The organism is Xanthomonas sp. NCPPB 2933, assembly GCF_056725225.1.
Genome location: NZ_CM161518.1, coordinates 4,426,099 through 4,483,334 on the forward strand (window position 1 = coordinate 4,426,099; position 57,236 = coordinate 4,483,334).

The 57,236-nt window shown below is 65.4% G+C and carries 50 protein-coding genes, 2 other RNA genes and 1 riboswitch (1 of these 53 running past the window's edge); of the genes, 13 read left to right on the forward strand and 39 right to left on the reverse strand.

Annotated elements, in window-relative coordinates:
• Positions 1–179: 179 nt before the first annotated feature.
• The 13 genes from ftsA to mraZ form a co-directional block, all read right to left on the reverse strand.
• Positions 180–1,415, reverse strand: a complete 1,236-nt coding sequence (gene ftsA, locus AC1PLU_RS18645; RefSeq protein WP_003485272.1) for a cell division protein FtsA — start codon at positions 1,413–1,415, stop codon at positions 180–182.
• Positions 1,412–2,248, reverse strand: coding sequence for a cell division protein FtsQ/DivIB (locus AC1PLU_RS18650; protein WP_481093519.1), 837 nt, complete (start codon positions 2,246–2,248; stop codon positions 1,412–1,414). Before AC1PLU_RS18650 ends, ftsA begins: the two co-directional genes overlap by 4 nt.
• Before the next feature lie 112 nt (positions 2,249–2,360).
• A complete protein-coding gene (locus AC1PLU_RS18655; protein WP_481106948.1) occupies positions 2,361–3,317 on the reverse strand; it encodes a D-alanine--D-alanine ligase in 957 nt (318 codons plus the stop codon).
• On the reverse strand, positions 3,314–4,747 hold the full coding sequence (murC, locus tag AC1PLU_RS18660; protein ID WP_023902728.1) for a UDP-N-acetylmuramate--L-alanine ligase: 1,434 nt from the start codon (positions 4,745–4,747) through the stop codon (positions 3,314–3,316). Before murC ends, AC1PLU_RS18655 begins: the two co-directional genes overlap by 4 nt.
• Positions 4,744–5,946 carry an undecaprenyldiphospho-muramoylpentapeptide beta-N-acetylglucosaminyltransferase gene (murG, locus tag AC1PLU_RS18665; protein WP_481108552.1) on the reverse strand — a complete coding sequence of 401 codons (1,203 nt, stop codon included), beginning with the start codon at positions 5,944–5,946 and terminating at the stop codon, positions 4,744–4,746. The genes murC and murG overlap by 4 nt, the downstream gene beginning before the upstream one ends.
• A 59-nt stretch (positions 5,947–6,005) precedes the next feature.
• Positions 6,006–7,388, reverse strand: coding sequence for a putative lipid II flippase FtsW (ftsW, locus tag AC1PLU_RS18670; RefSeq protein WP_481106949.1), 1,383 nt, complete (start codon positions 7,386–7,388; stop codon positions 6,006–6,008).
• Positions 7,388–8,473, reverse strand: coding sequence for a phospho-N-acetylmuramoyl-pentapeptide-transferase (mraY, locus tag AC1PLU_RS18675; RefSeq protein WP_023902725.1), 1,086 nt, complete (start codon positions 8,471–8,473; stop codon positions 7,388–7,390). The genes ftsW and mraY overlap by 1 nt, the downstream gene beginning before the upstream one ends.
• Positions 8,463–9,956: a UDP-N-acetylmuramoyl-tripeptide--D-alanyl-D-alanine ligase gene (locus AC1PLU_RS18680; protein WP_481106950.1), complete on the reverse strand. Its 1,494-nt coding sequence runs from the start codon at positions 9,954–9,956 to the stop codon at positions 8,463–8,465. The genes mraY and AC1PLU_RS18680 overlap by 11 nt, the downstream gene beginning before the upstream one ends.
• On the reverse strand, positions 9,953–11,428 hold the full coding sequence (locus AC1PLU_RS18685; protein ID WP_481108553.1) for a UDP-N-acetylmuramoyl-L-alanyl-D-glutamate--2,6-diaminopimelate ligase: 1,476 nt from the start codon (positions 11,426–11,428) through the stop codon (positions 9,953–9,955). Before AC1PLU_RS18685 ends, AC1PLU_RS18680 begins: the two co-directional genes overlap by 4 nt.
• 8 nt (positions 11,429–11,436) lie before the next feature.
• Positions 11,437–13,305 (reverse strand): peptidoglycan D,D-transpeptidase FtsI family protein, encoded by a 1,869-nt coding sequence (locus AC1PLU_RS18690; protein ID WP_481106951.1) that lies wholly within the window; start codon positions 13,303–13,305, stop codon positions 11,437–11,439.
• 67 nt (positions 13,306–13,372) lie between these two features.
• The gene (gene ftsL, locus AC1PLU_RS18695) at positions 13,373–13,636 is read right to left on the reverse strand and encodes a cell division protein FtsL (protein ID WP_005991913.1); all 264 of its coding nucleotides are present in this window, start codon (positions 13,634–13,636) and stop codon (positions 13,373–13,375) included.
• A complete protein-coding gene (gene rsmH / locus AC1PLU_RS18700; RefSeq protein WP_481108554.1) occupies positions 13,633–14,691 on the reverse strand; it encodes a 16S rRNA (cytosine(1402)-N(4))-methyltransferase RsmH in 1,059 nt (352 codons plus the stop codon). Before rsmH ends, ftsL begins: the two co-directional genes overlap by 4 nt.
• Positions 14,692–14,705: 14 nt before the next feature.
• Positions 14,706–15,161, reverse strand: a complete 456-nt coding sequence (mraZ, locus tag AC1PLU_RS18705; protein WP_095574949.1) for a division/cell wall cluster transcriptional repressor MraZ — start codon at positions 15,159–15,161, stop codon at positions 14,706–14,708.
• 314 nt (positions 15,162–15,475) lie between these two features.
• Here mraZ and AC1PLU_RS18710 point away from each other — a divergent pair, with 314 nt between their 5' ends.
• From AC1PLU_RS18710 to AC1PLU_RS18720, 3 genes are read left to right on the forward strand one after another with little or no spacing between them, the layout of a single operon-like run.
• Positions 15,476–16,243 (forward strand): NRDE family protein, encoded by a 768-nt coding sequence (locus AC1PLU_RS18710; RefSeq protein ID WP_481106952.1) that lies wholly within the window; start codon positions 15,476–15,478, stop codon positions 16,241–16,243.
• A gap of 50 nt (positions 16,244–16,293) precedes the next feature.
• On the forward strand, positions 16,294–16,545 hold the full coding sequence (locus AC1PLU_RS18715) for a type II toxin-antitoxin system CcdA family antitoxin (RefSeq protein WP_481106953.1): 252 nt from the start codon (positions 16,294–16,296) through the stop codon (positions 16,543–16,545).
• The gene (locus AC1PLU_RS18720; protein WP_481106954.1) at positions 16,542–16,859 is read left to right on the forward strand and encodes a CcdB family protein; all 318 of its coding nucleotides are present in this window, start codon (positions 16,542–16,544) and stop codon (positions 16,857–16,859) included. The genes AC1PLU_RS18715 and AC1PLU_RS18720 overlap by 4 nt, the downstream gene beginning before the upstream one ends.
• A gap of 266 nt (positions 16,860–17,125) precedes the next feature.
• Here AC1PLU_RS18720 and rnpB read toward each other — a convergent pair.
• Positions 17,126–17,475: RNase P RNA component class A (gene rnpB, locus AC1PLU_RS18725), an RNA gene on the reverse strand.
• 146 nt (positions 17,476–17,621) lie between these two features.
• On the reverse strand, positions 17,622–18,443 hold the full coding sequence (gene rsmI, locus AC1PLU_RS18730) for a 16S rRNA (cytidine(1402)-2'-O)-methyltransferase (RefSeq protein ID WP_481106955.1): 822 nt from the start codon (positions 18,441–18,443) through the stop codon (positions 17,622–17,624).
• A gap of 82 nt (positions 18,444–18,525) precedes the next feature.
• Between rsmI and AC1PLU_RS18735 the strand changes: the two genes are divergently transcribed.
• Genes AC1PLU_RS18735 through AC1PLU_RS18750 form a run of 4 tightly spaced genes read left to right on the forward strand, consistent with a single transcriptional unit; the run spans position 18,526 to position 22,570 of the window.
• Positions 18,526–20,256 (forward strand): penicillin-binding protein activator, encoded by a 1,731-nt coding sequence (locus AC1PLU_RS18735; RefSeq protein ID WP_481106956.1) that lies wholly within the window; start codon positions 18,526–18,528, stop codon positions 20,254–20,256.
• Positions 20,257–20,260: 4 nt separating this feature from the next.
• On the forward strand, positions 20,261–20,629 hold the full coding sequence (locus tag AC1PLU_RS18740; RefSeq protein ID WP_006451851.1) for a YraN family protein: 369 nt from the start codon (positions 20,261–20,263) through the stop codon (positions 20,627–20,629).
• Between the two features lie 16 nt (positions 20,630–20,645).
• Positions 20,646–21,185, forward strand: coding sequence for a metal-dependent hydrolase (locus AC1PLU_RS18745; protein WP_481106957.1), 540 nt, complete (start codon positions 20,646–20,648; stop codon positions 21,183–21,185).
• On the forward strand, positions 21,182–22,570 hold the full coding sequence (locus AC1PLU_RS18750) for an FAD-binding oxidoreductase (protein WP_229009340.1): 1,389 nt from the start codon (positions 21,182–21,184) through the stop codon (positions 22,568–22,570). Before AC1PLU_RS18745 ends, AC1PLU_RS18750 begins: the two co-directional genes overlap by 4 nt.
• 232 nt (positions 22,571–22,802) lie before the next feature.
• On the opposite strand, the gene AC1PLU_RS18755 is transcribed toward AC1PLU_RS18750, so the two are convergent.
• From AC1PLU_RS18755 to ribH, 10 genes are all read right to left on the reverse strand, one after another.
• Positions 22,803–23,519 carry a response regulator gene (locus tag AC1PLU_RS18755; protein WP_023902711.1) on the reverse strand — a complete coding sequence of 239 codons (717 nt, stop codon included), beginning with the start codon at positions 23,517–23,519 and terminating at the stop codon, positions 22,803–22,805.
• Entirely contained in the window at positions 23,509–26,169 is a 2,661-nt protein-coding gene (locus tag AC1PLU_RS18760; RefSeq protein WP_481106958.1) for a DUF4118 domain-containing protein, read from the reverse strand. Before AC1PLU_RS18760 ends, AC1PLU_RS18755 begins: the two co-directional genes overlap by 11 nt.
• Positions 26,170–26,230: 61 nt before the next feature.
• Complete coding sequence (gene kdpC, locus AC1PLU_RS18765; RefSeq protein WP_481106959.1) at positions 26,231–26,884, reverse strand: potassium-transporting ATPase subunit KdpC; 654 nt, start codon at positions 26,882–26,884, stop codon at positions 26,231–26,233.
• A 3-nt stretch (positions 26,885–26,887) separates the two neighbouring features.
• A complete protein-coding gene (gene kdpB / locus AC1PLU_RS18770) occupies positions 26,888–28,936 on the reverse strand; it encodes a potassium-transporting ATPase subunit KdpB (RefSeq protein ID WP_481106960.1) in 2,049 nt (682 codons plus the stop codon).
• 11 nt (positions 28,937–28,947) lie between these two features.
• On the reverse strand, positions 28,948–30,762 hold the full coding sequence (gene kdpA / locus AC1PLU_RS18775; RefSeq protein ID WP_481106961.1) for a potassium-transporting ATPase subunit KdpA: 1,815 nt from the start codon (positions 30,760–30,762) through the stop codon (positions 28,948–28,950).
• 15 nt (positions 30,763–30,777) lie between these two features.
• A complete protein-coding gene (locus AC1PLU_RS18780; RefSeq protein WP_006452907.1) occupies positions 30,778–30,870 on the reverse strand; it encodes a potassium-transporting ATPase subunit F in 93 nt (30 codons plus the stop codon).
• A gap of 904 nt (positions 30,871–31,774) precedes the next feature.
• Entirely contained in the window at positions 31,775–33,355 is a 1,581-nt protein-coding gene (locus AC1PLU_RS18785) for a CocE/NonD family hydrolase (RefSeq protein WP_481106962.1), read from the reverse strand.
• Between the two features lie 339 nt (positions 33,356–33,694).
• On the reverse strand, positions 33,695–34,669 hold the full coding sequence (gene thiL / locus AC1PLU_RS18790; protein WP_481106963.1) for a thiamine-phosphate kinase: 975 nt from the start codon (positions 34,667–34,669) through the stop codon (positions 33,695–33,697).
• Positions 34,670–34,778: 109 nt separating this feature from the next.
• Positions 34,779–35,258, reverse strand: coding sequence for a transcription antitermination factor NusB (nusB, locus tag AC1PLU_RS18795; protein ID WP_023902704.1), 480 nt, complete (start codon positions 35,256–35,258; stop codon positions 34,779–34,781).
• Positions 35,255–35,719, reverse strand: a complete 465-nt coding sequence (ribH, locus tag AC1PLU_RS18800) for a 6,7-dimethyl-8-ribityllumazine synthase (RefSeq protein ID WP_006452210.1) — start codon at positions 35,717–35,719, stop codon at positions 35,255–35,257. The genes nusB and ribH overlap by 4 nt, the downstream gene beginning before the upstream one ends.
• 163 nt (positions 35,720–35,882) lie before the next feature.
• On the opposite strand from ribH, the gene AC1PLU_RS18805 reads away from it, so the two are divergent.
• Positions 35,883–35,973, forward strand: a non-coding RNA gene (locus tag AC1PLU_RS18805) — sX9 sRNA.
• Between the two features lie 4 nt (positions 35,974–35,977).
• Here the strand turns inward: AC1PLU_RS18805 and ribB are convergent.
• Both ribB and AC1PLU_RS18815 read right to left on the reverse strand, forming a co-directional pair.
• Positions 35,978–37,117 carry a 3,4-dihydroxy-2-butanone-4-phosphate synthase gene (gene ribB / locus AC1PLU_RS18810; protein ID WP_006452211.1) on the reverse strand — a complete coding sequence of 380 codons (1,140 nt, stop codon included), beginning with the start codon at positions 37,115–37,117 and terminating at the stop codon, positions 35,978–35,980.
• Positions 37,114–37,716 carry a riboflavin synthase gene (locus AC1PLU_RS18815; RefSeq protein ID WP_023902701.1) on the reverse strand — a complete coding sequence of 201 codons (603 nt, stop codon included), beginning with the start codon at positions 37,714–37,716 and terminating at the stop codon, positions 37,114–37,116. Before AC1PLU_RS18815 ends, ribB begins: the two co-directional genes overlap by 4 nt.
• Before the next feature lie 162 nt (positions 37,717–37,878).
• A riboswitch (FMN riboswitch) is annotated at positions 37,879–38,057 on the reverse strand.
• Positions 38,058–38,274: 217 nt separating this feature from the next.
• Between AC1PLU_RS18815 and AC1PLU_RS18820 the strand changes: the two genes are divergently transcribed.
• Positions 38,275–38,898: a hypothetical protein gene (locus AC1PLU_RS18820; RefSeq protein ID WP_481106964.1), complete on the forward strand. Its 624-nt coding sequence runs from the start codon at positions 38,275–38,277 to the stop codon at positions 38,896–38,898.
• A 758-nt stretch (positions 38,899–39,656) separates the two neighbouring features.
• Here AC1PLU_RS18820 and ribD read toward each other — a convergent pair.
• The 5 genes from ribD to AC1PLU_RS18845 all read right to left on the reverse strand — a co-directional run bounded on the left by ribD (position 39,657) and on the right by AC1PLU_RS18845 (position 43,823).
• Positions 39,657–40,751, reverse strand: a complete 1,095-nt coding sequence (ribD, locus tag AC1PLU_RS18825; RefSeq protein WP_481106965.1) for a bifunctional diaminohydroxyphosphoribosylaminopyrimidine deaminase/5-amino-6-(5-phosphoribosylamino)uracil reductase RibD — start codon at positions 40,749–40,751, stop codon at positions 39,657–39,659.
• Positions 40,748–41,233 carry a GNAT family N-acetyltransferase gene (locus tag AC1PLU_RS18830; protein ID WP_481093538.1) on the reverse strand — a complete coding sequence of 162 codons (486 nt, stop codon included), beginning with the start codon at positions 41,231–41,233 and terminating at the stop codon, positions 40,748–40,750. The genes ribD and AC1PLU_RS18830 overlap by 4 nt, the downstream gene beginning before the upstream one ends.
• Positions 41,230–41,754, reverse strand: a complete 525-nt coding sequence (gene nrdR, locus AC1PLU_RS18835; RefSeq protein ID WP_006453216.1) for a transcriptional regulator NrdR — start codon at positions 41,752–41,754, stop codon at positions 41,230–41,232. The genes AC1PLU_RS18830 and nrdR overlap by 4 nt, the downstream gene beginning before the upstream one ends.
• 102 nt (positions 41,755–41,856) lie before the next feature.
• Positions 41,857–43,110 (reverse strand): serine hydroxymethyltransferase, encoded by a 1,254-nt coding sequence (gene glyA, locus AC1PLU_RS18840; protein WP_205392435.1) that lies wholly within the window; start codon positions 43,108–43,110, stop codon positions 41,857–41,859.
• Between the two features lie 209 nt (positions 43,111–43,319).
• Positions 43,320–43,823 (reverse strand): RcnB family protein, encoded by a 504-nt coding sequence (locus AC1PLU_RS18845; protein WP_168957105.1) that lies wholly within the window; start codon positions 43,821–43,823, stop codon positions 43,320–43,322.
• Positions 43,824–44,047: 224 nt separating this feature from the next.
• Between AC1PLU_RS18845 and ettA the strand changes: the two genes are divergently transcribed.
• The gene (gene ettA / locus AC1PLU_RS18850; protein ID WP_006452559.1) at positions 44,048–45,709 is read left to right on the forward strand and encodes an energy-dependent translational throttle protein EttA; all 1,662 of its coding nucleotides are present in this window, start codon (positions 44,048–44,050) and stop codon (positions 45,707–45,709) included.
• Between the two features lie 175 nt (positions 45,710–45,884).
• Here ettA and def read toward each other — a convergent pair whose 3' ends face one another.
• Positions 45,885–46,400, reverse strand: coding sequence for a peptide deformylase (gene def / locus AC1PLU_RS18855; RefSeq protein WP_180314169.1), 516 nt, complete (start codon positions 46,398–46,400; stop codon positions 45,885–45,887).
• A gap of 624 nt (positions 46,401–47,024) precedes the next feature.
• Between def and AC1PLU_RS18860 the strand changes: the two genes are divergently transcribed.
• Positions 47,025–47,438, forward strand: a complete 414-nt coding sequence (locus AC1PLU_RS18860; RefSeq protein WP_481106966.1) for a post-PEP-CTERM-1 domain-containing protein — start codon at positions 47,025–47,027, stop codon at positions 47,436–47,438.
• Entirely contained in the window at positions 47,431–49,089 is a 1,659-nt protein-coding gene (locus tag AC1PLU_RS18865) for a PA domain-containing protein (RefSeq protein ID WP_481106967.1), read from the forward strand. The genes AC1PLU_RS18860 and AC1PLU_RS18865 overlap by 8 nt, the downstream gene beginning before the upstream one ends.
• A gap of 61 nt (positions 49,090–49,150) precedes the next feature.
• On the opposite strand, the gene pncB is transcribed toward AC1PLU_RS18865, so the two are convergent.
• From pncB to AC1PLU_RS18895, 6 genes are all read right to left on the reverse strand, one after another.
• A complete protein-coding gene (pncB, locus tag AC1PLU_RS18870) occupies positions 49,151–50,332 on the reverse strand; it encodes a nicotinate phosphoribosyltransferase (protein WP_006452555.1) in 1,182 nt (393 codons plus the stop codon).
• Positions 50,333–50,468: 136 nt separating this feature from the next.
• A complete protein-coding gene (locus tag AC1PLU_RS18875; RefSeq protein WP_481106968.1) occupies positions 50,469–51,437 on the reverse strand; it encodes a glycoside hydrolase family 113 in 969 nt (322 codons plus the stop codon).
• Positions 51,419–52,720: a hypothetical protein gene (locus tag AC1PLU_RS18880; RefSeq protein ID WP_481108555.1), complete on the reverse strand. Its 1,302-nt coding sequence runs from the start codon at positions 52,718–52,720 to the stop codon at positions 51,419–51,421. Before AC1PLU_RS18880 ends, AC1PLU_RS18875 begins: the two co-directional genes overlap by 19 nt.
• A gap of 49 nt (positions 52,721–52,769) precedes the next feature.
• On the reverse strand, positions 52,770–54,677 hold the full coding sequence (locus AC1PLU_RS18885; protein ID WP_233381197.1) for a glycosyltransferase family 2 protein: 1,908 nt from the start codon (positions 54,675–54,677) through the stop codon (positions 52,770–52,772).
• Between the two features lie 12 nt (positions 54,678–54,689).
• On the reverse strand, positions 54,690–55,730 hold the full coding sequence (locus AC1PLU_RS18890; protein ID WP_481106969.1) for a hypothetical protein: 1,041 nt from the start codon (positions 55,728–55,730) through the stop codon (positions 54,690–54,692).
• A 129-nt stretch (positions 55,731–55,859) separates the two neighbouring features.
• Positions 55,860–56,699 carry a glycosyltransferase family 2 protein gene (locus AC1PLU_RS18895; protein ID WP_481106970.1) on the reverse strand — a complete coding sequence of 280 codons (840 nt, stop codon included), beginning with the start codon at positions 56,697–56,699 and terminating at the stop codon, positions 55,860–55,862.
• A 392-nt stretch (positions 56,700–57,091) separates the two neighbouring features.
• Between AC1PLU_RS18895 and AC1PLU_RS18900 the strand changes: the two genes are divergently transcribed.
• A protein-coding gene (locus AC1PLU_RS18900; protein WP_481106971.1) for a phosphotransferase enzyme family protein crosses the window boundary here: on the forward strand, positions 57,092–57,236 show its start. 1,013 nt of this gene lie beyond the right edge of the window; the window shows 145 of its 1,158 coding nt (coding positions 1–145); the start codon lies at positions 57,092–57,094; its stop codon lies beyond the right edge, outside the window.

Consider the following 57,236-nt stretch of genomic DNA (forward strand, 5'->3'; position numbering starts at 1 on the left):
TGCGGGACCGTAGATGCGCTGTTGCGCTCTACGACTCACCTCACCTACTCCTCGACGCAATGCCTGCAAAAAAGTTTACCGCCTACCCGCTCGCCGCTCTCTACTTGATCTTTGCTGCCACTCTGCTTTTTCTTTTCGCTCTTACCAATCCCAAATCCCGAATTCCCAATCCCGGCCCCTCAGAATTCGCCGCGATACCAGTTCTTCAATTTCTTGAACAAACTCCCGGCACGTCCGGTCGGGATCGACGGACGACGCGGGTGTTCGATCTGGCTGCCCATCAGCAACAGGCCCACGCCGGAGGCGTGCACCGGGTTGCCGACGACTTCGCCCAGGCCGGTGACGTGCTGGGGAATGCCCACGCGCACCGGCATCTGCAGCATTTCTTCGGCCAGTTCGACCACGCCTTCCATCTTCGACGCGCCACCGGTGAGCACCATTCCGGCGCGCACCATCTCCTCGAAACCGGAGCGGCGCAATTCGGCCTGCACCATTTCGAAAATTTCTTCGTAACGGCCCTGTACTGCCTGCGCGAGCGCATGCCGTGGCATGCGGCGCGGCGGGCGATCGCCGACCGAGGGCACCTGGATGCTTTCTTCGGCGGTGGCCAGCTGCGCCAGTGCGCAGGCATAGCGCACCTTGATCTGCTCGGCTTCCGGGGTCGGCGTGCGCAGCATGTGCGCGATGTCGTTGGTGACATGGTCACCGGCGATCGGCAGCGATGCGGTGTGGCAGATCGCGCCCTGCACGTAGACGGCGAGGTCGGTGGTGCCGGCGCCGATATCCACCAGCACCACGCCCAGTTCGCGCTCGTCGGCAGTCAATACCGCCACCGACGATGCGAGCGAGGACAGCACCAGATCGTCGACCTGCAAGCCGCACTTCTGCACGCACTTGGTGATGTTGGCCGCGGCCGACTGCGCGCATACCACCAGATGCGCATGCACCTCCAGGCGCACGCCGGTCATGCCGACCGGATTGCGGATACCTTCCTGCGAATCGTCCAGCACGTATTCGCGCGGGATCGCATGCAGGATGCGCTGGTCGGCAGGAATGGCCACGGCCTTGGCCGCATCCAGCACGCGCTCCAGATCGCTCCAGGTCACTTCTCCGTCGCGGATCGGCACGATGCCGGGCGAGTTCTTGCACTGCACGTGGTTGCCGGAGATCGATGCGTACACCGAGCGGATTTCGCAGCCGGCCATCAGCTCTGCTTCTTCCACCGCGCGCTGGATCGACTGCACGGTGGATTCGATATCCACCACCACGCCGCGCTTGAGACCGCGCGACTCATGCGAACCGATGCCGATCACTTCGATCGGATTGCCGGGCGAGTACTCGCCGACCAGCGCGACGACCTTGGAGGTGCCGATGTCCAGTCCAACGATGAGGGATTTGTCGCCTTTGCGGTTCATGTCTTAAAGCCGGGATTCGAGATTCGGGATTCGGGATTGGAGAAGATCGGTCTACGGTTACGGGGCAATTCCAGAACAACCGTGTGGTGTGCGGCAGGCGCAGCCGGCGGCACCTTTTTCTTGGTTTCCGGCAAGCCCTCTTCCATTTTTCGTTCGACCGTAAAGCCATTGGTGTAGCGCAGGTCGGCGCGGGCGATCGGGCGTTGCGGGTCGGCCAGTTGCGGCAACACGCGGGCGAAGCGTTGCAGACGGGCGCGTGCATCGTCGCGGCCGATCACGATCTGCACGCCGTTGCTCAGTCCCAGCGACCAGCTGCCGCGTGCGTCCATTTCCAGGCGCTCCACATCCAGCCCGGTCGGGGCGAACAGCGCGCGCGATTCGTTGTACAGCGCCACCACGTCCTGCGTCTTGCTGTCCGGGCCGCCGAGTTGCGGCAGCTTGAAGTCCTTCAACAACGGCGGGGTGCGGAACAGCCGGCCCTGCTCGGACAACATGCGGTCGGTGCCCCAGCGCGCGAACGGCTTGTGCTCGGTGACGCGCACTTCCAGCACGTCCGGCCAACGCTTGCGCACCTGCGCACTTTCCACCCACGGCAACCGTGCGATGGCGTCCTGCGCGTTCTGCAATTTCACTGCGAAAAAACCCGAGCGCGCATACGGCAGCACCACCGCACGCAGCTCTTCGGCCGGCACCCGCTTGAAGTCGCCGGAGACCCGCAACCGCGCCAACGGCCAACGCTCGGCGCCGACCCAGCCATTGAGCACGGCCACCACAGGCAACGCGACCAGCGTCACCGCGATCAACCAGGCCAGGATGCGCAGGGTGGCGTTCATGGGCGCGCTCCGCGCGCAGGAATGGGGAATCGAGAATAGGGAATCGTCAACAGCGGCGCACTGCCGGCTGTCGCTTTTGCGATTCCCGATTCCCGATTCCCCAATCCCGTCTTCATAGCGTCTGCTCCAGCACGCGCCAGACCAGTTCTTCGAAATCGATACCGAGCTGGCGCGCGGCCTTGGGCACCAGCGAGTGGCTGGTCATGCCCGGAGCGGTGTTCACTTCAAGCAGATACAGCTGGCCGCTGGCGCGGTCGCGCATCACGTCGACGCGGCCCCAGCCACGTGCGCCGGCAGCGCGGAAGGCGTCGAGTGCGAGCTGGCGGATCTGCGTTTCGGCATCGCCTTCCAGGCCCGGGCACAGGTACTGGGTATCGTCGGCCACGTACTTGGCGTTGTAGTCGTACCACTGGCCCTTGGGCACGATGCGGATCGACGGCAGCGCGACCTCGCCGAGCACGGCCACGGTAAGTTCGTCGCCTTCGATCAGCTGCTCCATCAGCAGCGCGCCGTCGTAACGCGCCGCCATCAGCACGGCTTCTTCGAGCTGGGCCTGGTCGAACACGCGGCTGATGCCGACACTGGAGCCTTCGTTGGCCGGCTTGACGATGACCGGCAGGCCAATCTGCTGTGCGGCGGCATGAATTTGATCGGCGCTGGCGCCGGCGGCCAAACGCGCATAGCGCGGTGTGGACAGGCCCAGCGACAGCCACACCTGCTTGGTGCGGATCTTGTCCATGCTCAGCGCCGAGCCGAGCACGTTGGAGCCGGTGTACGGCACCTTGAACGCTTCCATCAGGCCTTGCACGATGCCGTCTTCGCCGCCGCCGTTATGGCCGTGCAGCACGTTGAAGACACGGTCGAAACGTTTTTCGACCAGGGCCTGCGCCAGTGCCGGAATGCCGTCGACCGGCTGCGCATCGACACCGCGTGCGCGTAATGCATCGAGCACGTTGCTGCCGGAGTTCAACGACACTTCGCGCTCGGACGAGGTACCGCCGAGCAGCACGGCGACACGGCCGAACGCAGCCGGATCGGTGCCGCGCACGTTGGCGACCGTCGCGCTCATGCAGCCGCTCCGGTGAAGCCGTTATTGATGATGTGCTGGGCCACGTAACCGATATCGCCGGCCCCCATCATCAGTAATAGATCGCCGTCCTGCAGCACGTCCGGCAACACTTCGGCCAGGCCCGAAATCTGGCCGACCACCACCGGCTCGCTGCGGCCGCGCGCACGGATGGCACGCGCCAACGCACGCGAATCGGCGCCAGGAATCGGCGCTTCGCCGGCCGGGTAGACCTCGCTCAACACCAGCGCATCGACGGTACTCAACACCGCGGCAAAGGCATCGAACTGATCGCGGGTACGGCTGTAACGATGCGGCTGGAATGCGACCACCAGACGCTTGTCCGGCCAGCCACCGCGGGCTGCGGCGAACACCGCTTCCAGCTCGCGCGGATGGTGGCCGTAATCGTCGACCACGCGCACGCGTGCACCGGTGCTGGTGGTGACTTCGCCCAGATCGTTGAAGCGACGGCCGATGCCGGCGAAGTTTTCCAGCGCACGCGCAATGGTTTCCGGCGCCACGCCCAATTGCCAACCGATCGCCGCTGCTGCCAGCGCATTGAGCACGTTGTGACGGCCCGGCAGTGCGAGCGTCACCGGTGTGGTGGTGCCCTCGGGCAGGCGCAGCGTGAAGCGCATGCGCGGGCCATCCTGCACCACATCTTCGGCGCGCACGTCGGCGTTTTCGCTCATGCCGTAGCTCATCACGTGGCGCGGCGTCTTGCTGGCCAGTGCCGCTACTTCCGGGTCGTCGATGCACAGCAGCGCCAGACCGTAGAACGGCAGGCGCTGCAGGAATTCTGCGAATGCCGCCTGGATGCGCGAGAAATCGTTGCCGTAGTTTTCCAGGTGATCCGAATCGATATTGGTGATCACCGCCATCAACGGGTTCAGGCGCAGGAAGCTGCCATCGCTCTCGTCGGCTTCGGCCACCAGCCACTGGCCGCCACCGAGTTTGGCGTTGGCACCGGCAGCCAGCAACTGCCCGCCGATGACGAAGGTCGGATCCAGCCCGCCTTCGCTCAGCACGGCCGCCGCCAGGCTGGTGGTGGTGGTCTTACCGTGCGTGCCGGCCACCGCGATGCCGCGACGGAAGCGCATCAGCTCGGCCAGCATCGCCGCACGCGGCATGATCGGAATGCGCTGGCTGCGCGCTTCCATCAGCTCGGGGTTGTCTTCGCGGATCGCGCTGGACACCACCACGCAATCGGTGCCGAGCACATTGGCCGCCGAATGCCCACGCATCACCCGCGCACCCAGCTTGGCCAGCCGACGTGTGGCCGCGTTATCGGAGTTGTCGGAGCCGGAGACTTCATAGCCCAGCGTCAGCATCACTTCGGCAATGCCGCTCATGCCGGTGCCGCCGATGCCGACGAAATGCACGCGCGGGAAGGCGCGCACCAGATCGCCGCTGTCCTGCAGACGGCGGATCACGCTGCACCTCCTGCGGAGGTGCCGGGATTGGGGATTCGGGATTGGAGATTGGTGGCGATCAACTGCGCGGAGTGGTCGCCATTAACGGATTTCTGCATGCTGTCCTGCTTGTGCTGTTGCTCTGTACGAATCCCCAATCCCGAATCTCCACTCCCGGCCTCTTGAAGAATGATGTCGGCGATGTGTTCGGCGGCATCCGGTTTAGCCAAGGTGCGGGCGGCTTGTGCCATCGACAGGCGGCGCGCGGGGTCGGCGAGCAAGGTCTGCAAGACCTGCTGCAGACGCACGGCCAGGGTGTCGTCCTGCTTGAGCAGCACGGCGGCGTCGGCGCCGACCAGGTATTCGGCATTGCGGGTCTGGTGATCGTCCACCGCTGCAGCGAAGGGCACCAGCACGCTGCCGATACCGGCGGCGCACAGTTCAGCCAGCGTAGATGCGCCAGCACGGCACACGACCAGATCGGCCCAGGCGTAAGCAGCCGCCATGTCAGCGATGAAGGGTTCGACACTGGCGTTGACGCCGGCCTGCGCGTACGCCGCTTCGGCTTCGGCGCGCAGCTTTTCGCCGCACTGATGACGCACGTCGACATCCGGGTGACCGAGTGCCGCCAGTGCCGCCGGCACAGCTTGATTCAATGCGCGTGCACCCTGGCTGCCGCCGAGGACCAGCATGCGTACCGGGCCACCACGACCGACGAGGCGCAGAGCCGGCACGGGGAGCGCTGCGATTTCCGCGCGCACCGGATTGCCCACCGCTTCTTCGCCAGCGAAGCTGCCCGGAAAACCGGTCAACACGCGACGCGCGAAACGCGACAACACCTTGTTGGTCATGCCGGGTGCGCGATTTTGTTCGTGCACCAGCAATGGCACGCCGAGCAGACGAGCAGCCAGGCCGCCCGGGCCGGCCGCAAATCCGCCGAAGCTGATCACCGCACGCGGCTGGCGCTTGCGCAGTACGAAGCCGGCGGCGCGCACCGCGCGCATCACCCGGACCGGCGCGCCGAGAAGTTTCACGATGCCTTTGCCGCGCAGCCCGGTGATGGCCAGCGTGTCGAGCTGGATATCGTGCTGCGGCACCAGGCGGGTTTCCATCGCGCCATCGGCACCGAGCCAGGTCACCGGCACGCCACGCGCGCGCAGCACCTTGGCCACGGCCAGGCCCGGGAAGATATGCCCACCGGTTCCGCCAGCAAGGATCATGACCGGACGAACCACAGCAGACTGCGCGGGCGCTTGTGCGGGATTGGCGTGCTTATTACTCACGCGATCCTCCCGAACGTCGGTTCCACACGCGGCTGCATGCGGCTGGTGCCGCGCAGGATGGCCGATGCCGGCGCCACCGATGCTGCAGCGACCGGTGCGGGTGCGGGTGCGGGCGCAGCGGCAGCCACGGTATCGCGCTGCGGTTTGCGCGCTGGCGCATACGCCGGCGGCACTGAGTCGACCACCGGCTCGGCAGGCTCAGTCGACGGCGCGCCTGCACCCTGCGGCGACAACTTGCTGCGCAGGCGCTCGGCGCGATCCATTTCGTAGGACACGCGCAACAACAAGCCCATCGCCACGCAGGTCATCAGCACCGACGAACCGCCGGAGGAAATCAGCGGCAAGGTCAGGCCCTTGGTCGGCAGGATGCCCAGATTCACGCCCACCGAGACGAAGCTCTGCAGGCTGATCCACAAGCCGATACCGAAGGCGATGTAGCCCGAGAAATGACGCTTCATTTCCACGCAGCGCATGCCCAGCCAGAACGCGCGGCCAACCAGTAGCGCGTACAGCGAGATCACCCCGCACACACCGACAAACCCGAGCTCTTCGGCAATCACCGAAAAGATGAAATCGGTATGCGCTTCGGGCAGGTAGTTGAGCTTTTGCACCGAGGCGCCCAGACCAACGCCGGTCCATTGGCCGCGGCCGACCGCCATCAAGGCGTTCGACAACTGGTAGCCGGAGCCGAGCTGGTCAGCCCATGGATCCAGGAACGAGGTGATACGACGCAGGCGGTACGGCTCCAGGATCGCGATGAAGGCGAACACCGGCAGGCCGAACACGATCGGCATCGACATGCGCGGCAGGTTCACCCCGCCCAGCACCAGCATGCCGGCGGTGATCGCCAGCAACAGCGTGGACGAACCGAAGTCCGGCTGCATCAGCAGCAGGCCGACCAGTGCGATCGCCACGCCCAGCGGCTTGAGCATCGCCGGCCAGGTCGCATTGACCTCGTCGCGAAAGCGCACCAGGTAGCTGGACAGCCACACGATGTAGAGCACCTTGACCGCTTCCACCGTCTGGAATTTCGACACGCCCAGATTGATCCAGCGTTTGGCGCCGTTGACGCTGCTGCCCAGGCCCGGCACGAACACCACCATCAGCAAACCGAAGCAGGCCAGCAGCAACACCTGGTTGTACTGCTCGATGGTCTTGAGCTCGGTCCGCATCGCCCAGAACGCCAGGCCAATGCCGATGCCCAGAAACAGCAGATGGCGAGTGAGGTAATAGAACGGGTTGTCGGACAGTTCGATCGAGCTGGATGCCACCATCACCACGCCCAGCGAGGCGAGCGTGGCCGCGGCGCCGAGCAGCCACGGGTCGTAGCGGCCGCCGATGGCTTCGAGTCGAGTGGCTTGACGCGCGTTGTCGTTCATCAGCGCACCTTCAACGTGGCAAGGCCGATCAGCACCAGCACCACCGAGATGATCCAAAAGCGCACGATCACGCGCGGCTCCGGCCAGCCCTTCAATTCAAAATGGTGATGGATCGGCGCCATGCGGAACACGCGCTTGCCGGTCAGCTTGAAGCTGGCGACCTGGATGATCACCGACAGCGTTTCGATCACGAACACGCCGCCCATGATCACCAACACCAGTTCCTGACGCACGATCACCGCGATGGTGCCGAGTACTGCGCCCAGCGACAGCGCGCCGATATCGCCCATGAACACCATGGCCGGATAAGTGTTGAACCACAGAAACCCTAACCCTGCCCCGGCGATCGCCGAGCAGATGATGATCAGCTCGCCGGCCCCGGGAATCAGCGGGATTTTCAGATATTCGGCAAACACCACGTTGCCCGAGGCATACGCGAACACACCCAGCGCGCAGGCCACCAGCACGGTGGGCATGATCGCCAGACCATCCAGGCCGTCGGTCAGGTTCACCGCGTTGGAGAAGCCGACGATCCAGAAGTAGGCAATGACCACAAAGCTCACGCCGGCCAACGGCAACGCCACCGCCTTGAACATCGGAATGTAGAAGGTGATCGCGGCCGGCACATCGGCGGTGTAGTACAGGAACAGGCCGGCAGCCAGGCCGAAGATCGACTGCAGCAGATATTTCCAGCGCGACTTCAGGCCGTTGGGGTCGCGACGCACGATCTTGATCCAGTCGTCATACCAACCGATCGCACCAAAACAGAGCATCACCGCCAGCACCAACCACACATAGCGGTTACGCAGATCGCCCCACAACAGCACCGACAAGGTCACCGTCAACAGGATCAGCGAGCCGCCCATGGTGGGCGTACCGGCCTTGGAAAAATGCGTCTGCGGGCCGTCCTGACGGATCGGCTGGCCGCCCTTGAACTGGCCCAGCTTGCGGATCACCGCCGGGCCCATCCACAACGACAGGAACAACGCGGTCAGCGCCGCTAGGATGCCGCGGAAGGTCAGATAGTTGAACAGCCCGAACAGGCTCTCCAGTTGCTGTAGCCAACGGGCCAACTCAAGCAGCATGGGAAGTGTCCTCCGCCGCTGCGAGCAACGCGGCGACGATGCGATCCATCGCACTGCCACGCGAGCCTTTCACCAACAACGTGGGCGGGACCTGAGCCGTGGTGGCGGCAGTCTGCGCCGCCGCACCGGTGTGTTCGTGCATCGAAGAAGATTCCTGCGTTTGAGTCGGCGAAACGGCGACCTGCGCCAGATCCGCCTGCAACGCCGCGACCAGCGCGGCATGAGTGGCGAACACGCGGCCGCCATCGCCGAACGCCTGCGCGGCGGCGGCGCTGAGCTCGCCCAACGCGTACAGCCGCTGCAGCTTGGCCGCGTGTGCGCGACGCCCGGCGGCGGCATGCAATGCCTTGCCTTCCGGGCCGAGTTCGCGCATGTCGCCGAGTACCAGCCAACCAGCGCCCGGCGCGGCAGCCAGCGTGTCGATGGCCGCATCCAGCGAACCTGGATTGGCGTTGTAGCTGTCGTCGATCAGCACCGCGCCGCTGGGCAGCGTATGTGCGATCTGACGACCGGCCACCGGGCGCGCCTGCGCCAGACCGGCCGCGATAATCGGCAATGCAATGCCCGCGCCCAACGCCAGCCCGGTCGCAGCCAACGCGTTGAGCACGTTGTGGCGGCCCGGCAACGGCAGCGCGATCTGCGCTTCGCCTTGCGGCGTCACCAGCGTGAACTGCGCACCACCGTCCTGCAGCCGTAGCCCACGTGCAGTGAGGTCGGCGCTGGCCTGCAAGCCATAACGCAACACGCGGCGCCCGTGCACCGGCTGCGCATGCAATTGCTGCTCGAACCAGGCGCCGAAGGCATCGTCGGCATTGATCACCGCCACACCATCGGCCGGCAATGCCGCGTAGATGGCGCCCTTGGTGCGGGCGACGCCGAGCAGGCTGCCCAGGCGTTCCAGATGGGCGGGTGCGATATTGTTGACCAGGGCTACGTGCGGCTGCGCGATGTCGGTGAGATAGGCGATATCGCCCGGCTTGCCGGCGCCCATTTCGTAGATCGCAACATCCGCATCGTCCGGCGCGGCGATCACCGCCAGCGGCAGGCCGATTTCGTTGTTGCGGTTGCCCGGATTGGCGTAGACGGTGGTGCCATCGACACGCCCGGCCTCTTCCAGGATCGACAGCAACAAGGCCTTGACGCTGGTCTTGCCGTTGGAGCCGGTCAACGCGATCACGCGCGTGGCGCGGTCGCGCTGCATGCCGGCGGCGATACGCGCCAGCGCGAGTTCGGTGTTTTCCACCAGCACCTGCGGCACGCTCAGCGCAGGCAGCAGGCGATCCACCAGCAACCCACTGGCGCCCTGCGCCACCGCGTCTGCGGCAAAGTCGTGTCCATCGAAACGCTCGCCGCGCAGCGCCACATACAGGCTGCCGTTGGCGAGCGTGCGGGTGTCGTTGCCGACCGCGTCGATCATGGCGTCGTCGCCGTGCAACTCGCCGCCGGCCCAGTGGGCGATCAACGACAACGGAGTGAGCTTCATGCGCGCACTCCCAGCACGGTGCGCGGCAGCAAGGCCTGCGCCGCCACGATGGCGTCGTCGAAGGCATGCCGCACGCCGGCGACTTCCTGATACGGCTCGTGGCCCTTGCCAGCGATCAGCACGATGTCGGAGGCACCGGCCATGCTGATGGCCTGATGGATCGCCGCGGCGCGATCGCGCTGCACGATCGCCGCATCCGGACGCGCAAAGCCGCGCAGGATGTCGGCCACGATCGCATCGCCATCTTCGCCACGCGGGTTGTCGTCGGTGACGATCGCTACATCCGCATTGACCTCGGCGATCGCCGCCATCTGCGGGCGTTTGCCGGTATCACGCTCGCCACCGCAGCCGAACACGCAGATCAGCCGGTCCTGCGCATGCGAACGCAGGCTGGCCAATGCCTGTTCCAGCGCGTCGGGCGTGTGTGCGTAGTCCACCACCACCAACGGGGCGCCATGCGCGCCACCGAGACGATTCATGCGGCCGTGGATCGGCTGCAGCTGACCAAGCACTTCAGCAATCTGTGCCGGCGCGATGTCCAACGCAGACAACGCGCCGGCGACCGCGAGCAGGTTATCGACGTTGAAGCGGCCAAGCAGCGGCGAGTGCACCGGATGCACGTGGCCGTCGATATGCAACGCGAAATTGATGCCGTTGTGATCCAGCTGCAGCGCCTGCGCACGCACCGCTGCCTGGGCTTGCGCGCGCGAACTCACACCGATCGCGCGCAGCGCCGGGTCGAGCGCTGCGAACAGAGTGCGGCCGAAGTCATCGTCCAGATTCACCACGGCTGCTTTCAATCCAGCGCGCGTGAACAGCTTGGCCTTGGCCGCGCCGTACTGCGCCATGTCGCCGTGGTAATCGAGATGGTCGCGGGTGAGATTGGTGAACACCGCCACGTCGAAATGCACCGCATCCACGCGGCCCTGATCGAGCGCGTGCGAGCTGACTTCCATCGCCACGGCCTGCGCGCCTTCATCGCGCAATTGCGCCAGCAACGCATGCGTGGGCAGCACCAGCGGCGTGGTGAAACCGGTCGGCACGGCGCTGCCATACAGGCCGACACCCAGGGTGCCGAGCGTGCCGGCAGGGGTGCCGAGCAGCGTCAGCGCCTGCGCCAGCAACTGCACGGTGGAGGTCTTGCCGTTGGTGCCGGTGACGCCGATCATGCGCAGCGCCTGCGAGGGCTGGCCATGAAACTGATCGGCCATCGCGCCCAGGCGCGCGCGCAAACCAGGCACGGCGATCGCATCGGCCGGTGCCGGCAACTCGGCAGGCGCTGGCGGCTCGAACAACACCGCCGCTGCGCCATTGGCACGCGCCTGTTCGACGAAGCCCAGACCATGCGCGCCGAAACCGGCGATCGCCACGAAGGCATCGCCCGCACGCACCGCACGGCTGTCCATCACCAGACCCGAGACCTGCACGTCGTGCGCGAGCGGCACGTCCGGCAACAGCTGCGACAGCGGCATGGAGCGGCTCACTGGCGGCTCTCCTGCAACGGTGCGGGCTGGGCCGGCGCGGGTAGCGCGGCAGGTGCAAGTGCGGTGGGAATACCGGCAGACACTTCATCCACCGGATCCGGCATCAATGCCGGGTCCAGCTCGGGCGGCTGCGGCTTGGCGATCGGCTGCCCGGTCTTGCCGGCGGCCTGCGCGGCCAGCCACGACTGGATGTCGTCCGGCGGCACGTCCATCAGACGCAGCGCGCCTTCCATCACCTTGTGGAACACCGGTGCCGACACCAGGCCGCCGTAGTACACCTTGCCCTGCGGATCGTTGATCACGATGACCGTAGCAAAGCGCGGGCGCGTGGCCGGCACCAGACCGGCGAACAGCGCGTTGTAATGCCCGCGCTCGTAGCCGTTGGCGCCGTTCTTGCGCGCGGTACCGGTCTTGCCGGCCACGTGATAGCCCAGGATGGCCGCGCCCTTGGCGCCGCCCTGGGTGACCACGGTTTCCATCATGTCGATGACCTGGCGCGCCACTTCAGGCGTGACCACCTGGCGGGTTTCGTTGTGCTGGCCGCGTACGAAGGTCGGCGGGGTCAGCTTGCCGCCGTTGCCCAGCGTGGCGTACGCCTGCGCGATCTGCAGCGGCGTCACCGACAGGCCATAGCCGTACGACATCGTGGTCTTGGACGGGCCGCTCCAGCGCGCCGGCTGCAGCACCACGCCCGACGATTCGCCGGGAAAACCGCTATGCGGCGCGCTGCCGTAACCGAAATTGCGGATCGACTGATAGAACGTCTGATCCGGCACCTTGGCCGCAATCTTGGCCGCACCGATGTTGGAGCTGCGCGTGATCACGCCGGTGACGTTGAGCACGCCGTTGTTGCGTGGCACATCGCGGATGGTGAAGCGCCCCACGGCCATGTAGCCGGGGTTGGTGTCGATGATGGTGTCCTTGGTCACCACGCCGGCAGTCAATGCGGTGGCCACGGTGAGCGGCTTCATCGTCGAACCCGGCTCGACCAGATCGGTGACCGCGCGGTTGCGGCGCGCCGACGGATTGATGCCGGTGACCGAATTGGGGTTGTAAGTCGGCAGGTTGACCATCGCCAGCACTTCGCCGGTGGCCACGTCCATCACCACCATCGACCCGCCAGCGGCGTTGTTTTCGACCAGCGCGTTGCGCAGCTCCTTGTAGGCCAGGAACTGGATGCGGCGGTCGATGCTCAGCGTCAGGTCCTTGCCCGGCTGCGCAGGACGCACCAGATCCACGCTCTCCACGATCGCGCCGCGCGCATCGCGCACTACTTTCTTGGAGCCCGGCTTGCCGCGCAGCCATTCGTCGAAGGCCAGCTCCAGGCCTTCCTGGCCGCGGTCGTCGATATTGGTAAAGCCCAGCACATGGGCCATCGCTTCGCCTTGCGGATAGAAGCGACGGAACTCGCGCTGCGAGAACACACCGGGAATCTTCAGCTCCACGATGGCATGCGCCTTGTCCGGATTGATCCGGCGCTGCAGGTACATGAATTCCTTGCCGGCCTTCTGCGCCAGCTTGGCGTTCAACTCGTCCAGCGGCTGGCCGAGCGCCTTGGCCAGCTCGATAATGCGGTCCGGATTGCGCAGCAGTTCCTGCGGATTGACCCAGATCGACTCCACCGGCGTGGACACCGCCAGCGGCTCGCCGTTGCGGTCGGTAATCATGCCGCGCGAGGTGGCGATCGGCAGCTCGCGCAGGTAACGCGCCTCACCCTGGCGCTGATAGAAATCGCGATTGACCAACTGCACGAACGCCGCGCGGCCGATCAGCGTCACCGAGCACAGGCCCAGCGCGATACCGACCAGCGTCAGGCGGCCACGCAGGTTGAAGTTGCTGCGCGCGCGGTTGCGGCCGGCCTTCATGGCGTACCTCCGTGTGCGCCACCCTGCAGGCGGCTGCGCCGTGCAAAACGGCTATCCTGCCGTTGTGTCATGGGCGCACCACCACGATGTCGTTGGTCTCCGGGAACTTCATCCCGATGCGCGCACGCGCGACCTGATCGACCCGATTGCTTTCCGCCCAGGTGGCCTGCTCCAGCTGCAGCCGGCCGAATTCGATATTCAATTCATCACGCGTGTGTTCGAGCTTGGACAACTGCACGAACAACTTGCGATGCATGTGGCGCATGTACACCACACCGATCGCCGAGGCGATGCTGCAGGCGAGCAGCACGATGAGCAGCAGGCGGCTCATGCGGCGTCTCCGTTGGGAGACGCCAGGAATCGGGATTCGGGATTCGGGAATCGGGAAGCAGCGGCGCTGTTGCCTTTGCCCATTCCCGATTCCCGATTCTCCATTTCCAGCTTCTCGGCCACCCGCAACACCGCACTACGCGCGCGCGGGTTGACGCTCAACTCGTCGAAGTCGGCTTTGACTGCGCCGGTCACCAGTTGCAGCGTCGGCACGAACGGCTGCGCTTCGGGCAGGCGGCGGTTGCTTGGCGGGGCCTTGGCGTAGCGGGCCATGAATTGTTTGACGATGCGGTCTTCCAGCGAGTGGAAGCTGATCACCGCCAGGCGGCCGCCGGGCTTGAGCGCGCCCAGGGCGGCATCCAGGCCGGCTTCCAGATCGTCCAGCTCACGGTTGATGTAGATGCGGATCGCCTGAAAGCTGCGTGTGGCCGGATGGGTCTTGCTGTCGCCACGCGGCATCACCGAGGCAATCAGGTCGGCCAGCTGCGCGGTGCGCAGCAGCGGCTGTTCGGCGCGGCGCGCCACGATGGCACGTGCGATGCGGCGGCTCTGGCGTTCTTCGCCATAGGTCCACAGCACATCGGCAATCTCGCGGTCGCTGGCGTGCGCCAGCCACTCGGCCGCGCTCTGGCCGGCATCGGGGTCCATGCGCATGTCCAGCGGGCCGTCCTTGCCGAAACTGAAACCGCGCCCGGCCACATCCAGCTGTGGCGAGGACACGCCCAGATCCAGCAGGATGCCGTCGACGGTTGCCGCAGCGACCACCTGGCCCAGACCGGCAAAGCTGCCGCGATGGATGGACACGCGCGCATCGCCACCGAACGCCTGTTCGGCCACCGCGATCGCGTCGGGGTCCTTGTCCATCACCAGCAGTCGACCTCCCGGGCCAAGGTGTTGCAGCACGCCACGGGCGTGTCCGCCACGCCCGAACGTGCCATCGAGATAGGTTCCGTTTTCGATCACCTGCAGGCCATCCAGAACCTGCGTGTACAGCACCGGCACATGGGCTGCCGGCGGCTGCGACACCGGGTGACCGGGCTGCGCTTCACCGCGCATCCGGGCACCCCGGCTCACAACCTGAGATCGAGCAATTCATCGCCCAGATCCCCGTCAGACAATGTCTGCTGGATCAGTGCGCGATGTGCCTGCTCGCTCCAGAGTTCGAATTTGTCGCCCATGCCCAGCAGCACGGCCTTTTTCTCGATGCCGACCGCATTGCGGTGGCTGGCCGGGATGCTCAGACGGCCGTTGGCGTCCAGCTCCAGCATTGCGGAAGAACCCACCAGTTTCTGCTGCAGCGTGCGGACCACGCGCTGGGTATTGGGCTTGGACATCACATCGTCACGCACCCGCTCCCACTCCTTTTCCGCATACAGCCACAGACATCCGGCTTCGAACGGGTTGTAGGTGAGTACCAGGCGGTTGCCACTCGCACGCGTGACGAGGTCGCGGTACGCGGTTGGCACCGCCATACGCCCCTTGTCGTCCACCGTGATGGCAGTCTCGCCCTGAAACACCGAATGCAACCTCGAATACCCGCTGGGGGATCATTGAACCACGAAAAACCACAAAACACCTGGTTTTCCCTCCGTTGCCCACCTTAGCAGTGCGCCGAAGGTTGTCAACAACTTTGGAGGCCACAAATCGCCAGTTGCATCAATGAGTTGCAGCACTCTTTAGAGACTTGTTCAAAGGTTATCCACAAGTTGCTGTTTCGTCTCAGATTTTGAGATTGAACAAAAGTTCAGGGGTGTGAAGGCCATGTAGACTCGACCGTGGTCTCACTTCACATTGAGCCGGCTACACGTCATGACTGCGCAAACCGGCGACAATCGGCGGCATGTGTCTGGTCGCTCTCGCCTGGAAAGCCCACCCCCGCTGGCGTTTGCTGCTGGCGGGCAACCGCGATGAATTCCACGAGCGCCCCACCGCGCCGCTGGCACGTTGGGCGGCGCCGGCCGACGGCGTGCTGGCGGGCCGCGACCTACGCTCGGGCGGCAGCTGGGTAGGCCTGGGCAACCACGGCCGCGTCGCGGTGGTGACCAACGTGCGCGACCCGCTCGCCACAGCGTCCGGGCGCTCGCGGGGTCATCTGATTGCCGATTACCTGGCCGGCAGCCTGGATGCCGCGGCCTACGCCAGCGATCTGGCAGCGGCCGCGCATGAGTTCCCGCCCTTCAACTTATTGCTGTGCGATGCCGAGCGTTGCGAGCACCTCAGCAACCACCCGCCATTTGCCCGCACGCTGGCGCCCGGCATCCATGGCATGTCCAACGGCCCGCTGGACGCGCAGTGGCCCAAGACCGCCGCACTGACTAATACGTTGCACCACTGGTGCGCCACCGACAGCGACGACCTGCAACCCTTGTGGACCGCCCTGGGCAACCCTGCCATCGCACTCGACGCCGCGCTTCCCCACACCGGGGTGGACTTGGCCACCGAACGCCTGCTCTCGGCTGCCTTCATCACCGGCGCCAGCTACGGCACGCGCGCCATCACCATCGTGGCGGTGGACCAGCAAGGCCGCGGCTTCATCCACGAACGCCGCTTTGGACCAAACGGGATCTTCCAGGGCGAAACACGACTGGACATCGCCGGCACGCATTGACAATCCGCAATCATGCGCATAGCGTGCGCATACTCCACTGGAGACTGCTCATGAGCCGTTATTACGATAGTTCCGCGCAAAAGAAGCCACTGAACCTGACCATCAACTCGGACTTGGCCGCGCAGGCACGGGCGATGACTGGCAACCTGTCGGCAAAGGTCGAGGAACTGCTGGCCGAGTACGTCACAAAAGAACGCGACAGCCACAGCGCCCGAGCAATGGAGCTGCAGCGCGCTGCAGGCGAATGGAAGACCTACACCGAAGCGCACGGCTCCTTCGCAGACGAGTTCTCCACGCTATGACCGGCCAGTTCGATGTCTACGCGAACGTCGGCCAGAACAAGAACATCCCTTATGTGGTCGTCGTCCAGTCAAAGATCTTCGACGCCTCACCTCGCCGCGTTGTCGTGCCCCTGGTCCGAAAGTCCAACCACTCCCCGACCCCCTCCCGCTTCACCCCGGAACTCACGGTGGCCGGCCAACCCGTCATCCTGCAACCCCTGGAAATGACCTCGGTGCCGCTGGCAGTGCTCAGCAAACCTGCAGGCTCCCTGAAAAACCAGGGCCAAACCATCATCGACGCCCTGGACGAACTGTTCACCCGCTCGTTCGGCTAAGCGCCAACGTCAACGCAGGCGAAGCGAATGTCAGCCGCGAGGGCAAAGCCCAAGCCAAGCAACAAAGATCGAAGCATCAAAAATCGCGCTGATCGTAAAAGGCTGAACGCACCGGATAATTCACCGAGTGCAAGCCCCCTTGAGTCAAGGGGGCGCGGCGATAGCCGCGGGGTTCTGGCATGCCCGGAGCGGGACCCGCGTTTTGTACCGCCAACGGCGGTACAAAGCGTGGGCGCCTTTATTTTGGGCCTACGCCCAAAAAAAGGCGGCGGAGCCGGCCGATAAGCCGGGTTCTGTCGTGGACAGTCATTCGTCTAGGCGCTACGTCACCGCAGCGCTCAAGCAACCTACCCGGATCCAGCGCGGGCCACGCCAATGGATCCCTATTTGGTCTTGCTCCAGGTGGGGTTTGCCGTGCCGGTCCGTTACCGGACTCGCGGTGCGCTCTTACCGCACCATTTCACCCTTACCGGCTCCTCGAAAGGAACGTAGGCGGTATCTTTCTGTTGCACTTTCCGTCGGCTTGCGCCGCCCAGGCGTTACCTGGCACCTTGCCCTATGGAGCCCGGACTTTCCTCGGCACTCTTGCGAGTGACGCGACTGTCTGGCCGACTCCGCCGGGGCGCACTATACGCTATCGCCACCTTGCAGAACGGCGCAGCGATGCCAGCCCCGCCATTGCCGGTAGGAGCGCACCCGGGCGCGAGAGGCCTTACCGAGAAAAATCCCAGTGCACGTAAACGTGCTCCTGCGATGGCAAACCTACCCGCCATACAACGCCTTGCGCGGCGCACCGGTCAGCTCGGCGGCCAGCTTGGCGGCCGTGGACGGCGGCAGGTGCTCGGCGAGCTTGGCGTAGACGCGGCGGCCTTCGGCGAGTTGGCCTTCGGCGGCGTCGGCGGCGCCCTGCACCATCACCACGAACTCGCCCTTGCGCTGGTTGTCGTCGGCTTCGACCTTGGCCTGTAGCTCGGCCAGGGTGCCGTCGAGCACGGTTTCGAACAGCTTGGTCAGCTCGCGGGCGATCACCGCCGGGCGGTCGTCGCCGAAGGCCCCGCGCAGGTCGGCCAGCGAGTCGACGATGCGGTGCGAGGATTCGTAGAACACCAGGGTGCGGGTCTCCCCGGCCAGGTGCGCCAGGCGTTCGCGGCGGGCAGCGCTTTTGGCGGGCAGAAATCCTTCGAAACTGAAGCGGTCGCTGGGCAGGCCGGCCACGCTGAGCGCAGCGATGGCGGCGCAGGCGCCAGGCACCGGGCTGACCCGAATCCCGGCCGCGCGCGCGGCGCGCACCAGCTTGAAGCCGGGGTCGCTGACCAGCGGGGTGCCGGCGTCGCTGACGATGGCCAGCGACTCGCCCTCGCGCAGGCGCGCGACGATGCGCTCGGACATGGCTTCTTCGTTGTGGTCGTGCAGGGCCAGCAGCGGGCGGTCGATGCCGAAATGGCCGAGCAACTGGCGGGTGTGGCGGGTGTCTTCGGCGCAGATCGCGGCCACGCCACGCAGCACCTCCTGCGCACGCGGCGACAGGTCGGCCAGGTTGCCGATCGGCGTGGCGACCACATGCAGGGTTCCGGGGGACGTCATCAGCGGTATTTCCGGGGGCAAAGGGTAGAATCGTAGCGTTTTTAACGGTCCGCCCCGGCGGGCCCCGTCCAATGGATCTGAAATGAACAAGCGTGTTGCAAGGATCTCCGCCCTGTCGCTGCTGGTCATGCTGGCCGCCGGTTGCGCCACCAGCAGCGTCACCCAGACCGCTTCGCCCACGCAGAGCGCGGCGCTGGCGTTGCTGGACCAGGGCAAGCCGCGCGAAGCCGCGCAGCAGTTGGAAGCCGAGGCGGCCAGCGCCAGCGGTGCGCAGCGCAGCCGCTTGCTGGCCGCCTCGGCGTTCGGCTGGCACGACGCCGGCGATGACGCACGTGCACGCACGTTGCTGGCGCAGGTGACTCCACGCCATCTCACTGGCGAAGACCGCGCCCGCTTCGCGCTGTTGACCGGCGAGCTGGCGGTGATCGACAAGCAGGCCGCGCAAGCGCTGCAGGCGCTGGGCGACAGCCCGCAAGGCCTGCCGCAGCCGTTGCAGACCCGCTGGCTGCTGGCACGCGCCGCCGCATTGGAAGGCACCGGCGACCTGTTCGGTGCCGCCGCCGACCGCGCGCGCGCAGATGCCAGCCTGACCGGCACCCCGCGCAGCGAGAACCAGCGCGCAATCGTGCGCCTGCTCGCCGCGCTCGACGACGCCACGCTCAAAGGCCGCACCGCCGCACTACCGGCCGGCGACCCGCTGTACAACTTCGCCGGCCGCGCCCTGATCAGCCGCGGCTTGGCGCTGCCGCGTGCGTTCGAGCGCGACGCGCAGTGGGGCTTCGACACCAGCAAGCGCCCGCCGGCCGAGCGCGATGGCTATCGCCCGCCGATCAAGCTGGGCGTGCTGCTGCCGCTCAGCGGCAATCTGGCCACCGCCTCGGCGCCGGTACGCGACGGCCTGCTGGCCGGCTACTACGCCGAAACCCGCCGCCGCCCGGAACTGCGCTTCTTCGATACCGCCGGCACCGCCGCCGGCGCCAATGCCGCCTACGACAAGGCCGTGAGCGCCGGTGTGGACTACGTAGTCGGCCCGTTGGGTCGCGACGAAGTCAGCGCGGTGTTCGCACGCGGCCAACTGGCGGTGCCGGTGCTGGCGCTCAACCGCCCCACCGACAACAAGGCGCCGCCCAGTGGCAGCGCCGGGTTCTCGCTGGCGCCGGAAGACGACGGCATCATGGCGGCCGAGTACCTGCTTTCGCGCGAGCGCCGCAATGTGCTGATCGTCGGCATCAGCGACGACAACGGCAAGCGCACCATCAAGGCCTTCCGCGACCGTTTCACCGAACGTGGCGGCAGCGTGGCCGGCAGCATCAGCGTGGCCGAAGTACCGGGCGATATCGGCGCCCAGCTGCGCAATTACGGCACCGCCGATGCGGTATTCCTGGCAGTGCGCGGCAATACGGCGCGGGCGCTGGCGCCGCAATTGGCCTTGAGCGGCTTCGCCGGCAAATCGCGTGTGGGCACCTCGCAGTTGGTGGCCGGCACCGGCAAGGTCGAAGACGATTTGGCGCTGGACGGCATCATCTACCCGAGCGAAACCTGGACCGCCCTGGGCGTGTCCGGCCTGCCGGCCTCCACCCAGGTCGCCAGCACGCTGCCCAGCGCACGCGGACCGGGCGCGCGCTTGTTCGCCTTCGGCTACGACGCCTGGAAGATCAGCGCGTATCTGGAAAAGCTGGCCACCGGCGCCGACGGCGGCCTGCGCGGCGCCACCGGTACCTTGCATCTGGATGGCTTCGGCAACGTGTTGCGTACACCGGCGTGGTCCACCTTCAACGGTGGCCGCCCGGTGCCGATCGCCGACGGCCGCTGACGCCATGCCGGCAGCACGTCAGCAACGTGGTGCGGCGGTGGAAGCGTTGGCACGCGCGCTGCTGGAGCAGGCCGGCTTGCGGCTGGTCGTGGCCAATGCCAACTACCGCGGCGGCGAACTCGATCTGGTGATGCGCGACGGGCAAGCCCTGGTGTTCGTGGAAGTGCGTTATCGGCGCGACAACCGCTTCGGCGGCGGCGCTGCATCGGTGGACCGGCGCAAGCGCCGCAAACTGGTGCTGGCCGCGCAAGTGTTCCTTGCCTATCACCCGGCACTGGCGAGCTTGCCGTGCCGCTTCGATGTGGTCGAAGCCAGCGGCGAGCCGCCGGTGCTGAACTGGATCCGCGACGCCTTCCGCGCCGACGATTGCTGACAACGACCCACGCGCGATGCCCACCATCCTCACCCACGCCGCGGTGCCGCTGGCGCTCTGGTGCGCCAGCGAACGCGGCCGCCTGTCGCCGCGCCTGCTCGGTGCCGGCATCGTGGCGGCGATGTTGCCGGATGCCGATGTGCTGGCGTTCGCGCTGCACATTCCTTATGCCGATGCATTCGGCCACCGTGGTGCCAGCCACTCGTTGGTGTTCGCCGCGGTGATTGCATTACTCGGTGGCATTGCGCATCGCGTGTTGCGCGCGGATGCGCTGCAGGCCGCAGCGTTCTTGTTTGTCTGCACCGCATCGCATCCTGTGCTGGATGCGATGACCTCCGGCGGTCTTGGCGTTGCACTGACCTGGCCATGGAGCGAAGCACGCTGGTTCGCACCATGGCGGCCGATTCGCGTGTCGCCGTTCGCCAACGGTTTCTTCAATGCGCGCGGCCTCAGCGTCCTGCTCTCCGAGCTGCGCTGGGTCTGGCTGCCGCTCACCGTCGCAGTGCTGGGATGGAAATGCATCCAGCGCGCGGCACCACAGGATCACCCGTCATGACCGATGTGCTTCCCACCGCGCTGGCCGAACTGCTGGCCGCACGACTTGGACCCGATGGCTGGTTGACCGGCGACGATGCGCGGCGGCGTTATGGCGAAGACGATTCGCGCCGCTGGGCATTGCCCGCCGCCGTCGCCTTGCCGCGCGATACCGATGAGGTGGTCGCCATCGTGCAGGCCTGCCGCGCGCATGGCGTGCCGATCGTGGCGCGTGGCGCGGGCACCGGCACCACTGGCGCGGCAGTGCCGTTTTCCGGCGGCGTGGTGGTGTCGATGGCGCGCATGAACCGCATCCTTGCGCTGCGTCCGGCGGATCGCTGCGCCATCGTGCAACCGGGCCTGCTCAATGGCGACTTGCAGCAGGCATTGCAGCCGCACGGCTTGTTCTGGCCACCGGATCCGTCCAGTGCGGACATCTGCAGTGTCGGCGGTAATCTCGCCACCAATGCCGGCGGCCCGCGCGCAGTGAAATACGGCGCCACCCGCGACAACGTGCTCGGTTTGGTGGCAGTGACCGGCACCGGCGAGGTGATCCGTTGCGGCGGTGCGTATACCAAGAATTCCACCGGCTACGACCTCACGCATTTGCTGGTCGGCAGCGAAGGCACCTTGGCGATCATCGTCGAAGCGACGTTGAAGCTGACGCCGCGCGCAATCGCACAAGCCGGTTTGCGCGCGCTGTATCGCGATGCGGCCACCGCTGCAGCCGCGGTGTCGCGCATCATGGCGCAACCGACCACGCCGACGATGCTGGAATTCATGGATGCCAGCGCAATCGCACTGCTGCGCCGCAACGGCAGCGATGTGCCCGAGGCTGGCGCGATGTTGTTGATCGAAGCCGACGGCGATCACGACACCTTGCCTTATGCATTGCAGGCGTTGCACGACGCCGCCAACGGCGAGGGTGTGTTGAGCCTGGACGTTGCCGCCGATGGCAGCGCGCGCGACAAGTTGTGGGCGGCGCGACGCGCGCTGTCGCCGGCGCTGCGCACGATCAAGCCGGGCAAGATCAACGAAGACGTGGTGGTGCCGGTCTCGCGCATTCCCGAACTGGTGGCCGGCGTGGAAGCACTCGCTGCGGAATTCGCATTGCCCATCGTCGCCTTCGGCCATGCCGGCAACGGCAACCTGCACGTCAACATCATGTACGACCCGGCCGATGCCGATGAAGACGCACGCGCACACGCCGCATTGCCGCGCCTGTTCGCATTGGTGCTGGCGCTGGAAGGCACGCTCTCCGGCGAGCACGGCATCGGCGTGGCCAAGCGCGATTTCATGACACAGGCGTTCAGTGCACCGACACTGGCCGCGATGCGCGCGATCAAGGCCGCGCTGGATCCGGATGGGATTTTGAATCCGGGGAAAGTGCTGCCGCCGCTGGAGTGAGCGATTGCTCCCCGGCGACACCGTAGCGCACGACAACGATGCACCGCTGACGAAAATCGCACAGCTTTCGGTTTGCGTGATGCACGCAGCGCACCTGCACAGGCGCTATTACCGCGAGCTGGATCGCATCGTCCTGGCATCTGCTCCACTGCGGCGAACTGCATCGGGCGATACGCGCAGCGCCGTGCTCGCGCGGTGACGGGCACCTGGTTGGTCAAGCGGTGCGATCAGCTCAGCGCGTCACACCGATAAAGCGCAAACCCACACCCGGCTCGGTCACGATGTACTGCGGGTCGGCAGCATCGTCGTGCAGTTTCTGGCGAAGCTTGCCGACCAGGATGCGCAGGTAATGGGTGTCTTCTTCGTGGGTAGGGCCCCACACTTCGCGTAGCAGTTGCGGCTGGGTGACCACGCGGCCGGCGTGCTTGAGCAATAGCGCGAGCAAGGCGTATTCCTTGCGACTCAACGGCACCGCTTCGCCCGCCAGCGTCACTTCGCGCAGGCCCAGATGGATGTGCAGGCGGCCGTCGTCGAACACGCTCTCTTCCACCGTGCTGCCGGCACCGGCCTGGCGTAGCAGCGCGCGGATGCGTGCCATCAATTCCTGCACGCCGAACGGCTTGGTGACGTAGTCGTTGGCGCCGGCATCGAGCGCGGCCACCTTTTCGGTTTCGCCGGCGCGCACGGTGAGCATGATCACCGGTACGTTGGACCACTGGCGGATCTCGCGCAGCACTTCGTGGCCGTCGCGATCGGGCAGGCCGATGTCCAGCACCACCAGTTCAGCGCCCTGCCCGGCCAGCAGGGCCAGGCCTTCTTCGGCGGTGCCGGCCTGCAGCACGCGGTAGCCCTGCGCGCGCAGGCTGATGTCGAGAAAGCGGCGGATCTGCGGCTCGTCGTCGACGATCAGCACGCGGGCAGGCGGGATGGCAGTGGGGTCAGTCGGCATCGGGGCGAGGTGGCGCGGCGGGAACGAGCAACGGCAGCGTAATGCGGATCGTGGTGCCGTGACCATCTGCGCCGGCCAGCGCCTCCACGCTGCCGCCGTGCGCGCCGATCATGCCCTGGCAGATGGCAAGGCCCAGCCCGGTGCCATTGCGACCTCGGTCGCCACGCTCGACGCTGTAGAACATGTCGAAAATGCGTGCGCGCTCGTCTTCGGGAATGCCCGGCCCCTGGTCGCCGATATCGATCTGCAAGGCGCCGGCCTGCAGCCGCGCCTGCACGGTGACGGCCACGCCGGGCGGCGAAAATTTCGCCGCATTCTCCAGCACGTTGAAGATGGCCTGTTCCACCAGTGCCGGATGCACCCAGATCGCCGGCAGGTCGGCAGCCAGATCCAGTTGCAGGCGCACCGCCGGCTGGTAGCGCTGCAGCCGGCGTGTGGCCGAGCCGATCAACTCGTCCACGCCGATCCAGTCGCGATTCAAGGTCAGCCCGGTGTGGCCGAGCCGGGTCATATCGAGCAGGTTTTGGATGTAGCGATCCAGCCGCTCGCCTTCGAGCTGGATGGTGTCGAGCAGGCTGTGGCGGTCCTGCGCGTCCATTGCATCGCCATAGCTGGCAAGGCTGCTGGCCGAGCCGATCATCGAGGCCAGCGGCGAGCGCAGATCGTGCGAGACCGAGGACAGCAACGCCGAGCGCAGGCGCTCGGTTTCGCCACTGACGCGCGCGCCTTCCAGATCGGCGACCAGGCGCGTGCGCAACGCCGCCTGGCCGATGTCTTCCACCATCGCTTCGGCCAACCGGCGTTGCTCCAGGCCGGGCCGCTGCACGCTCTGGCGGAAGCGCAGCGCGGCCACACCCAGGCTACCGCGTTCGTGCCGCACCGGCAGGCACCACCACTGCGCGCCGGCAAGCGTATCGGTGAAGCGGCCGGCCGGTTGACCGTGGCGCTGGGTCCACTCTGCCGCGCTGCGATCGAGCGTGCCGAAACTGGCGGGGGCGTCGCTTTCGCGTTGCTCCAGACGCAGCCAGGTTTCTGCATCGAGCGCTGTCGCCAACGCGCGGCGTCCGGCTTCCAATACCTGCCCCAGATCGGCCGCGGTGCTGAGTTCGCGCGCCAGCGTCTGCAGTGCATTGGCATGCGTGTTGGCGGCGCGCAGTGCCAGCACCTGGCTACGCAGGCGCGAGGCCAGGCGCCCGGCCACCAGTGCGGCGATCAGGAACAGACACACCGTCACCACGCCCTGGCGCGCGCTGATATGCAGGGTGAAGCGCGGTTCGATGAAGAAGAAGTTGTAGGCGACAAAACTCAGCAACGCGGCAATCACCGCAGCGGCCATGCGCGTGCGCGAGGCCACCAGCACCACCGCCACGATGAACACCATCGACAGATCGTCGATGTCGGTCCAGCGCTGGATTACCCATGCCACCGCAACCGCTGCAGCAGCCGCGATCGCCGCAAACGCCAGGTCGTAACGCTGCAGCCACTGACGCGGATTGCGCCAACGCTGGCGTGCGCGTGCACGCGCATCGGCGGAGCTGACGATGACCAATTCGTAATGGGCGCCACGCTGCAGCAGTTGTTGGGTGAGCGTGCGGTTGAACATGCGCGCAAGCGGGCGTTCCCGCGTGCGCCCCAGCACCAAGGTGGACACGCCGTTTTGCGCGGCGAAATCCAGTAGCGCCTCGGCGACGTTGGCGCCGTGCAGCAACGCGGTGTCGCCACCTAACCGACGCGTCAGTGCGAACGCGCGGTCGATTTCCAGCTGCCACGCGGCATCGGCCACGGTGCGCGTCTGCACGGTGACCACCGTCCACGGCGCATCGCGGCGCTCGGACAACCGCCGCGCCACCCGCACCAGATAATCCGAGCTGCCACGCCCGTCGATGGCCACCACCACGCGGCGACGCAAGGCGGCGGTGCCGGGCAAGCCGCGCGCGGCCTGGGTGTCGCGCAGATCGCTGTCGACGCGGTCGGCGGCGGTCTGCATCGCCAGCTCGCGCAACGCTGTGAGGTTGGAGGGCGAAAAAAATGCCTGCAAGGCCTGTGTCGCCTGCTCGGGCAGATACACCTTGCCCTGCTGCAGGCGTTCGATCAGTTCGCGCGGCGGCAGATCCACCAGCACGATGTCGCGCAGGCGATCGAACACCGCATCGGGCACGGTCTCGGACACGCGCACGCCGGTGATGCGCAGCACGATGTCGTTGAGACTTTCCAGATGCTGGATATTGACCGTGGTGTAGACGTCGATGCCTGCATCGAGCAGTTCCACGATGTCCTGCCAGCGCCGCTCATGCCGGCTGCCCGGCACATTGCGATGCGCCAGTTCGTCGATCAGGGCAAGCTTTGGCTTGCGCGCCAGCAGCGCGTCCAGATCGAATTCCTCCAGCACGCGACCCTGGTAACTCACGCGAGCGCGCGGTAGCAGCGGCAGGCCCTCCAGCAGCGCAGCGGTTTCGCTGCGGCCGTGGGTTTCGATCACACCGGCCACCACGTCCATGCCCTGCCGCAAGCGCTCGCGTGCGCGCGACAGCATGGCGTAGGTCTTGCCCACGCCGGGCGCCGCGCCCAGAAACACCGTCAGGCGCCCACCATGTTCGCGCTGCAGTTCGCCGATGAGTGCGTCGGCTTGTTGGGTACGGGCGTCGGGCATTGGGGCCGGGATTGGAGAGTCGGGATTGGGGATTCGTGGAGCCTACCGCGACCGGATGGCTCTAGCGTTGTTGCTTTGACCCATTCTCGATTCCCGACTTCCGATTCCCAGCCGCATCAAGCGCCAGATTCAGCGCCAGAACATTCACTCGCGGCTGCCCAAGCAGACCGAACTGTGGGTGTTCGGTGGCGGCTTGCACCAAGGCGGCGACGCGTTGCTCCGGCCAGCCACGCGCGGTGGCGACGCGGCGCAGTTGCACCTGCACGGCGGCCGGGCTCAGGTGCGGGTCCAGGCCGCTGCCTGATCGGGTGAGCAACTCGCTCGGCACAGCCTCTGCTGCGATACCGTCACGTGCAGCAACTTCTGCACGCGTTGCCGCGATGCGCGCTTGCAACTCCGGATTGGAACGCGCCTGGTTGCTGCCGGCCGCCGCAGTCGGGTCGTACTTGGCAGCCGAGGGGCGTGGCTGGAAATAACGCGCATCGGCGAACGGCTGGGCCACCAGCGCCGAGCCGACGACGCGCGCGTCCACACGCAGTAATGAGCCATGCGCCTGCGCAGGAAACAACGCGCCGGTGATGCCGGTGGCGATCAGCGAATAGCTCAAGCCCAGGCCGAGCAGGATGAACAACGCGAGCATCACCGAGCCGCGCAAGACCCCGTCGTCGCGCAACGGCAGCGACGTGGAAAGGTTGGTGGTTGAAGAAATCGTCATGACTCAGTTTCCTATAGCGGCGACAAGCGCCAGGTCGATCAACTTGATTGCGGCAAACGGCAGCAATATCCCGCCCACGCCGTAGATCAGCATGTTCCGGCGCAACAAGGCCGTGGCGCTGGAAGGACGAAAGCGCACGCCGCGCAAGGCCAGCGGAATCAATGCCGGAATGATCAGCGCATTGAAGATCAGCGCCGCCAGCACCGCATGCCGCGGGCTGGACAACTGCATCACGTTGAGCGCCGCCATCGAGGGAATTGCCGCAGCAAACAGCGCCGGCAGGATCGCAAAATACTTGGAAACGTCGTTGGCCAACGAGAAGGTGGTTAGCGCACCGCGCGTGATCAGCTGCTGCTTGCCCACTTCCACCACGGCCAGCAATTTGGCCGGATCCGAATCCAGATCGACCATGTTGCCGGCTTCCTTGGCCGCCTGCGTGCCCGAGTTCATCGCCAGGCCCACATCGGCCTGGGCAAGCGCCGGTGCATCGTTGGTGCCGTCGCCCACCATCGCTACCAGCCGTCCACCAGCCTGCTCGGCACGGATGCGCGCCAGCTTGTCTTCCGGGCGTGCCTGCGCAATGTAATCGTCCACGCCGGCTTCGGCGGCAATGGCAGCGGCGGTGAGCGGGTTGTCGCCGGTGATCATCACCGTCTTGATGCCCATCGCACGCAGCTGCGCGAACTTTTCCTTGATGCCCTGCTTGACCACATCGCTCAGCTCGACCACGCCCAGCACATGCCGGCCTTCGGCAACCACCAGCGGCGTGGCGCCGCCGCGTGCCACTTCCTCGATGCGCCCGTTCAATTCCGGCGACACCGTGACGCCCATTGCCTGCACATAGGCCACGATCGAGTCGCCGGCACCCTTGCGAATACTGCGCCCAGCGATATCGACGCCGGACATGCGCGTTTGCGCAGTGAACGCAATGAAATGCGCGCCGTCCGGTTCGACTGCCACCGCACCCTGCTGGCGGGCCAGCTTGACAATGGATTTACCTTCCGGCGTCGGGTCGGCCAACGAGGCGAGCATTGCCGCATCGCGCAGCTGCGCACGGTCGATACCGGCCAATGGATGAAACGCAGTGGCCTGACGATCGCCGTAGGTGATGGTGCCGGTCTTGTCGAGCAGCAACACATCCACGTCGCCGGCCACCTCCACCGCCTTGCCGGATTTGGCCAACACATTGGCCGACAGCGCGCGGTTCATGCCGGCGATGCCGATCGCCGGCAACAGGCCGCCGATGGTGGTCGGAATCAGGCACACCAGCAGTGCGATCAGCAGCAGCGGATCCAGCGTGACACCGACGAACCCGGCAATCGCCGGCAACGACGCCACCACGATCAGGAAGGTCAGCGTCATCGCCGCCAGCAACAAGGTCAGCGCGATTTCGTTCGGCGTCTTCTGCCGGTTGGCGCCTTCCACCAAGGCGATCATGCGATCCAGAAAGCTGTGCCCCGGCTCGGCGGTGACCTTGAACACGATCTCGTCGGAGAGCACGCGCGTACCGCCGATCACGCCACTGCGATCGGTGCCGGCCTCGCGCAGCACCGGTGCCGATTCGCCGGTCACCGCCGCTTCGTTGATCGTTGCAACGCCGCGCACGATTTCGCCATCGGCCGGGACGAATTCGCCCTCGGACACCATCACGTAATCGCCCGGTCGCAGCTCTGCCGCCGGCACACGGGTCTCGCGGCCGCCGAGCGCGGTTTCCACGCGACGCGCCACCAGATCCTTGCGCGCACGCCGCAGCGATGCGGCCTGCCCACGCCCACGCGCTTCGGCGATGGCCTCGGCGAAATTGCCGAACAACACGGTGACAAACAGGATCGCCGTCACCGCCCAGCCGAAGCCGGCATTGCCATGCCCGCTGGCGGTGATCACTGCCGCCAGCAAGGTGCCGCCCATCACCACCGCCATCACCGGGCTGCGCAGCAGATGCCGCGGCGCCAACTTGAGGAAGGCCGCACGCATTGCCGCAAGTAGCACGGCAGCATCGAACAACGCTGCGTCACCGCGCTCGCGTTTTTCAGTCGTATCGATCGTAGACATTGCTCAAACTCTCAGGACGCCGCCAGGGCGAGGTGTTCAGCGATAGGACCCAGCACCAGTGCCGGCATGAACTGCAGCACGGTGAGCACCAGCACGATCGCCATCAGGGTCAACGCAAAGGTGGGCGTTTCGACCTGCAAGCTACCGGCAGACTCCGGCGCGCGCCGCTTCACCGCCATGCGCGCCGCCACCATTAACGGCAGGATCAACGCCGGATACCGGCCCAGGACCAGCACCACCGAGCAGCTCAGGTTCCACCAATACGTGGCATCGCCCAGCCCTTCGAAACCCGACCCGTTGTTGGCGAAGGCAGAGGTGTACTCGTAGAACACCTGGCTGATGCCATGGAAACCGGGATTGGAATTTGCGGTGAAAGACGGCACTGCCAGCGCCACTGCGGTGAAGCCCAGCACCACCAGCGGTTGCAACAGAATCAAGAGCGCAAGCAACTGCACTTCGCGCGATTCGATCTTGCGGCCGAACAACTCCGGCGTGCGTCCGGTCATCAACCCAGCCAGAAATACGCTCAACAGCAGATACACCACAAACTGCTGCAAACCGCAGCCGATGCCGCCCCAGATCGCATTGATCAGCATGTTCACCAGCGTGACCAGGCCGCTTAATGGCGCCAGCGAATCGTGCATCGCATTGACCGAGCCGTTGGAGGTCTGCGTGGTCAACGCCGCCCACAACGCCGAGGCATCCGCGCCGATGCGCACCTCTTTGCCTTCCATCAAGGCAGGCGAGTTCGCGCTGGCCGAATGCGCTTCGGACCACAGCAACAGTGCGGTGGATGCGGCCGACATCGTCAACATGGTGCCGAACACCAAGGCGGTGAGACGTTTGCGCCCGGTCAGATAGCCGACCATGAACACCACGCTCATCGGCAACAACACGATCGCCAACGTTTCCAGAAAATTGCTCAACGGCGTGGGGTTTTCCAGCGCCACCGAACTGTTGGGGCCGTACCAGCCACCGCCGTTGGTGCCGAGCTGCTTGACCGCGACCATCGCGGTAACCGGGCCGACCGGAATGGTCTGCTTGGGCATGCTCGCACTGCTATCCAACGGTGTCGCAGTTGCCGCGCCCTGCAGCGTGGACGGCACACCTTGCCAGCCGAGCAGTACGCTCCACAGCAGGCACAGCGGCAACAAGACGCGCACGCTGGCGCGGATCACATCGGCCCAGTAGTTGCCAACGTCTGCTTCGGGCAGGGCTTCCAATCCGGAACTCGACTGCTGCCGTCCCTGGCGCGACATGACGATCTCCGGATCGTCCGGCCCGGCCATCCGCGGCGAGGTACTCGTCGGCGCGTTCGATACCAGCGAGGCATTGGACACGCTTGCGACAGCTCGCCCGCCGAACAAGGCACGCAAGGTCGCCACCGCCAACGCCAGGCCCATCATCGGCGTCACCACCTGCAGGCCAACGATGCCGGTCATCTGTGCCAGATACGACAACTGCGCCTGGCCCGAATAATGCTGCTGATTGGTGTTGGTGACGAACGACACCATGGTGTGCAGCGCGGTATCCCAGCGCATGTTGGGGATGCCGTCGGGGTTGAACGGCAGCCACGCCTGGGTCATGAACACCGCCCAGGTCAGCAGACCAACAACCAGGTTGCTGAGCAAGAACGCCACGGCATAGCCGCGCCACGACATGCCCTGCTGCGGACGGGTACCGAGCAACGCATACAACGGCCGCTCGATCCAGCCGAACAGCGCATCGCCACGCATCGGGGCGCCACGCATCACCGCCGCCAGATAGCGGCCTAGGGGCCACGCCAGCACGATGGCCAGCGCATAGATAAGTAGGGTTTCAATCATCGGAGCGCACTCGCATCAGAAGTCTTCGGGCCGCAGCACCACGTACAACAGGTACGCAGCGGCAACGAGCACGGCCACGCCGCACAACAGGGACAACCAGGCAGGCATGTCGGCTACTCCCCGAGACGCGCGCAACGCGGCGCGATGGATGCGATGTGCGACGGCGCATGCAGCGTGTGCATGCCAACAAGGCAAAACGCTGCCGCACCGTGCGCGCAGCGCCGATGGAGCAGACAGGTCAAGGGATGCATCGGGATCGTCCAGGGCGGAACCGCTCCGCCAACCTGCGCAGTGTCTTCCCGGCCTGCGTAAAGTCGCTATGGACCTACCAGGGCGGCGGCGTAAATTCCGCATAAATGCTGCGTGGCGATGGCATTTAATAACGCATCCACACTTTTCAATCTTCTCAAGACAGCTACGGCCACTGCCTTATCCACACTTTCCGAGCTCAGCTCAGGATGACCAGCTTTCGAATCATGGCGTTATGACGTTGTAGCAAAGCCTTGTTGGTCGAGGGCGCGGTGCCCTCGCCGCTCGCGGGACACGCCGCAAGTACGTCCATGTAGGCTCAGTGGCGGCATCCATGCCGCCACATGGTCCCGCAATCGGCGAGGACACCGCACCAGGACGTTTGTAGGTTGTTTTGTTGAAAGTTTGCCTGATGCTTGACTTGCTTGGGGTGCTGATCGGTCGAGCCGTTATCCGAACAGCGCATGTTGTGGCTTGCTTGCACCTTGCACACCGCCCCTCTCGACTGGTCCTTGCCCGCCCACCGGCGCGGGACCTTACGCGGCATGGATGCCGCGTAAGAGCCTACACGGACGTACTTGCGGCGTGTCCCGCGCCGGTGGGCGGGCAAGGGCCCCGCAGCCAAGCAACAGATCACCCGCTCTCCGCTCTGCAACCGGATAAAAACGCAGGTGCGAGAGGGTGGGATGAAAACTACTCAACGCAATCACCCAATCAGATGCAAACCGGCAAAGACTTACCGCGTTACTGGCCGACCGCAGCCTTATCGCAGCGGCACGTTCAACACCGATGGCGTTGCCACCGGCGAAGTAAACGTCACTGTGCCGCCGCCATCGCTTGCGTCGGTGTAACGCACGTCGCGCGTGTCGATGACCAGCACCAGCCGCTGCCCGGCCGGAATCTCCGCCGCGGCCGCCTGTAACGACCAATCCAGCGTTACCGCACTACCCGGTGTGGCCCCGCGCAACGAATACGGCGCATGCGTGATCAATTGCGCCACGCCCAGTGCATCCATGCGATACAGATACGCGAACAAACTCACCTTCGACTGACTGGGCACCACGGTCACCCGTAGCGACGGGCTACCCGCCAACCGCCGCACACCGCTTGATGGCGCGCCAACCCACACTGCAGCCCCAGCACGATTCACTAACGGAATCGAAGTAGTCACCGGCAGGCCAATGCCCTGCAACAGACCACTGACCAGCACCACGCCCGAATCGGCCAACGTCGGCACGTCGGTGGCGATGCGCGACTGCCACCCGCTGGTAGTGCCGCCGATCAAACCGCCGGTGGGGCTAAGCAGTCCTGCCGGTGCGGATAGCCCCAAGCGCGTGCTGCCCTGCTGCACCGACGCCCAGTCTGTGTATTCCAACCATTGCCCCGCACGCGGCGACAACCGCACCGGCGCCTCGGCATCCACCCCGTTACGCACTTGCTTGAGATGACGATCGAACCAACGCGTGGTCGCCGTATACACCTCGTTGGGCAGGCCCAACGCGCCCGGCAGTTCTGCCGTGGCGTGATCGCCTTGGCTGAGCAGCAACTGCTTGGGCCCGCGCAGCTGGTTGAAGAACGCGATGGTCTGGTTGGGCGGAAACAAGCCGTCGTTGAAAGCATTGCCCAGCAGTACCGCCGTGCCACGCGCATTAAGTGCGGCCACATCGCTTGCCGGGCTCCGCGAGGCCGCCTGCGGCAGGAAGCCTTGCACCGCGCCGTCGTAATCGCCCACCGCAACCCGTGCGCCGATCTGCGCCAGATCCGGCCCGGGCCGCCCGGTCAACGCGCCGGCACCGACCAACAGCCCCACCCCTTGCTGGCTGACAGTGCGGTTGGAATACAGCGAGGCTTCCAGATCGGCCCAACCACTGAGCGCAGCCACCGCCTTGATGCGCGGGTCGCGCTCGGCCGCCAGCAGGCTGATGCCCGCTCCATACGAAATCCCCGATGCACCGATCGCATTCGGGTTGGCCGGCGTATGCGCCAACGCCCAGTCGATCACCGCACTGACGTCCTCCACGGTGTCCGCACCGGCAATGTCGATCTGCCCGGCCGAATCCCAAAAACCCCGCGAGGTGTAACTCACCACCACGTAGCCGTCGCTGGCCAGTTGGGTCGCACGGCCAAGGTATTCCAAGTTCGGCAACGACCAACTGGCCGGCATCACGACCAGCGGAAACGGCCCGCTGCCCTGCCCTTGCGGCACCAGCACCAGCGCGCCCATCGGGGCGCCATCCCAGCCGGGAATGCGTTCGTAAGTCTTGCTGAAAGCGCCCGCCACTGCCGACGCCGATGCCACCAGCAACGCCAGTGCGGCGATGCTCCCGATCCAAGGCTTGTTCATGCTGCTCTCTCCCACGCAAGGCCAGGCCGGAATGGCCCAGCGGCAACTGCCATGCATCCGTGGTTCGGGGGAGAACGTCGCGAACGTACCAGACGGTACGGTATGGCTCAAGGGCCGGGATTCGGGATTGGGGATTGGGCAGGCGGCAAATTGGACCAGAAGAGTGGGCGGCATCGCTGCGTGCTTGTTTTGCTGCAGCCTGACCCGTGGCGCGTGCGCGCCGTACTTACGGGCCGGCCCGCAAGTGGAAACAGCGTGCGCTTATCGTCTGGCTGATCCCGACCCGCAGACTTTGGCTGCGATGCAGCACGCCCGCGCAACGCCTCTTGCGCGAACAGCTCAGCCCACGAAGTGCTGATATCCGCGTTGCGGCGGCTGCCACGGCTTGCCGTCGGCGTCGTGGACCACCACGCCCGGCGTGGCGACGATCTGGCCGATGCGCGTGACCGCGACTCCGGCGAAGTCCATCGCCTGCACCACCGCGTCGCGGTGTTGCACGGCGGCGGTGAAGCACAGCTCGTAGTCGTCGCCGCCGCCGAGTTGCCAGCCGATGCAGTGCAGCACGCTGATCCCGGCACTGCGTGGCATCGCCGGCAATGCCGCCAGCGCGAGCTGCGCGCCCACGCCGCTGCGTTCGCACAGATGTCCCAGATCGGCCAGCAAGCCGTCGGAGATATCCACACAGGCATGCGCAAGCCCACGCAAGCGCAGCCCGGCCTGCACGCGCGGCTGCGGGCGCAGCAGGCGGCTGCGCCACTGCTCGTGCAACGGGTCTGTAGCCACACGGGTCACATCCAATTCCCCGGCTTGCCACAGCGACAACGCGGCCGCCGCCTCGCCCGGCGCACCAGTCACCCACACATCGTCGCCCACGCGCGCGCCATCGCGGCGCAACGCCGCGCCCAGCGGCACACTACCGATCGCGGTGACCGCACACGACAACGGCCCGCGCGTGGTGTCGCCACCGACCAAGGCGATGGCATGCGCATCGGCCAGCGCAAAGAATCCATCGGCAAACGCGTCGACCCATTCGGCATCGTCGTGCGGCAACGACAGCGACAAGGTGCACCAGCGCGGTTGTGCACCCATCGCGGCCAGATCGGAGAGATTGACCGCCAGCGTCTTCCAGCCCAGATCGTCGGCGCGCGTCTCGTGCGGAAAATGCACACCCGCGTTGAGCGTATCGGCGGTGATCGCCAGTTGCTCGCCGGGCGGCGGCTGCAGCAACGCCGCATCGTCGCCAATGCCCAACGGCACATCGGCACGCGCCGCGATGCGCGTGCGCAAGCGCGCAATCAGATCGAATTCAGGCATTTGAAGGGCCGGGAGTGGGAATTTGGCATTGGAGATTCGTAACCGCGTGCATTGGTGGGACTAGCCCGACGGCCAATCCCGAATCCCAACTGCCGAATCCCGCGGCGCCTCAGGCGCCGCTCGCGCCCGACTCCACCTTGCGCCACTCCACCGACGCGCGATCCAGCACGCCGTTGACGTAAGTGTGGCCATGCTCGGAGCCGAAGCGCTTGGCGGTTTCGATCGCTTCGTTGATCACCACGCGGTACGGCACGTCCTGCCGATACAGCAATTCGTAGGCGGCCAGCCGCAGCACCGCGCGCTCGATCGCGTCGACCTCTTCCACGCCACGATCCAGATACGGGGTCAGCGCGGTGTCCAGCTCGGCACGGTTGGTCAGCACGCCCTCGACCAGGCTTTCGAAATACGCCAGATCGGCCACTTCGTGCGCCTGCTCATGCGCGAACTGGGAGATCACCTGCTTGGCGAACCCACCGGAAATCTGCCACGCATACACCGCCTGCAAGGCACGTCGGCGCGCGCGCGAACGCAGCACCGGGTCGATGCCATCGCGACGGACGTGGCGGGCGTGTCCACCGGGCTTGCTCATGGCAACAACTCCATCAGATTGGTCAATTCCAGCGCCGCAAGTGCGCATTCTTCGCCCTTGTTGCCATGGCTGCCGCCGGCACGCGCCTCGGCATCTTCCACGCGCTCGACAGCGAGCACGCCGTTGAGCACCGGCACGCCGGTCTGCAACTGCACGCTCATCAGGCCTTCGGCACACAGGTCGGCCACGTGTTCGTAATGGCGGGTGTCGCCGCGGATCACACAGCCCAGCGCGATGATCGCCGCGTGCTGGCCGGATTGCGCCAGACGATTGGCAGCGATCGGAATTTCCCAGGCGCCCGGCACGCGGACCACGTCGATGGCGTCCTCGCCGATGCCGTTGCCGGCCAGGCTCTGGCGCGCGCCGGTGACCAGCGCGTCGGTGATGCGGGCATTCCAGCGGCTGGCGATGATCGCAAAGCGCGCGGTGGTGGGGCGGAGATCGCCTTCGTAGTGGGTCATGCGGGTCGGCAACTCAAGGGGGTGGGAAGTTTAACAGCTGCCGGGGCCTGGCCCGGCCGACGCGTGCAGGCCAGGCCCGCCGAAGCAGACCCGGCCATGTGCCCCAGACGCGATGTTGGAAGCGGGCAGCAAAGGCTGGCGTAGCCGGCAGATGGCGCGGTCGATGCTCGAAAACAGCAGGAAGCGCTCGAACAACCCGGTTCCTGCGTAGCGTGCGCACCCACCTGACGGCAGCTCACTGCCTGCCGTCAGCCACACTCAGGGCAGCGCGGCCGCCGGTACCGAACGCACGCCTTCGCCGGCATGGCATTCCAGATACTCCACCACCTCCAGCCCGAAACCGGCCAACCCCACCTGACGTCGCGGCGTGCCCAGCACGCGCAGCTTGCCCAGGCCCAGCTCGGCCAGGATCTGCGCACCGGCGCCATTGCGACGCCACTGGCTGACGTCCTTGGCATTGGTGGCGGCCTCGGGCTGCTGGCGCAGCCGCGCCAACAACGATTCGCTGTCGCGCGGCGCCGACAGCACCACCATCACGCCCTGCCCTTCGGCGGCGATCGCACGCAGCGCATCGGTGGCCGCCACGCCGAAATCATCGCGCTGCCAGTGCAGCAGATCGGCCAGCGGGTTTTCCACCTGCACGCGCACCAGTGTCGGGGTATGCGGATCGGCGTTGCCTCGCACCAGTGCAAAGTGCAGATCGTGCGCGATGCGGTCGCGGTAGGTCACCAGCTTGAACGGCCCGAACTCGGTGGTGATCTCGCGTTCGTCCACACGCTCGACGGTGTGCTCGTTGGCCAGCCGGTAGGCGATCAGATCGGCGATCGAGCCCATCTTCAGCCCGTGCTCGCGCGCGAACACTTCCAGTTGCGGGCGGCGCGCCATGCTGCCGTCCGGGTTGAGCACTTCCACCAGCACACCGGCCGGTTCCAGCCCGGCCAGCATCGGCAGATCGCTGGCCGCTTCGGTATGGCCGGCACGGGTCAGCACGCCGCCGGGCTGCGAGATCAGCGGAAAAATGTGACCCGGCTGGCTCAGATCCTGCGGCTTGGCATCCGGACGCACCGCGGTGCGCACCGTGTGTGCACGGTCGTAGGCGGAAATGCCGGTGGTCACGCCCTCGGCAGCCTCGATACTGACGGTGAAGTTGGTCTGGAACTGCGCGGTGTTGTTGCGCACCATCGGCGCCAGACCAAGCTGCGCGCAACGCTCACGGGTCAGCGACAGACACACCAGCCCACGCGCATGGGTCACCATGAAATTGATGTCTGAGGGCTTGACCAGCTCGGCGGCCATGATCAGATCGCCTTCGTTCTCGCGGTCCTCGTCATCGACGATGACCACCATGCGTCCGGCGCGCAGTTCTTCGATCAATTCCGGAACGGGCGCGAAGTTCATGCCGCACCCCGCGTGCCGAGCAGGCGTTCGACATAACGCGCCACCAGATCGATTTCCAGATTCACCGCCGCACCGACTGCGGTCTGTGCAAACGCGGTATTGGCCACGGTGTGCGGAATCAACGCGACCTCAAAGCCGTCTTCGTCCACTTCATTGACGGTGAGGCTGACGCCATCGACGCAGATCGAGCCCTTCTTGGCGACATAGCGCAACACGGCTGCCGGCGCGGCAAAACGCCAGCGCTGCGCACGCGCATCGCCATGCACCGACTGTACTTGACCCAGACCATCCACATGTCCGCTGACCAGATGCCCGCCGAGGCGGTCGGTCGGGCGCATCGCGCGTTCCAGATTGAGCAACGCGCCTTCCGGCAACGCGCCCAGCGTGGTCAGCGACAGAGTTTCGGTGGAGGCATCGGCCTGGAAGCTGCCGGCATCGAACGCAATCACGGTCAGGCACACGCCGTTGACCGCGATGCTCTCGCCCAATTGCACCGCTTCGAACGGCAGGCTGCCGGTGGCGAAGGTGAAACGCACATCGCCGCCTTGCGGCTGACGCGCAGCCAGATGGCCGACGCCTTCAATGATTCCGGTAAACATCAGCGCGCCTCCGTTTGCAGTGACAACGGAGCTAACGCAGTGCGGTGGAAAGTCGCGGCGCAGCGCGACAGGTGATGCATGGACATAGTCGTTTCTCGCAAAAGTTGAGCGAAAAACGCCACAAGGCAAACAGGCGCGCGCACAGCCGCAAGGCTGCGCGTTGGCCGTCTTCTTTCATCCGGACTATACCGTCGGCCCCGGCATCGCACCGGATCTGCTGACCTTGCGCTTCAAGAGTTTCGCTTGGATTCGCGTAACTCCGCTGCGCAAGCGCTCGCGGGCTCGCACGCTTGCGCATGCCTACCGCCGGTGGGGAATCGCACCCCGCCCTGAAGACGTTCGTGATTACCGGCGAACCGGCCAGCGCAGTCTAACAGGGCACCTTGGCGCGATGGCTGAGCGTTGGTTAAGGCCGGCAGGACACTGCGTCATGTCAGGGAATCCCCCATAGCCAGGATTGTGAAGGATCTGTTAAATTGCGCCCCGCGACGGGAGACGTCGCTCTTTCCACCTCGCAACGGGGCGGAGACACGGACATCAATTCGGAGAGAACACCCAATGCGTCACACCCTGATTCTGGCTGCCCTGCTGGCCGCCGCACCGTTTGCCGCGTCTGCTGAAGGCCTGAGCTACAGCTACGTCGAAGGCGGCTGGAACCGTACCGAGATCAACGTCAACGACGATTCGGACGACATCGATGGCGGCTACATCCGCGGCTCCTGGAAGATTGCCGAGCCGGTGTACGTGCTCGCCGGCTATCAGCGTGCCACCAAGGATTACAACCTCGGCGGCGGCTTCGAGATCGAAGGCACCCTGGAGCAGGCCACCGTAGGTATCGGCTACCGCCAGGAAATGACCGAGCGCGTCGAGTTCATCGCCGACATCAGCGTGCTGCGCAGCAAGGTCGAATCCGATCTGCGCTTGCGCGGCCGCTCGATCGACGATGCTTCCGACTCCACCAATCTGGGCTTCGCCAACCTGGGCCTGCGTGGCAAGCCCTCGCCGCGTACCGAAGCCTGGGTCAAGGCTGGCTATATCGACGGCAACGACGTCGACCAAGGCGAGTTCGTCGGCACCCTGGGTGGCCAAGTCAACTTCACCCCGACCTGGGGCCTGGTTGCCGAAGCGCAGTTCATCGACGACGCCAACCAGTACCGGGTCGGCGTGCGCGCAAGCTTCTGATCGACGCGTCGCAGATGCACTTAAGGCCCCGCATGCGGGGCCTTTTTTATGCATGCAATTGAGCGCATCACGGGTACGGAAATTTATCGTCAGGCGTATGAGAGCAGCAGCGGTGTTGATGCTTTAGAGCGGCTAACAATGCTTTTGAATGCTATATCGATGGCGGTAAACGAGTAGATCAACGCTTGCTCGGTCGAGGGCGCGGTGCCCTCGCCGCTCGCGGGACACGCCGTGAATCCGTCCCTGGAGGCTCGGTGGCGGCATCCATGCCGCCACACGGTCCCGCAATCGGCGAGGGCACCGCACCATAGAGTTAGTCGGTAGCTGGTTAAAAAGCTGCCCGTCTCGCAAGTTGCCTTGGCTTGCCAGTGCTGATCGCATAACTGCATGTGAGCTAAAAGCACGCGATGCATTGCTGCACCATGCGCACCGATCATCTCGACTGGTCCTTGCCCGCTCACCGTCGCGGGACCTTACGCGGCATGGATGCCGCGTAAGAGCCTACATGGACGTACTTGCGGCGTGTCCCGCGATGGTGGGCGGGCAAGGGCCCTGCAGCGAGATCGCAGATCAACGCTCTACAACTGATCCGCGCAACGTCCTTACGAAACGAGAAACTTCGCGCTGGCAAACCGAAGTCATTGCGGCAACCAGGAGCTTGTACTTCATGCAAGGCACGTCGCACCCGCAAGCCAACGCCAATCAAGCGACACCTGCGAGCCGATCCGCCCCGAAACATCGAGCGCGCTATGCAGCACTCACTCGGCGGTAAGAGGCACGTAACGCAATCGTAGATCCTGACCGAGCTGGCGCACGTCGAGCAGTTGCAAGGGATGGCGCTGCGCCATCGTTTCGATGCCGAGTCCGGCGAGCAGCGGTCTGGCGGTATCGCCTAGTAAAACCGGCGCCATGTAGACCAGCAGTTCGTCGACCAGGCCGGCGTGCAGCAATGCACCGCTGAGCATCGCGCCGGCTTCCACATGCACCTCGTTGATCCCGCGTTCGGCGAGCGACGCCAAAACGGCAGACAGATCGAAGCGGCCCGCGTGCAGCGGCATCGCAACGAACTGTGCATCGTCGAGCGATGGCGGCAGCACATCATCGCCATGCACATAGAGCGTCGGCGCATTGCCTTGACGAATGTTCTCGCACGCCAACGTGCGCAAACCGGCATCGAGCACCACGCGTAACGGCGGCACGAAAGGCGTGTCGTCGCCCAGCCGCACGGTCATGGATGGATCGTCCGCCAGCACCGTGCCTGCGCCAGTGAGAATCGCGCCGGCACGTGCACGCCAGCGCTGCACATCCGCACGCGCATCTGCGCCGGTGATCCATTTGGACTCGCCGCTGGCCAGTGCGGTTCGCCCATCCAGGCTGGCGCCGAGCTTGACCCGCAGCCACGGCCGGCCACGTTCCACCCGCGACAGAAACCCCTGATTGAGCACGCGTGCCTGTGATTGCATGACACCGCTCAGCACCTCGATCCCGGCTTCGCGAAGCAACGCAAAACCGCCGCCGTTGACCTGCGGAAACGGGTCAGCCATCGCCGCGACCACACGCCTCACCCCGGCCTCTATCAGGGCCAATGCACACGGCGGCGTGCGCCCGTAATGCGCGCACGGCTCCAAGGTCACATAGGCGGTGGCACCGCGCGCCAGCGCGCCGGCTGCGCGCAACGCGAACACTTCCGCGTGCGGGCCACCAGCGCGTTGATGAAACCCTTCGCCCACGCACACGCCATCGCGCACGATCACACAGCCCACCATCGGGTTGGGGCGCGTGGTGTACGCACCACGCTCGGCCAAACGCAGTGCCTGCGCCATCCAGCGGTGGTCGTCGGCCGTTGCGCTCATTGCAGTGCGGTTTGCGGTTCGATGCACATCACCACGATCTGCATCGGCCCCAGCAGTAATTCCGCATGCGTCTGCCAGCCCAACCGCTGATAAAACGGCACCAGCACCGGTTGGCAATACAGGTACAACGCACTCACGCCCAATTGCGCGGCGGCTTGCACGCAATGCGCAACCAGCGCTTCGCCGATGCCCTGCCCGCGCGCCTGCGGCTGCACGTACAGCGATGCCAGCCACGGCGACCACTGCCGGATACGCGCGTCGTCGTTCTCCAGCAGGCTCACCGAGCCCAGCCACTGCGTCTGATCGAGTGCCACCCACGTCGTCGGGATCACGCCATCGCGGGTGTGGCTGCGCAACTCGCGCAATGCCTCATCGAAATCCCAATCCGGCAACAGACTGCCGAAGGCCTGCAGATGCGCCTGCGCGATGGCCGGCAGATGCTCCGGCGTGTCGGCCACACAGGCGATGCGTAATGCGTTCACCGCTTGCCGGGCTTGCCGGCACGCTCCAACGCCGCTTCCAGCAGCGGCAACTGCTCGATGCCGACCGGAAGCTCGCGTTCGAGCTTTTCGATTTCCTCGCGGAAATCGGCCACGTCCTGGAAGCTGCGATACACCGAGGCAAAGCGCACATAGCCCACGTGATCGAGCTTGCGTAGCTCGACCATCACGTATTCGCCCACCCGCAGCGAGCCCACTTCGCGCTCGCCGGACATGCGCAGCTGATGCACCACCGCACGCACGGCCGCCTCGATCTGTTCTTCGGACACCGGACGCTTTTGCAGCGCGCGGTCGAAACTGGTGCGCAACTTGCGCGCATCGAACGCCTCGCGCCCACCGTCGCTCTTGACCACGGTGGGCAGCTTGAGTTCGATCGTCTCCAACGTGCTGAAACGCTCACCGCACGCCTCGCACTCGCGGCGGCGACGAATCGTCGTGCCGTCTTCGGACACGCGCGAATCGATCACGCGGGTGTCGTTGTGCTGGCAAAAGGGGCAGTGCATCAGGGCGCCGGGAGTGGGAAGTGGGGATTAGGGATTGGCAACAGCAGGAGCAAGGACGCGCTTGCCGCGCATCCCCAATCTCCAATCACCAATCCCGGCACCTCAGCCATACACCGGATACTTCTTGCACTGCGCGGTCACCGCGTCGCGCACCTTCGCCAGCACCGCTTCGTCGGTGGGAGCGTCGAGCACGTCGGCGATCCAGTTGGCCAGATCAATGCTGTCCTGTTCCAGATAACCGCGGGTGGTGATCGCCGGGGTACCCAGGCGCAGGCCCGAGGTGACAAACGGCGAACGCGGGTCGTTGGGCACTGCGTTCTTGTTGACGGTGATGTGGGCCTTGCCGAGCGCGGCTTCTGCGTCCTTGCCCGACACGTCGCGGCCGATCATGTCGACCAGCATCAGATGATTTTCGGTGCCGCCGGAAACAATCTTGTAGCCGCGCGCGATCAGCGTGTTGGCCATGGCCTGGGCGTTCTTCACCACCTGCTGCTGGTAGGTCTTGAACGCAGGTTCCAGCGCTTCCTTGAACGCCACCGCCTTGGCCGCGATGACATGCATCAGCGGGCCGCCCTGGATGCCCGGGAACACGATCGACTGCAGCTTCTTCTGCAGTTCTTCGCTGGCGCCCTTGGCCACGATGATGCCGCCGCGCGGGCCGCGCAGCGTCTTGTGGGTGGTCGAGGTGACCACGTGCGCATGCTCCATCGGGCTCGGATACACGCCGGCAGCGACCAGGCCGGCCACGTGCGCCATGTCCACGAACAGATACGCACCGACACTGTCGGCGATGGCGCGGAAGCGCGCCCAATCGATCTTCTGCGAATACGCCGAGAAACCCGCCACGACCATCTTCGGCTTGTGTTCGGTGGCCAGGCGCTGGACTTCGTCATAGTCGATCAGGCCCTGCTCGTTGACGCCGTACTGCACGGCGTTGAACAGCTTGCCGGAGACATTAACCTTTGCCCCGTGGGTCAGGTGGCCGCCATGCGCAAGGCTCATGCCCAGTATGGTGTCGCCGGGCTGCAGCAGCGCCAGATACACCGCCTGGTTGGCCTGCGAGCCGCTGTGCGGCTGCACGTTGGCGTAGTCGGCACCAAACACCTGCTTGATACGCTCGATCGCCAGCTGCTCGGCAATGTCGACGAACTCGCAGCCACCGTAATAGCGCTTGCCCGGATAGCCTTCGGCGTATTTGTTGGTCAGCTGGCTGCCCTGGGCTTCCATCACCAGCGGGCTGCAATAGTTTTCGCTGGCGATCAGCTCGACGTGATCCTCCTGGCGGCCGGCTTCGTCGGCGATGGCCTTGGCCAGTTCGGGGTCGTAGGTTTCCAGTCGGACGTCGCGCGAGAACATGCAGAGCTCCGGGGCAGCTGTTGCCAGTAGGGGCGCAGATTGTAAGCCCCCGCATGGACAGGTGACCAATTGCGATGCTGGCACGCCCCACGCACCATGGCGCCCGCGCCTTCAAAAGACAAAGGCGCACCGGAGTGCGCCTTTGTGTGATGGTCCGCCCGCTTGCCGGGCCGGACCAAGCCGATCGCCAACACGCCGATCGCCAACGCTTAGTTGTTGAGCACCAGATCAGCGATCACGCCGGTTGCGATGGCCACCAGCAGGAAGTTGCCGGTGTTGTCGCGTTGCCAGCGATAGCCGCGCGGCGGGTAGCGCAGGTTGTAGCGGTCGTAATCGTTGACCACGTAAATCGGACCCTGATAGCGGTGACCACGCACATAGGCCGGACGGCCGTAGTAGACCGGCGCCGGTACGTAGGCATACCCGCCACGGTCGTAGTGGCGATCACGGTAACGCGCGTCGCGATAGCCCTCACGGTAGCCATTGCCGTAGTAGCGGCGATCCTGGCGCCAGTCGCGGCGGTCGGCCTGGCGGTCGTCCCGCCACTCACGACGGTCGTTGCGATGGTCGTCGCGACGATCATTACGCCAGTCGCGGTCATGGCCGCGGCGATCGTGGTCGCGGTCCCAGTCTCCGGCGAATGCGGCCGGTACCACGGAGCCAAGCGCCAGGATGGAGGAAAGCACAACGGTAACGATGCGTTTGCGGTTCATGACAGCTCCTGTTTGCGATGTCGCAACTGCATTAATGCGCCCGGCGCCTTAACGCTTTCTTGCTGGAATCGGTTACGAAAACGCCCATTCAGGTGACAAGTAAGCTGCCGTTTAGCCGCAACCCTGCTCCCGCGTGCCAAGGCACTTGCCCGTATAATCGGCGCAATCCCTTTTCCGCTGCCTCCGGCCTCGGCCGGCGGGCTGCCTGCGTCCACGGAGTCCCCATGTCGCAATACATTTACACCATGAACGGCGTCAGCAAGACGGTGCCGCCGAAGCGCCAGATCATCAAGGACATCTCGCTGTCGTTCTTCCCGGGCGCCAAGATCGGCCTGCTCGGCCTGAACGGCTCGGGTAAATCGACCGTGCTGAAGATCATGGCCGGCGTGGACACCGATTTCAGCGGCGAAGCGCGCCCGCAGGCCGGCATCAAGGTCGGTTATCTGGCGCAGGAGCCCGAACTCAACCCCGAGCACACCGTGCGTCAGGCGGTGGAAGAAGGCGTCGGCGAAGTGCTGCAGGCCCAGGCCGCGCTGGACAAGATCTATGAAGCCTACGCCGAAGAAGGCGCCGACTTCGACAAGCTGGCCGCCGAGCAGCAGCGCCTGGAAGCCATCCTGGCTGCCGGCGATGCGCACATGGTCGAACAGCAGTTGGAAGTGGCCGCCGACGCGCTGCGTCTGCCGCCGTGGGAAGCGCTGATCGGCCCACTGTCCGGTGGCGAAAAGCGCCGCGTGGCGTTGTGCCGCCTGCTGCTGCAGAAGCCGGACATGCTGCTGCTCGACGAACCGACCAACCATCTGGACGCCGAATCGGTCGAATGGCTGGAACAGTTCCTGGCGCGCTACACCGGCACCGTGGTGGCGGTGACGCATGATCGCTATTTCCTGGACAACGCCGCCGAGTGGATCCTGGAACTGGACCGCGGCCGCGGCATCCCGTGGAAGGGCAACTACACCGACTGGCTGACCCAGAAGGACGAGCGCCTCAAGCAGGAAGACAACCAGGAAAAGTCACGCCAGAAGGCGATCCAGAAGGAACTGGAATGGTCGCGGCAAAACGCCAAGGGCGGGCGCACCAAGGGCAAGGCGCGTCTGGCCCGGCTGGAAGAACTGCAGTCGGTGGATTACCAGCGCCGCAACGAGACCAACGAGATCTTCATTCCGCCGGGCGAGCGCCTGGGCAATGCGGTGCTCGAGTTCAAGAACGTCACCAAGAAGTTCGGCGACCGCCTGCTGATCGACAATCTGAGCTTCCTGGTGCCCGGTGGCGCGATCGTCGGCATCATCGGCCCCAATGGTGCCGGTAAGTCGACCCTGTTCAAGATGATCACCGGCATGGAGACCCCGGATTCGGGCGAGATCGTGCTCGGGCCGACCGTGAAGCTGGCCTACGTGGACCAGAGCCGCGACAAGCTGGAAGGCAACCACAACGTGTTCCAGGAAATCGCTGGCGGCCTGGACATCCTCAACATCAACGGCGTGGAGATCCAGTCGCGCGCCTACATCGGCCGCTTCAACTTCAAGGGCCAGGACCAGCAGAAGATGGTCGGCTCGTTGTCCGGTGGTGAACGCGGTCGTCTGCACATGGCCAAGACGCTGTTGCAGGGCGGCAACGTGCTGCTGCTCGACGAACCGTCCAACGACCTGGACATCGAAACCCTGCGTGCGCTGGAAGATGCGTTGCTGGAATTCCCCGGCAACACCTTCGTGATTTCGCATGATCGCTGGTTCCTGGATCGCATCGCCACGCACATCATCGCCTTCGAAGGCGACTCGCATGTGGAGTTCTTCCAGGGCAACTACCGCGAGTACGAAGAAGACAAGAAGCGCCGCATGGGCGACGACGCCGGTCCCAAGCGTCTGCGCTTCAAGGCGCTGAAGTAAGCAAGAGCGGCCAACAAAACTGCTGCGCTCGCCGCCAGGCGACTGCTCGCTACGTTTTGTCAGCCACTCGTAAGACTAAGGGCGCCGAAAGGCGCCCTTTTTACGTGCGGAGTGCAGTTGCGTATCGCGTCGACGAACCGCGTCGTCGAGGATGAAGCGCACGTTGGTCGCTGCGTCACAGCTCGTAAGACAGCACGTCTTCGAAGCCAAAGGTGTCGAAGTTTTCGATGCGCGAGGGATACAGGCGGCCGACCAGGTGATCGTATTCGTGCTGCACCACGCGCGCGTGGAAACCTTCGGCCTCGCGTTCGATCGGGCTGCCATCCGGCGCAAAGCCGCGATAGCGAATGAAGCGATAGCGTGGAATCACCGCGCGCAATCCGGGAATGGACAGGCAGCCTTCCCAGCCGTTTTCCATCTCCTCCGACAGCGGTTCGATCTGCGCATTCGCCAATGCGGTGCGCGGCACCGTCGGCGCTTCGGGGTAACGCTCGCTGGCCTCGAAACCGAACACCATCAATTGCAGATCCACCGCGATCTGCGGTGCGGCCAGACCCACACCGCGCGCATCGTCCATGGTCTCGAACATATCGGCCACCAAGGTGTGCAGCTCGGCGCTGCCCAGGTTGGTGACCGGTGGCGCCACGCGCAGCAGGCGTTTGTCGCCCATGCGGATAATCTCGCGAATCATCTAGCTGCTCCCGAAAAACGTGACGGGATTTTAGGACCTGTTCGGTAGGCGTAGGTGAGGTTCGGGATTGGGGATTGGGGATTGGGGATTGGGGATTGGCGGATTCGCAGCTGGGACATCGGATACCGCTGCGTTGGCACTTCGCGTTTTGATCTCAGTTGGCTGCCCGGCTCGGTTTCCTTCTCCGGCAGAGACGGGCTTCGCTCGTACCCTCATCCGCCCCTTCGGGGCACCTTCTCCCGATGGGAGAAGGAATCAGCTGTCGGAGCCTTGGCCTGCTGCCGGAGTGAAGGAGACAGCGTTGTCGATGCGAGGCGTTGCACGGACCAAAGCCGGCTTGCTGTTCATCAGCCGCACACCAGCCGCCCAGCACTCGGTTCGCGTCAAAAATCCGACCAATCCGGGCCCGGCCGCTGCTGAGTTATCCAAAAAATATCCCATGGCAAGCGACTGACTGACTGTTTCAGGTCACCGCTTCGCATTCAGTGGCTTGCATGTCAAAAGATTGACACAAGTCACGGATTCATGATTCAGTCATGAACAGACTGAAACGGAAGGATCCCCCGAATGCCGGTGTCTGCACGGCATCCCTTTTCCCCTGTTGGACTCAAGGAAACCCCAACGATGATGAGCTTTCGCAAGCCCGGATGGATGCTGTCCGGCGTGTTGTGTGTTGTCTGCCTGCCGGCCCTGGCCGTCGCGCAGGAGGCCGCAACCAGCAGTTCCAAGGTCGGTATCGACCTCGCCACCGGCAAGCTGCGCCCGCTGACCGACGCCGAGAGCGCGGCGCTGGATCAGCAGGCTGCGTCGTCGGCCCGCAGCAGTGCTGCCCGCACCACGGTTCCGCAGACCGAAGCCGCCGCGCGCGCAACCGAGCGACGCCTGCCCAACGGCACCGTGGCGCGCAAATTGCCGGCCACGCAGATGAGTTCGCTGGCCGCGACCCGTCAGGCCGATGGCCGCATCGTCATCGAACACAGCAACGACGCCGACACCCAACCCGCCCACGCCGAGCACGGAGCGCTGCCGCATGAATAAGCCCTTGTTGCTGTTGTCTCTGGCCGTGGCCGCCGCCATCGCGCCGCTGCACGCAAGCGCCGCCAACGTCACGCTGATCAATGGCGATGCCGGCACCAGCGTCGGCTTGAACGATCCCACCACCGCAGCGCCATTGGGTGGCAATCCCGGGCGCTCGGTGGGCGAACAGCGCCGCATCGCCTACCAGTACGCCATGGACCTGTGGGGTGCGGTGCTGCAGAGCAACGTCGAGATCAAGGTGTATGCCTCGTTCGCGCGGCTGACCTGTACCGCCACCGGCGGCACGCTGGGTCAGGCCGGCCCGAATTGGATCGTCAACGATTTCCCCGGTTCCAAGCCCAATACGCTGTATCCGTCCGCGTTGGGCGATGCGATCGCCGGGCAGGATCTGGTGCCCGATCCGAACGATCCGGCCGACGTGTTTTCGCAATTCAACGGCGACCTGGGCAAGGAAGATTGCCTGGCCGGCTCGGGCTGGTACCTGGGTCTGGACGGCAAGACGCCCGAAGGCCAGATCAACTTCCTCAACGTGGTGATGCATGAGATCGGCCACGGCCTGGGAGCGGCGGGCTTCCTCAACAAGACCACCGGTGTGCTCGGCTCGGGCACCGGCCTGACCGACGTCTACACCGCGCAAGCCTACGACAACGTGCAGAACAAGCGGTTCGACGACCCCACCATGACCAACGCATTGCGTGCAGAAGCGATGCGCACACCGGGTCGTACGGTGTGGGCCGGCACGCGCGTCAACCGCGAGGCGGCGTTGATCCTGGATCCGCGCACCTTGCTGCGGGTGACCGCACCGGCCAGCGCAGCCGGCAAGTACGAAGTGGGCTTTGCCAGCTTCGGGCCGCTGGCCAGTGCGGCCAATTTCCCGGCCAAGTCGGTGGTGACGGTCAACGATGGCGTGGCGGCACCGTCGGCCGGCGATGGCTGCGAGACGCCGTTCGCCAATGCGGCCGCTGTGGCCGGCAAGGTGGCACTGATCGACCGTGGCACCTGCGCGTTCGCGATCAAGGTCAAGAATGCCCAGCTCAACGGCGCGGTGGGCGTGATCGTCGCCAACAACGCAGCGGGCGTGCAGACCATGGGCAATGCCGCGCCGCCGATCACCGACATCACCATCCCGGCGATCATGGTGTCGCAGGCCGATGGTGCGCGTCTGAAGAGCAGCACCGCAGTGGTCGCGGCGTTGTACGAAGATCCCGAGCTGTTGCAGGGCACCGACAGCGAAGGCCGTACACGCTTGTACGCCCCCAGCGTGGTGGCCGGTGGTTCGACGTTCTCGCACTTCGATACCGACCTGCAGCCGAACGCGTTGATGGAACCGTTCGATACGCCGGAAGTGCAGGCGCATTTGAACATCGACCTGACCCCGGCGATGTTTGCCGATATCGGGTGGACCTTGAACCGAGGGCTGGCCAAGCTCGGCAGCTGCAACACGCTGGTGCCGACGCTGGAGACCGGCGGATTGATTCCCGGCGCGAACATCTCGGCCGAAAGCAGCCTGTGCAAGACGCAGAACGCGGGCAACCGTCTCGGTTACCTGACCTGCATGGACGAGCACGCGCGCGAATTGCAGAACCAGGGCGCCATCAGCCGCGTGCAACAGGCGTCGGTGTTCGTCTGCGCCACCAAGGTGCGTCCGTAAACAGCAAGAGTCACTGCATGTGATGCGAGCGGCGCCGAAAGGCGCCGTTCGTTTATCTGCATCACGCTGATTCCGGTACCGGCGGCAGCCCGAACACATCGCGCAGATAGCGCAGGTAGCCGGGGTCGTCGCACATGCTCTTGCCGGGCGAATCGCTGAGCTTTGCCACCGGCTGGCCATTGCAGCGGACCATCTTGATCACGATCTGCAGCGGCGTCGGCCCCAGGTCGTTGGTGAGGCTGGTGCCCACGCCGAACGCCAGCCGGCAGCGGGTGTGGAAGTGCGCGTACAGCCGCATCACCTTGTCGATGTTGAGGCCATCGCTGAACACCAGCACTTTGGTCGCGGGGTCGATGCGGTGCGCCTGGAAGTGCGCGATGACCCGCTCGCCCCAGTCGAACGGGTCGCCCGAATCATGGCGCATGCCGTCGAACAACTTGCAGAAATACAGGTCGAAATCGCGCAGAAACGCGTCCAGCCCGACCACATCGGACAACGCGATACCCAGATCGCCGCGGTACTCGCGCGCCCACGATTCCAGCGCCGCCACCTGCGAATCGCGCAGCCGCGGCCCCAGCGCCTGGAAGGCCTGCAGATACTCGTGCGCCATCGTGCCCAGCGGGGTCAGGCCGTAGTGCTTGGCGAAATAGACGTTGCTGGTGCCGACGAACTGTTCGCCCAGGCCGTCGCGCAGCAACGGCAGCAACTCGCCGTGCCACTGCTGCGAATAGCGGCGACGGGTACCGTAGTCGGCGATCTTGCAGCCGGCCGGCATGCTGCGCAGGCTGCTCACCTTCTCGCGCAGGCGGCTGCGGCCTTGCTCGAAATCCGGCTCGGAGGTGTTGCGGAACCACACCTCGTTGATGATCGCCAGCAACGGCACTTCGAACAGGATGGTGTGCAACCACGGGCCACGGATGGTCAGCTCGATCTCGCCCGGATGGGTGGTCGAGGCCGACAGCTGCAGATACTTGCGATCCAGATGAAACAGCGCCAGGAAGTCGGCAAAATCCGGCTTGATGAAGCGCAGGCTGCGCAGGTACGCCACTTCGTCCTCGCGTAGCCGCAACCGGCACAACGCATCGATCTCGCGCGAGATCTCCTCGATGAACTGCGCCAGATCCACACCGGGCGTGCGGCACTTGAAGCGGTAGTCGACCTGCGCGGCCGGGTGTTGATGCAGCACCGCCTGCATCATGGTGAATTTATACAGGTCGGTGTCGAGCAGCGAGTGGATGATCATGCCGCCGGATTATGCCCGTAGCGGCGATCGCGCTGCGTGCAAGCCAATCCGATGCCCTGGGCGCCGCCGCGCTGCAAGGGCAGCGCAGCGGCAGTGCGCTGGGCGAACTACATCGGCGATACCTAGGCAATGGCGCTCAGCGCGCCAGCACCTGCTGCGCCGGCTTGCCCTGCACGGTGAAGTCGCTATCGCCCGGCCCGCCGGCCTTGGGATCGGTGTACCAGCACCACAGCGCGATGCCTTCCACGCCATGCGCCTGCAGCACCTTGCGCCACTGCTGCAACACCTGCAGTTGCAGCCGCGTATCGACCGCGGCGGCACGTTGTTCGGGGCTTTCCCAGGGCGCGGCCAGGCTGCCGCGTGCAGAGCGCAGGCCCAACTCGGCCACCCACACCGGTTTGCCCACGCGTTGTCCCAGCTGCTGCAGGCGCTGCGCAGCGGCGTTCATCTCTGCCGTGCGCGTGGCGGCCGCGTCGGACAGACGCGGATACAGGCTGGTGCCCACCGCATCGAACAACGCCCAGTAGCGGAAGCTCTCGGCATGCTCCATGCCGTCGGCCACGTACAACACTTTGCCGCGATAGACCTTGCGGACTTCCGCCACCAGGCCGGGCCATTGCGGCGCGTCCTGCAGCTTGCGCAATTCGGTGCCGATCACCAGCGCTTCGGCGTGTTCGTCTTCGGCCAGTCTGGCCAGCGGCAACAGCGCGTTCTGATACGCGGCAAACCAGGCCGCCTGATCGGTAGGCTCTGTATCGCCCGCCCAATGGCCCGGAATCCACACATGCACCTTGAGCGTGGTTTGCAACCCGGCGCGGTGGCTTTGGCGCAATGCGGCGCGCATGGCTTCCACACTGCTGTCGCTGCCGAGTACCGGGTCGTTGGACTGCGGATTGGCCTGCCACACAAACGCCACCAGCAGCGCCTTGCTGGCACCGGTCTTGGCCAGCGCGTCCAGCGACTGCGCCGCAGACGCGCTCTCCCACGGCGCATTCGCCGACACCTTGACGTTGGCGCCCATCCACGTCGATGCGTCCGCGTTGCATCCGGTTGCCAGCATGCACACGCCGGCCAACAACACGCTACTTAGAACGCGTTTGAACATGCGGCAGAGGCCTCGCTGGTCAACGGTGTCGTAGGATGCGCGCACTCCGTTGCACCCAGAGTTGCCGTGCGCTTGCCCGGCTGCACGACCGTGTCCGTCGCAGCGCCGGACGACGCGCCATCGGCAGCAACACGCGTTGCCGCAGTGGCATCAACCTTAGCCATGGCGGCATCTGCCGGCTGCACCACAGCGGCATTCGCTGCTGCAGGCGCCACTGTGCGACTCGCCGGTAGCGACACCGGCGCGGCCATCACCAGCGCCTCGCCCTGCAACAGCGACTGCGCATCGGCAGGCGCTGCACGCAGCCAGCTACCCCAGCCCTGCGGCTGCACCCACGCCGCACCGACCAGGCCAAGCAACAACAAGCCAGCCGCCTGGCTGCGCTGATCGGCGCGCAGCGCGCGCAACAACAACGCCGCCGGCACCCACAGCAGCAACAAGGCATCGAAGCCGGCCCAGCCGAAGGCGAACGACAACGCCGCCGCACAGACCACCGTGCCGGCACTGGCCACCACGCCGCGCGTGAGCGCGCCACTACGGCTGCGTGCCAGCAACGCCAGGATCGGGAAGCACACCGCCGCCGCCACGCCCCAACGCACGGCCGGCAACCAGCCTTCTGCATGCTCCGCCAAGGGCAACGGCAGTGGATGCGCACCCTGCGCGATGCTGGACAGCGTCGGCCACGGCGCATTGAACACGGTCAGATTGACGTAGGCCCACATGCCCACCAGAAACGCGAACGGCAAATAGCACACCAGATAGAACGAGCCCGGCGCCTTGCGCAGCATCTGCGGCGGCATCACCAGCAGCAGCCACGGCGCCACCATCGTCGACAGCGCCAGGGTCTGCAGATCCAGGCACAGTAGGATGCACAACCAACCGGCGATACGCAGGTAAGTGAAGGCCTCAACCGGCGTCTGCAAGCGCCGCAGGGTGCGGCACAAGCCATAGAACGCGAGCAGGCCCACCGCCTGGCTACCACCTGCGGCGATCGGCAGCAGGAACATCGGATTGCAGCCCACCAGCAGAGTCAATCCGCTGGCCCAGCCGCGTCCGAACACGCCGGCCAGATCGCGCCACAGCAGCGACAGGAACAGCGCATTGGCAGCCACCGCCACGAACGGCCACACCTGGAACGGCAGGTTCCAGCTGTGCAGCCCAAGATCGATCGCCCACGACAACAGCCCGGTCGCCGGCAAGCCTGCACCCGGCGCCATCGCCGGTGCGGCCGTGCCCACCGACTGCACCAACAACGGCTGGCTCAGCAGCGACAACGCCACCACGGCGACCAGAAACGCTGGTAGCCCGCTGTCGCGACGCGGTGTGACCGATTCACTCGTCGAGTGCGGCGCGACGCTCGTTTTCCGAATGCTTGCTGAGGCCATGAGTGGTCTTCTCCCAATAGAACGGATTGTGGATCAGCTGCCAGAGACCCTTGTAAGCGGCGATCGACTGCAACGCCCAATAGAACGGCACCGTCAGCGCGTAAGGCGCCAGCTTGAAGTAGTCGCGCTTGAACGCAGCCACCAGCGTGATGTAGATGAAAAACGCGTTGGCCAATAACAGATTGACCAGCGAGATGGTGGCCAGCCACGGCGGGAAGAAGCGCTCGAACGCGTTTGTTCCGGTGACCGCCCAGACCAGATACAAGGCCCACAACACCGGCACGCCCAGCGCGGTAAAGAAGCCGCCGCCGATGAAGAACTGAAAGCCCCAGAAGCCCTTGAACCCGGTGCTGCGATACAGATGCACCGGGTCGCGCATGTGCACCAGCCAGGTCTGCATATAACCCTTGAGCCAGCGCGAACGCTGCCGGATCCAGTTGGGAATGCTGACGTTGGCTTCTTCGAACGTGGTGGAGTTCACCACGTTGACGCGATACCCGTTCTGGATCAGCCGCACGCCCAGATCGGCGTCTTCGGTGACGTTGTACGGATCCCATGCGCGCACCTGGCGCAACACATCCAGACGGAAGTGATTGGAGGTGCCGCCCAGCGGAATCGGGATGCGCAGGTATTCCAGCGCCGGCAGGTAGAAGTCGAACCAGAGCGTGTACTCCAGCGTGAACATCCGCGTCAGCCAGTTCTCGTCGGCGTTGTAGTAGTTCAGGCGCGCCTGGATGCACACCACATCCTTTTCGGCCTTGCGGAATGCCGCCACCACACGCTTGAGCTGATCCGGCTCGGGCTTGTCTTCGGCGTCGTAGATGGTGAGCAGCTCGCCACGCGCAAAATGCAGCGCGTAGTTGCAGGCCTTGGGTTTGGTCTTGGGCTGCGACGGCGGCACCCGGATGATTTCGAAGAACGCTTCCAGGCCGAGTTTCTTGGCCGCATCGATGGTGTCGAAGTCGTCTGCTTCCAGTACCAGCTTCACGTCGAGCTTGCTGATCGGATAATCCAGCTTGCGCAGCGCGTTGGCCAGAATCGGCAGGACTTCCGGCTCCTTGTACATCGGCACCAGCACGGTATAGACCGGCAGGTCGTCGTCGCGCAGCGCGGCCACTTCGTCCTCGGTGACCTTGATGTCGATGCGGTGGCGCGAGCCGAACCACACCAGCAGCAGCTTCAGTCCGAACGTCGCAAGGAACCCGAGCGCCACCAGCACGTTGACCGTGATCAACGCCGGCACCGGGAACAGCACGAGCGCTGTGACCAGCACCGCAGCGATCGCCCATAGCGTGAACTTCTGTCCGCGCGTCACCACCTGGCGTGCCGAATAGGTCGGCGCATGCGCGGCGAGCAGGTTCAGTGCGTTGTCGGTGAGCTGCTCGTCGGCGTAGCGCTGCAGGCTCCAGATGATGTCGAACTTGGCAGTACCGACAAACCGCACCTCTTCGCCGTAGTGCGCGCGCGCCCAGGCAAACAGCGCCGGGTCGGGATCGGCCACCGCCAGCACCAGCACGCCGTCTTCGCGCCGCCACGGCAACAGCAGACGCTGCGCATAGCTTTCCAGATCGCCGGGGGTGAGCAGGTCCGGATCCGGCGGCTGCTGCACCAAGTCGATGAACTCAAGACCGAAGTGCGCGGCGACGATGGCGTAGAACCGCTGCGCCGGCACGCCGCGCTGGGCCAGGATCACATCGCCCAGACGCGAGTTCCAGCGTTGCTGCAAGGCCAGCGCCGAGCGCAGCTGTTCGTCAGTGATGACGCCTGCCGTGACCAGCGCGCGACCCAACAGACCGCGTTCGCGGCCGATGTCCGGTGCCCGTCCCAGCGCTTCCATTTCGCAGGTGACCGTCATTGTCATGTGTCCTTAGAACCGCCACCAGGCGGCCACGAATGGCCCGCCTGCAGCAGCGGTGTTGCGGCCCATCACCGGCTGCTGGTACCCCACCTGCCACTGGCTGCCGCCGGGCGCGGTGTACAGCGTGGACAGCTGCAGCTTGGTGAGGTCGTAGTTGGTGCCGGTGGCGACGTAGCCATTACCCGTGGCCAGATCGGTAACAACATTGGCGTTGTTACGCCCGTTGCCCAGACCCTGGATCACATTGACTTCGCCGAGCAACAACCAGCTCGGGGTCAGGCTCAGACCGGTGGACGCGTCCACCCGCACTTCGTCGGAGGCAGCGCTACCGCGCAGGCGCACTGCGCCGCCCAGATCGACGTAACCGTTACGCCCGCCCAGCGTGTAACCACGCCCACGGCTGTAACGCAGCTCCAGGCCATAGTCGCCAAGGCCGAGCGCAGGATCGGAGTTTGCGCCGGGAACCGGAGTGGGATGGTAGGTCTTGCTGCGGCCATAGGCCGGGATGCTGACCAACGCCTGCACCGAACTGCGCCAGACATCGTCCTGCGCGCTCGGCAGCGCGTAGCGCAGGCCGATTTCCTGATCGGCAAGACCGGTGGTGCTGGTTTGCTGCCGACCGTTGACAGTGTCGTAATTGCTGAAACCGACGTCGGTGAAATAGAAATTGCCGATAAAGCTGAGCTTGTCGGTCAGACCATGCTCGACGTAGACATTCAGCTGGTCCTGGCGGCTACGCCCGTTTCCATCGAATTGTTGGCCGTCACCGAAGGTGGTGCGGTGATGGCTATCGTCGAACCAGCCACGGCCATCGCTATGCAGCGCCTTGACGATCACCAGCGTGTCGCCCTGCGGCTGGGTCCAGGCACCGGCCAACGCCGTGCCTGGCAACGCGGCCAGCGCACAGCCCAGCGCAAGCGCCGAGGCAGATGCCAGCGGCAAACGGCGGAGGTTGCGAGTGAGGCGCGGCTGTAAAGCAGCCGAGCCGGAGTGCGGCAAGGCGAGGCACGACTGACGTACCCGCAAGCGCGGGTCGTTCTGTAAAGACATTTGTACGATTCCTGATGGGGGACCCGGAAGGGACAGGAAGCTAGGGATTGATCACACTTCTAGGCGAAACGTATCACAGTTTCGGCCTGCCGCCATCACTGATTTATCACAAATTTAACACTGGCGAACTCATCTCTTTTGCAACAAACGCGGTACCTGCACGGCGGCGTGGGTCCAAATGGCAAGCCAGACGCCGAGCCGGGTCGCAAGCCCGCGTTGACCGGCCTCGAACTTGCGGAAATAGCGCCACAACCCGCGGTGCTTATGCCATTCGACGAAGAACGGCCGCGCCCGGCTGGAGACGCCGCGCACGTGCACCACCTGCAGATCGTTGGCCACCGCGACCAGCGCACCGGCCTGGCGCGCGCGCCGGCACAGGTCCAGATCTTCGGCGTGCAGGCGGTAGTCACCATCCCAGCCGTCGAGTCGGTCGAACAGGCTGCGTTGCATCAGCATCAAGGCCCCGGAAATGGCGTCCACAGGCTGCAGCGCCAGCGCCGGGTCGGCTGGCACCGCCAACTGGGCGGCGGCACGCGGCGCGCGCAGCATCGCGGCAAAGTCCGGATCGCGGCGGCGCACTGCGGCATCCGGCTGCCCCTGTTCGTCCACCTGTTCCACGCCCAACAGCACCGCCGGGTGCCCGACCGCGCGTGCGCGCAGCTGCACCAGGGTGTCGGGTTCGACCATCAGGTCCGGGTTGATGAAGACCAGCCAGGGCGCTTGCGAGTCGCGGGCGCCTTGATTGCAGGCGGTCGCAAAGCCGGGGTTGTCGGGATTGGCGATGAAATGCACCCGCGCATCGGCCAGCGCATGCCGCTGCACGACCTCCAGGGTGTCGTCGCTGGACGCGTTGTCGACCACCCGGATTTCGCTGATGCCCTCGGCCGCGCGCAACCGCGACAGGCAGGCATCGATGGTGCTGCTGCTCTGATAGGTAACGACAACGGCGGCGATCTGGACAGGTGTCATCCGGCAATTATCCCGTGCCAAGGCCGCGCAGCGCCATTGCCATCTCCATCGCCGTCGTCGCTGCCGCCGCTCCTGCAAGGCCGGCATGACGGCCGCCTGCTTGAGCAGGCATACTGCGCGCCCGAAAGCCGCCAGGCGGTTTTCGGTAGCGCCGCCTGCGGCGCACCCCCTACACCTGATCCATGAGATGACGGCCAGCGACCTTTCGGTGTTGCGCTGCCTTATCAATCCATGCGTCGCGACCGCCTGATGGCGCGCGCGATGCAACGACGGCCTGGCAGCGCCGTCTGTGTCGTTGCTGGCGTGCGCGCCGGGTCTGGTGCATCGGCCCCGCTCTTTTGGTCTATACCACTGACGCTTCCTGTCAGCGCTCTCTTGCCGAGCGTGTGCCCATGAGCACCGAGCATCAGGTGCATGGCATGAGCCTGGAATTGGCGCTGCCAGACTGGCCGATGCTGACCGCCGACGAGATCCATCGCGTGTTGCAGCGCGTGTCCGGCCACGCCGGTGGCGAGGTGATCCGCTGGCATAGCGCAC

Bases quoted from the DNA above. Each gene is read 5' to 3' on its own strand.
- ftsA (WP_003485272.1), bottom strand. From the start codon at position 1,415: ATGAACCGCAAAGGCGACAAATCCCTCATCGTTGGACTGGACATCGGC.
- AC1PLU_RS18650 (WP_481093519.1), bottom strand. From the start codon at position 2,248: ATGAACGCCACCCTGCGCATCCTGGCCTGGTTGATCGCGGTGACGCTG.
- AC1PLU_RS18655 (WP_481106948.1), bottom strand. From the start codon at position 3,317: ATGAGCGCGACGGTCGCCAACGTGCGCGGCACCGATCCGGCTGCGTTC.
- murG (WP_481108552.1), bottom strand. From the start codon at position 5,946: ATGATCCTTGCTGGCGGAACCGGTGGGCATATCTTCCCGGGCCTGGCC.
- ftsW (WP_481106949.1), bottom strand. From the start codon at position 7,388: ATGAACGACAACGCGCGTCAAGCCACTCGACTCGAAGCCATCGGCGGC.
- mraY (WP_023902725.1), bottom strand. From the start codon at position 8,473: ATGCTGCTTGAGTTGGCCCGTTGGCTACAGCAACTGGAGAGCCTGTTC.
- AC1PLU_RS18680 (WP_481106950.1), bottom strand. From the start codon at position 9,956: ATGAAGCTCACTCCGTTGTCGTTGATCGCCCACTGGGCCGGCGGCGAG.
- AC1PLU_RS18685 (WP_481108553.1), bottom strand. From the start codon at position 11,428: ATGCCGCTGTCGCAGCTGTTGCCGGACGTGCCGCTCGCGCACGACGTG.
- AC1PLU_RS18690 (WP_481106951.1), bottom strand. From the start codon at position 13,305: ATGAAGGCCGGCCGCAACCGCGCGCGCAGCAACTTCAACCTGCGTGGC.
- ftsL (WP_005991913.1), bottom strand. From the start codon at position 13,636: ATGAGCCGCCTGCTGCTCATCGTGCTGCTCGCCTGCAGCATCGCCTCG.
- rsmH (WP_481108554.1), bottom strand. From the start codon at position 14,691: ATGCGCGGTGAAGCGCAGCCCGGTCACCCGGTGTCGCAGCCGCCGGCA.
- AC1PLU_RS18710 (WP_481106952.1), top strand. From the start codon at position 15,476: ATGTGTCTGGTCGCTCTCGCCTGGAAAGCCCACCCCCGCTGGCGTTTG.
- AC1PLU_RS18715 (WP_481106953.1), top strand. From the start codon at position 16,294: ATGAGCCGTTATTACGATAGTTCCGCGCAAAAGAAGCCACTGAACCTG.
- AC1PLU_RS18720 (WP_481106954.1), top strand. From the start codon at position 16,542: ATGACCGGCCAGTTCGATGTCTACGCGAACGTCGGCCAGAACAAGAAC.
- rsmI (WP_481106955.1), bottom strand. From the start codon at position 18,443: ATGACGTCCCCCGGAACCCTGCATGTGGTCGCCACGCCGATCGGCAAC.
- AC1PLU_RS18735 (WP_481106956.1), top strand. From the start codon at position 18,526: ATGAACAAGCGTGTTGCAAGGATCTCCGCCCTGTCGCTGCTGGTCATG.
- AC1PLU_RS18740 (WP_006451851.1), top strand. From the start codon at position 20,261: ATGCCGGCAGCACGTCAGCAACGTGGTGCGGCGGTGGAAGCGTTGGCA.
- AC1PLU_RS18745 (WP_481106957.1), top strand. From the start codon at position 20,646: ATGCCCACCATCCTCACCCACGCCGCGGTGCCGCTGGCGCTCTGGTGC.
- AC1PLU_RS18750 (WP_229009340.1), top strand. From the start codon at position 21,182: ATGACCGATGTGCTTCCCACCGCGCTGGCCGAACTGCTGGCCGCACGA.
- AC1PLU_RS18755 (WP_023902711.1), bottom strand. From the start codon at position 23,519: ATGCCGACTGACCCCACTGCCATCCCGCCTGCCCGCGTGCTGATCGTC.
- AC1PLU_RS18760 (WP_481106958.1), bottom strand. From the start codon at position 26,169: ATGCCCGACGCCCGTACCCAACAAGCCGACGCACTCATCGGCGAACTG.
- kdpC (WP_481106959.1), bottom strand. From the start codon at position 26,884: ATGACGATTTCTTCAACCACCAACCTTTCCACGTCGCTGCCGTTGCGC.
- kdpB (WP_481106960.1), bottom strand. From the start codon at position 28,936: ATGTCTACGATCGATACGACTGAAAAACGCGAGCGCGGTGACGCAGCG.
- kdpA (WP_481106961.1), bottom strand. From the start codon at position 30,762: ATGATTGAAACCCTACTTATCTATGCGCTGGCCATCGTGCTGGCGTGG.
- AC1PLU_RS18780 (WP_006452907.1), bottom strand. From the start codon at position 30,870: ATGCCTGCCTGGTTGTCCCTGTTGTGCGGCGTGGCCGTGCTCGTTGCC.
- AC1PLU_RS18785 (WP_481106962.1), bottom strand. From the start codon at position 33,355: ATGAACAAGCCTTGGATCGGGAGCATCGCCGCACTGGCGTTGCTGGTG.
- thiL (WP_481106963.1), bottom strand. From the start codon at position 34,669: ATGCCTGAATTCGATCTGATTGCGCGCTTGCGCACGCGCATCGCGGCG.
- nusB (WP_023902704.1), bottom strand. From the start codon at position 35,258: ATGAGCAAGCCCGGTGGACACGCCCGCCACGTCCGTCGCGATGGCATC.
- ribH (WP_006452210.1), bottom strand. From the start codon at position 35,719: ATGACCCACTACGAAGGCGATCTCCGCCCCACCACCGCGCGCTTTGCG.
- ribB (WP_006452211.1), bottom strand. From the start codon at position 37,117: ATGAACTTCGCGCCCGTTCCGGAATTGATCGAAGAACTGCGCGCCGGA.
- AC1PLU_RS18815 (WP_023902701.1), bottom strand. From the start codon at position 37,716: ATGTTTACCGGAATCATTGAAGGCGTCGGCCATCTGGCTGCGCGTCAG.
- AC1PLU_RS18820 (WP_481106964.1), top strand. From the start codon at position 38,275: ATGCGTCACACCCTGATTCTGGCTGCCCTGCTGGCCGCCGCACCGTTT.
- ribD (WP_481106965.1), bottom strand. From the start codon at position 40,751: ATGAGCGCAACGGCCGACGACCACCGCTGGATGGCGCAGGCACTGCGT.
- nrdR (WP_006453216.1), bottom strand. From the start codon at position 41,754: ATGCACTGCCCCTTTTGCCAGCACAACGACACCCGCGTGATCGATTCG.
- glyA (WP_205392435.1), bottom strand. From the start codon at position 43,110: ATGTTCTCGCGCGACGTCCGACTGGAAACCTACGACCCCGAACTGGCC.
- AC1PLU_RS18845 (WP_168957105.1), bottom strand. From the start codon at position 43,823: ATGAACCGCAAACGCATCGTTACCGTTGTGCTTTCCTCCATCCTGGCG.
- ettA (WP_006452559.1), top strand. From the start codon at position 44,048: ATGTCGCAATACATTTACACCATGAACGGCGTCAGCAAGACGGTGCCG.
- def (WP_180314169.1), bottom strand. From the start codon at position 46,400: ATGATTCGCGAGATTATCCGCATGGGCGACAAACGCCTGCTGCGCGTG.
- AC1PLU_RS18860 (WP_481106966.1), top strand. From the start codon at position 47,025: ATGATGAGCTTTCGCAAGCCCGGATGGATGCTGTCCGGCGTGTTGTGT.
- AC1PLU_RS18865 (WP_481106967.1), top strand. From the start codon at position 47,431: ATGAATAAGCCCTTGTTGCTGTTGTCTCTGGCCGTGGCCGCCGCCATC.
- pncB (WP_006452555.1), bottom strand. From the start codon at position 50,332: ATGATCATCCACTCGCTGCTCGACACCGACCTGTATAAATTCACCATG.
- AC1PLU_RS18875 (WP_481106968.1), bottom strand. From the start codon at position 51,437: ATGTTCAAACGCGTTCTAAGTAGCGTGTTGTTGGCCGGCGTGTGCATG.
- AC1PLU_RS18885 (WP_233381197.1), bottom strand. From the start codon at position 54,677: ATGACGGTCACCTGCGAAATGGAAGCGCTGGGACGGGCACCGGACATC.
- AC1PLU_RS18890 (WP_481106969.1), bottom strand. From the start codon at position 55,730: ATGTCTTTACAGAACGACCCGCGCTTGCGGGTACGTCAGTCGTGCCTC.
- AC1PLU_RS18895 (WP_481106970.1), bottom strand. From the start codon at position 56,699: ATGACACCTGTCCAGATCGCCGCCGTTGTCGTTACCTATCAGAGCAGC.